This window comes from Rhodanobacter sp. FW101-FHT13A11 (assembly GCF_058790335.1).
Genome location: NZ_JBYTCN010000012.1, coordinates 1 through 56995 on the forward strand (window position 1 = coordinate 1; position 56995 = coordinate 56995).

Genomic DNA, 56995 nt, shown 5'->3' on the forward strand with positions numbered 1-56995 from the left:
CCCCCCCCCCCCCCCCCCCCCCCCCCCCCCCCCCCCCCCCCCCCCCCCCCCCACCCCCCCCCCCCCCCCCCCCCCCCTGGGTCCCGCTTCGTTAAGCTCCCCGACTGTCGCGCCCCGACGCCCGGAAGACAGCCGCCCATGAAGATCGCCGAAGTCCGCCATCCGCTGATCCAGCACAAGCTCGGCCTGATGCGCCGCGCCGGCATCAGCACCAAGGATTTCCGCGAGCTGGCCTCCGAGGTCGCCGCGCTGCTCACCTACGAGGCCACCAAGGACCTGGAAACCGTCGAGGAGCAGATCCAGGGCTGGGCCGGCCCGTTGCTGGTGCACCGGATCAAGGGCAAGAAGATCACCATCGTGCCGATCCTGCGCGCCGGCCTGGGCATGCTGCCCGGCGTGCTCGACATGATCCCGGCCGCCAAGGTCAGCGTGGTCGGCCTGCAGCGCGACGAGCATTCGCTGCAGCCGGTCGCCTACTACGAAAAACTCAGCGGCCGCATGGACGAGCGCATCGCCCTGATCGTGGACCCGATGCTGGCCACCGCCGGCACCCTGGTCGCCACCGTCGACATGCTGAAGGCGGCGGGCTGCAAGCGCATCAAGGGGCTGTTTCTGGTCGCCGCGCCGGAAGGCCTGAAGCGCATCGAGGCGGTGCATCCCGACATCGAGATCTACACCGCCGCGATCGACGAACGCCTGAACGAGCACGGCTACATCCTGCCCGGCCTCGGCGACGCCGGCGACAAGATCTTCGGCACCAAGCAGTTGCCGGCGAACGATTGACCCGACACCGACAGCGTAGGAGCCCGCTTGCGGGCGATGCTTTTGGCCGACCCCAAATGGCGATCAAGGCAGGAGCATCGCCCGCAAGCGGGCTCCTGCCCGCCATCGCTCACCTCAGCGGCGGAAGCGGTCGGTCGCCTCCACCAGCTCGTGCACGTTGCCCGGCTCGAACGCCGAGTGGCCGGCATCCTGCACGATGCGCAGGTCGGCCTCGGGCCAGGCGCGATGCAGGTCCCACGCGCTGCGCAGCGGACAGACCACGTCGTAGCGGCCCTGCACGATCACCGCCGGGATGTTGCGGATGCGCTCGACGTTGCGCAGCAACTGGTCGTCGTGCTCGAAGAAGCCGCCGTTGACGAAGTAGTGGCACTCGATGCGCGCGAACGCCAGCGCGAACTCGTCCTCGGCGCTGGACTCGATGTGCGACTTGTCCTGCCACAGGAAGCTGGTGGCGCCCTCCCATACCGACCAGGCGCGCGCCGCGTCGATGCGCGCCTTCGCGTCCGGGCCGGTCAGGCGGCGGTGGTAGGCGCTGATCAGGTCGCCGCGCTCCACTTCGGGGATCGCCGCCAGGTAGGTTTCCCACGCATCCGGATACAGCGCGTCGCAGCCCTTCTGGTAGAACCACTCCAGCTCCCAGCGGCGCAGCATGAAGATGCCGCGCAACACCAGCTCGGTGACCTTGTCCGGATGCGTCTGCGCATAGGCCAGCGCCAGCGTGGAGCCCCACGAGCCGCCGAACACCTGCCAGCGGTCGATCCCCAGATGCCGGCGCACGCGCTCGATGTCGGCGACCAGGTCCCAGGTGGTGTTGTCGGCCAGTTCGGCGTGCGGCGTGGACCGGCCGCAACCGCGCTGGTCGAACAGCACGATGCGGTAGACCGCCGGGTCGAAGAAGCGCCGGCATTTCGGATTGGTGCCGCCGCCCGGGCCGCCGTGCAGGAACACCACCGGCTTGCCGTGCGGGTTGCCGCTCTGCTCGTAGTACAGCGTGTGCAGCGGCGAGACCGGCAGGAAGCCGCTGTCGAACGGCTCGATCTCGGGATACAGCGAACGCAGCGGCGACGACGGCATGACGGCTCCCTCGAATCAACAGACAAGCCGCCAAGCCTAGCACGGGCGCGGCTTGCGGGCCTTCAGCCGTCCGCGAACAGCTTGCCCGGATTGAGGATACCGTTGGGATCGAACACCTTGCGCACGCCCCGCATCAGCGCGATTTCCGCCGCGCTGCGGGTGCTGTCCAGATACGCCCGCTTGACCAGGCCGATGCCGTGCTCGGCCGAGATGCTGCCGCCGTGGCGCTGCAGCGTCGCGGCCAGCAATGCGGTGACGTGTTCGCACTGGGCGATGAACGCGTCCTCGGCCAGGCCGTCCGGGCGCAACACGTTGATATGCAGGTTGCCGTCGCCGATATGGCCGAACCAGACCACCTCGGCCCGCGGATACTCGCGCGCCAGCAGCGCCTGCATCTCGTGCAGGAACGCCGGCACTGCACTGATCCGCACCGACACGTCGTTCTTGTACGGCCGCCGCGGCGCCAGGCTTTCGGTGATGCCCTCGCGCAGCCGCCACAACGCGGCAGCCTGCGCCTCGCTCTGCGCGATCACGCCGTCGCTGACCCAGCCACGCTCCAGCGCCTGCTCGAACGCGGCCAGAGCGGCCTCCTGCTGCCGTTCGTCGGCCGCGTCGAACTCGGTCACCACGTAGTACGGGTGGTCGCCGGCGATGGCGCGCTGCGCGCCGTGGGCCAGCACGTGCCGCAGCGCGTGGTCGGTGAAGAACTCGAACGCCTGCAGCGGCAGCCGCGTACGGAACAGCGCGAACACCTGCATCAACGCATCCATGTCCGGCAGCGCCAGCAGCATCACCTGCGACGGCGGCGGCGGGTCGGTCAGCCTGAGCGTGGCCTCCACCACGATGCCCAGGGTGCCCTCCGAGCCGACCATCAGCTGGCGGAAATCGTAGCCGCTGGAGTTCTTGATCAGGCCGCGGTTGAGTTCTAGCAATTCACCGTGGCCGGTGACCACCTTCAGCCCGGCGATCCACTCGCGCGTATTGCCGTAGCGGATCACCCGGATACCGCCGGCATTGGTGGCGATGTTGCCGCCGATCGAGCACGAGCCGCGCGCCGCAAAATCGACCGGATAGACCAGCCCATGCCCGTGCGCGGCCTCGTGCACGTGCTGCAGGATCACCCCCGGCTGCACGCTGAGCGTGCGATCGACGGCATCGAAACCCAGCACCCGGTTCATCCGCTCCAGGCTCAGCACCAGCTCGCCGTTCGCCGCCACCGCGCCGCCGGACAGGCCGGTGCGCCCGCCGGACGGCACGATCGCCACGCGCCGCTCGTTCGCCCAGCGCATGATCGCCAGCACCTCTTCCGTGCTGGCCGGCAGGGCGACCGCCAGCGGCGCGGGCGTCCAGCGGCGGGTCCAGTCGCGGCCGTAATGCTCCAGGTCGGCGGATGCGGTGAGCAGGCGCAGCCCGGGCAAGCAGCCGGACAATTCGGTGAGGCGAGGGTCGGACATGCTGGGCTCCGGAATCATGCCCACAGCCTGCCAGCCGCCTCGCGCCGCGTCCAGTGTTGCAGTGCCGCAAATCGTCTCCGACTCTGGCATAGTAGGGCCTCCACCCCTTGCCAGGACCGACGATGCAGACCTCCTACCCCCGCCAGGACATCAAGGTATTGCTGCTGGAGGGTGTCAGCGCCAGCGCGGTCGAAAGTTTCCACCGTGCCGGCTACAGCCAGGTCGAACTGCATGCGAAATCGTTGCCGGAAGCCGAACTGAAGGCGCGCATCAGCGACGCGCACATCATCGGCATCCGCTCGCGTACCCAGCTCACTGCCGAGGTGCTGGCGCAGGCCAAGCGGCTGATCGCCGTGGGCTGCTTCTGCATCGGCACCAACCAGGTGGACCTGGGCGCCGCGCGCAAGCTCGGCGTGCCCGTGTTCAACGCGCCCTATTCCAACACCCGCAGCGTGGCCGAACTGGTGATCGCCGAGGCGATCATGCTGCTGCGCGGCATCCCGCAGAAGAACGCGCAGTGCCATCGCGGCGGCTGGTCCAAGTCGGCCAGCGGCAGCTACGAAACCCGCGACAAGGTGCTGGGCATCGTCGGCTACGGCCACATCGGCACCCAGGTCGGCGTGCTGGCCGAGAGCCTGGGCATGCGGGTGATCTTCCACGACATCGAGACCAAGCTGGCGCTGGGCAATGCCCGTGCCGTCTCCAGCCTGGACGAACTGCTGGAGCGCGCCGATGTGGTCACCCTGCACGTGCCGGAAACCCCCGCCACGCAGCTGATGATTCGCCACGGGCAGCTGGCGAAGATGCGCGCCGGCGCGATGCTGATCAACGCCTCGCGTGGCAGCGTGGTGGACATCGACGCGCTGGCCGCGGCGCTGCGCGAGGGCCACCTGGCCGGCGCGGCGGTGGACGTGTTCCCGAGCGAGCCCAAGGGCAACGACGACCCCTTCGTCTCGGCGCTGGTCGGCATGGACAACGTGATCCTCACGCCGCACATCGGCGGCAGCACGCTGGAGGCGCAGGACAACATCGGCATCGAGGTCGCCAGCAAGCTGATCCGCTACAGCGACAACGGCTCGACCCTGTCGGCGGTGAACTTCCCGGAAGTCACCCTGCCCGAGCACCCGCACAGCCGCCGCCTGCTGCACATCCACCGCAACGTGCCGGGCATGTTGTCGCGCATCAACGAACTGTTCTCGGCCGGCAACATCAATATCGACGCGCAGTTCCTGCAAACCGACGGCGAAGTCGGCTACGTGGTGATCGACGTCAGCGCCGACGAGGCCCAGGCCAGCGACCTGAAGGCGAAGCTGGCGGCGATCCCGGGCACGCTGCGTAGCCGCGTGCTGTACTGACGACACGAGGGGCGCCGCAGCGCCCCTCGTGTCACCACCGCGACACGCCGGCCGATCTCAGTGGCCGATGTCCTTGCTGACCTGGTTTTCCTGCTGGTTCAGCGTCTTCTGTTCCTGCTTGGTGACGTGGCTGTGGTCCTGGCTGGCCATGTCGCGCTCTTCCTGGCGGATCTGGCGATCGTCCTGGTGCAGCTTGGCCGCCTGGGCCTTGCTCATGTCGCCTTCCTTCACTTCTTCATGGATGCGCGCGTTCTGGCGATGCAGGCGGTTGTTGACCTGTTCGCGGCGCGGATGGTGCTTCTGCCACTTGGTGTCGACGTCCTTCGCGACGCACACGGTCGTGCCCGCGACGGCAACCAGCAGGGTGGCGACAAGCAGGGACTGGATCTTCATGGTGTGTCTCCGTCGGTTCTGGTTTGGGATGACGGACACCGGCGCCACCGGCGTCCGTGAGGCGCATCCTACGGAGCTGTTCCGACGCGGCGCCAGTGGGTCGCACGCGCCGCCCATGCCTGCGGTTCAGATGCCTTCCTGGGGACTGAACGCAAGAATTAGCGATGCGCTCTTCGCGTCAACCGGAGCGGCCGGATACGCGTGTCCGCCTGGTTTGGGCAGGCCTGCCTGCCGCCATCTTTTTCTCCGACGCCAGCTTCGCCGCGGCGGCGCCTGCCGATCCCTTGCGCGCGCCGGCCGACTTGGCAGAGACACGGCTGCGCTCCAGGCGACGCTCCTCGCGGAACGCGTCCGCATAGGCCTTCAACTCGTCGCGCTTCTTCGCGCTGGCGTCCGGCCCGGAAAGCCGACCCTCGTCGATGCCCCGCAGCATCCGCTGCAGCAGGTCGTAGTCGTGGTAATCGCGGTAAGGCTTGAGGTCGAGATCCGCCGGCACCCTGGTCAGGCGCTCGTCGCCGACCGACTTCACGTACTTCTGCATGAAGCGGTCGTAGGCGGCCCAGGTGATCCGCTCGGCGTTCACCGCCGCTTCCTCGGCGCGCGTCGCGATCTGGTGCGCATGCAGATAGTGCAGGCCCAACTGGTCGATCAGGGTCTTTTCCACTTCCTCGTGCAGGATCAGGAAGCGGTCCACCTCGACGGTGCGCCCGCGGAACGTGAAGCTCTTCGGCAGGTGACGGTCGATGTAGATGGTCTTGCCGTCCTTGCTGTAGCCGGCGAGGTAGGGAATGTCGTGCGTGCGGTCGAGCTTCTTCACCCGTCGCAGGATCGCGTCCAGCGCACGATCCAGCATCAACGCCGAAACGTACCAGTCGGGAGCCTTCAACTTCACGTGCGGCGCGCAGGGATGACAGCTGTTCGACGGCATGACGGTATCTCCCGGATGTGGAAAGCTCCAGCCGGAGCCTACCCCACGGCACGCACCCGGTGCACCACCGTCTTGCCCGGCCGCATGCACCGCCGGCGAAAACAGGAAACGGCGCCAGGGCGCCGTTTCTGTCGAATCTTCCGAATTGGTCGGGGCGGCCGGATTCGAACCGACGACCCTCTGCCCCCCAGGCAGATGCGCTACCAGGCTGCGCTACGCCCCGACGCTACGGCAAGCTGGCAAGTCTAGCAGCTTGTGCAGGCGGTCCGGAAGTCAGCGGCGCAGCAGCGCCAGCACTTCCTCCAGTTCCATCCGCACCTGGCGCACGATCTGGTGCGACATGCTCGCCTCCATCCGCGCCTGCGGGCCTTCCAGCCGCGCGCGCGCGCCGGTGATGGTGAACCCTTCGTCGTACAGCAGCGAACGGATCTGGCGGATCATCAGCACGTCGTGGCGCTGATAATAGCGGCGGTTGCCGCGGCGCTTGACCGGATTGAGCGCGGGAAACTCCTGCTCCCAGTAGCGCAGCACGTGGGGCTTCACACCGCACAACTCGCCGACCTCACCGATGGTGAAGTAGCGCTTGGCCGGGATGGCAGGCAGTTCGGTGTTATTCCCTTGGTCCAGCATAGCCCTCGACTCTTACCTTGAGTTTCTGCCCTGGCCGGAACGTCACCACGCGCCGGGCGGAGATCGGGATCTCCTCGCCGGTCTTCGGGTTGCGCCCCGGCCGCTGGTTCTTCAGCCGCAGGTCGAAGTTGCCGAAACCGGACAGCTTCACCTGCTCGCCGCTTTCCAGGGCTTCGCGGACCACCTCGAAGTAGGCGTCCACGAATTCCTTCGCCTCGCGCTTGTTGAGGCCCACGTCGAGGAAAAGCCGCTCGGCCATTTCCGCCTTGGTCAGCGCCATCTCATCCTCGCAGCTTCGCCTTGCATGATTGCTCCAACGCAGCTATCGCTTCACGTACGCAACGGTCCGCGTCGTCGTCGGTAAGGGTGCGTGAAGCGTCCTGCAAAATCAAGCCCATAGCGAGGCTTTTTCGGCCTGCTTCGACTCCCTTGCCGCTGTAGCGGTCGAACAGGCGCAATTCCTTCAGTCGCTCGCCCAGCGTGCGGCGGACCGTCTGCTCGATCTGTGACCAGCTGACCGATTCCGGCAGGTCCACCGCGATGTCGCGGCGCACCGCGGGGAACCTTGGCACCGCCCGTGCCTGCGGCAGGCGGCGCGCCAGCAGCGGCTCCAGGGCCAGCTCCAGCACGTGCACGTCGGCACCCAGGTCCAACACCCTGGCCAGCTGCGGGTGCAGCGCGCCCAGGTAGCCCGCCGTCACGCCATCGCGGACGATCCGCGCGCCACGACCCGGATGCAGCCAGCCCGGCAGGCCGTCGGCATGCACCGACCAGCGCTGCGGCTCGCCGCCCCAGGCGATCAGGGCGTCCAGGTCGCCCTTGAGGTCGTGGAAGTCCAGCGGACGCGCCAGCTCGCCCCACTGCTCGGCACGGGCATTGCCGCAGGCCACGATGGCCAGGCTTGGCGTTTCCACCGGGGGACCGCTTTGTTGAGAAGTCCGGCCAGGGATGGCCAGTTCTTCGCGCGGGGATGCGCCTTGATGAAATACCCGCGCCAGCTCGAACAGCCGCACCCGCTCCTGCTGGCGCGCGCGGTTGTGGCGCAGCGCCTCGATCAGCCCCGGCAGCAACGATGGCCGCATGATCGCCAGGTCGGCCGACAGCGGATTGGCCAGCGGCACCAGCCGCTCGGTGAAGCCCCAGTCCGCCAGCAGGTCGGCCGCCACGAACGACAGATTGACGGCCTCGTAGTAGTCGCGCGCGGCCAGTTGCTCGCGCAGCGCCAGCTCGCCGATGCGCGCCTCCGGCTCGATCGCCAGGGTCAGCGCGCCGGCCGGCGTCGCGGTGGGAATGTTGTCGTAGCCGAAGATCCGCGCGACCTCCTCGATCAGGTCCTCCTCGCGCTCGATGTCGAAGCGGCTGCTTGGCGCGGTGATCCGCCAGCCGTCGGCGGTCGCCTCCACCCGCATGCCCAGCGCGGTGAAGATGCGTGCCACTTCGGCATCGGCCACGTCCACGCCGAGCACGCGCTTCAGGCGCGCACGACGCAAGGGGACCGGCGCGGGCCGCGGCAGGTCGGCCGGGTTCTCCGCCACCAGCACGGGGCCGGCCCGGCCGCCGGCGATCGCCAGCAGCAATTCGGTGGCACGCTCCAGCGCACGATGCGGCAGCTCGGGATCGACGCCGCGCTCGAAGCGGTGCGAGGCATCGGTGTGCAGGCCCAGCTTGCGGGCACGGCCCATGATCGCGGCCGGCGCGAAGTGCGCGGACTCCAGGAAGACGTTGCGGGTGGCGTCGGTGACGCGCGAATCGTAGCCGCCCATCACGCCGGCTACCGCCAGTGGCTTCTTCTCGTCGGCGACCAGCACGAACCCTTCGTCCAGCTTCGCCTCGCAGCCGTCGAGCAGCTTCAGCGTCTCGCCGCTGCGCGCGTGGCGCACCACGACGTCGCCTTCCAGCGTGTCGTTGTCGAACGCATGCAGCGGCTGGCCCAGTTCCAGCATCACGTAGTTGGTGACGTCGACCACCGCGCTGATCGGGCGCAGGCCGGCACGGCGCAGGCGCTCGGCCAGCCACAGCGGCGTGCGTGCGGCCGGGTCGATGCCCTCGACGATGCGGCCGAGATAGCGCGGCGCATCCTTGCCGGCTTCCAGCCGGATGCCGCGACGGGCCTCGCTGGTCACCGCTGCCGGCCCCTGCTCGCCGGTTTTCACGCGGCTGCCGAACAGCGCGGCCACGTCGTGCGCGAGGCCGTAGAGGCCCAGGCAATCCGGACGGTTCGGGGTGAGCTTCAGCTCGATGCTGGCATCGGGCAGGCCGAGGTAGCCCGCCAGCGGCTGGCCGACCGGCGCATCCGGCGGCAACTCCAGCAGGCCCGAGGCGTCGGCGTCGAGGCCCAGCTCCTTGGCCGAGCACAACATGCCGAACGACTCCACGCCGCGCAGCTTGGCCGCCTTGATCGTGATGCCGCCCGGCAGGACCGCGCCCACCGTGGCCAGCGGCACCTTGATGCCCACGCGCGCATTCGGCGCGCCGCAGACGATCGTGAGCGGCGCGCCCTGCCCCGCATCCACCTTGCACACCCGCAGGCGGTCGGCTTCCGGGTGTTTTTCGGCGGCGACGATCTCGGCCACCACCACGCCATCAAGGCCATCGCCCAGCGGGGTGAGCTCTTCGACTTCGAGGCCGGCCATGGTCAGCGCATGGGCCAGGGTGGCGCGGTCCGCCCGGATCTCGACCAGCTCGCGCAGCCAGTTTTCGGAAAATTTCATGTCGTGTCCCTTGCCTGGCGTTTACGCGAACTGCTTCAGGAACCGCAAATCGTTCTCGAAGAACGCACGCAGATCGGTGACGCCGTAGCGCAGCATGGCGAAGCGCTCGACGCCCAGGCCGAAGGCGAAGCCGGTGTAGCGTTCCGGATCGATGCCGCAGTTCTTCAGCACGTTCGGATGCACCATGCCGCAACCCAGCACCTCGAGCCAGCGCGTCGAACCGCCCTCCGCGTCCCAGCGGATGTCCACCTCGGCCGAGGGTTCGGTGAACGGGAAATAGCTGGGGCGGAAGCGCATCTCGAAGTCGCGCTCGAAGAACGCGCGGATGAACTCGGCCAGCGTCCCCTTCAGATCGGCGAAGCTGGAGGTCTCGTCGACCAGCAGGCCTTCGATCTGGTGGAACATCGGCGAATGGGTCTGGTCCGAATCGCTGCGGTAGACCTTGCCCGGCGCGATGATGCGGATCGGCGGCTGGCGACCGGCCATCGAACGGATCTGCACCGGCGAGGTATGCGTGCGCAACAGGCGGCCGTCGCCGAAGTAGAAGGTGTCGTGCATCGCGCGCGCCGGATGGTGCGGCGGGAAATTCAGCGCCTCGAAGTTGTGCCAGTCGTCCTCGATCTCCGGACCGTCGGCGCGCTGGTAGCCGAGCCGCGCGAAGATCGAGGCGATGCGTTCCAGCGCGCGGGTGATCGGATGGATGCCGCCGCGCGCGCCATCGCGCCCGGGCAGCGTGATGTCGAGCTTCTCGGAGGCAAGGCGACGATCGAGTTCGGCCTGCTCCAGGCTCGCTTTGCGTGCACCCAGGGCGTCGGACAGGCGCTCCTTGACCTTGTTGACCTCGGCGCCGCGCAGCTTGCGCTCCTCCGGCGCCAGCATGCCCAGCGTCTTCAGCGCGGCGGTGACGGTGCCGTTCTTGCCCAACAGTCCGACGCGCAGCGCGTCGAGCGCCTCCAGCGTGTCGGCCTTGTCGATTTCGGCCAACGCCTGCGCAGCGCGGCTGTCCAGATCATCCATAGTGATGCGCTTCTCGCTGCTTCCCCTCTCCCCTTCGGGGAGAGGGCAGGGTGAGGGGCCACTCTTGCGTTGTCGCCGGTTCGAAGCATGCTTTTGATAAAGGATGGGGCAAGCCCCGAACCCTCACCTCAATCCTCTCCCAAAAGGAGAGGAGGCAATCGCAGAGAGCATTTTTCCAACAAAAACGGGGAGGAGGCGTTGGCCTCCTCCCCGCTTGCTTTACATCATATCGTGCTGGCGCCGCAGCGCCCGACGATCAAGCGGCCAGACTGGCCTTCGCTTTCTCGGCGATCGCGCCAAACGCCTTGATGTCGTGCACGGCGATATCGGCGAGGACCTTGCGGTCGACCGTGATGCCGGCCTTGCTCAGGCCATTGATCAGGCGGCTGTAGGACAGGCCGAACATGCGCGCGGCGGCGTTGATGCGGACGATCCACAACGCACGGAACTGGCGCTTGCGCTGCTTGCGGCCGATGTACGCGTACTGGCCGGCCTTGACGACGGCCTGGTTGGCGACGCGGAAGACCTTGCGGCGGGCGTTGTAGTAGCCCTTGGCGCGGCCGATGATTTTCTTGTGACGACGACGGGCGGTGACGCCACGCTTTACACGAGCCATGGTCTATCTCCTCACAAGTACGGCAGCATGCGAGCCACGCCCGGGGCGTCGCACGCCTTGAGGTGGTTCGGGGCACGGAGACCACGCTTCAGCTTGGTCGACTTCTTGGTCAGGATGTGCGACTTGAACGCGTGGCCGCACTTGATCTTGCCCGACGCGGTCTTGCGAAAACGCTTCGCCGCCGCCCGGTTGGTCTTGATCTTGGGCATGGTAATGCTCCTTGTGTGGGACTCGTCCGCTCGGGACGGCCCGGTTTCTGACTGATCTGGCGGCGGCATCCCGGGAGGGATCTGGCCACGCTTTCCTTCCTGCCATGATCGGTGCACGACCCTTCCAGGCGGGTCGAACAGGCGATTATACGGAGTTCAGCCCCCGGATACCAGTAGGAGCGCACCCAGTGCGCGAATGCTCTTGGCACCGATCGCCATCAGAGCATCGCGCACAGGGTGCGCTCCTACCGGAAGCAACCCGGCGCGATGGGCGCCGTGATGCCTATTTCTTCTTCGGGCCGATCATCATGACCATCTGGCGCCCTTCCAGCCGCGGGAAGGACTCGACCAGGCCGTTCTCGCCGACGTCTTCCTGGATCTTCTTGGCCAGGTTCTGGCCCAGGTCCTGGTGCGACATCTCGCGGCCGCGGAAGCGGATGGTGACCTTGACCTTGTCGCCTTCCTCGAGGAAGCGAAGCATGTTGCGCAGCTTGATCTGGTAGTCGCCCACGTCCGTGACCGGACGGAACTTCACTTCCTTGATCTCGACCTGCTTCTGCTTCTTCTTGGCGGCCTGCGCCTTCTTCTGGGCTTCGAACTTGAACTTGCCGTAATCCATGATGCGGCAGACCGGCGGATCGCCGTTCGGCTGGATCTCGACCAGATCCATGCCCGCTTCCTCGGCCGCGCGCAGCGCCTCGTCACGGGAGAGAATGCCGAGCTGTTCGGAATCCGGGCCGATCACGCGCACGCGCGGCACGCGGATTTCCAGGTTACGACGATTGCCCTTGTTGTCGGTGGTAGCGATACCACGATCCTCCAGAAGAAGTGATGAAACAGACCGCCCGGCGCTCAGCGCCGGATTTCGGTCTCCAGTCGTTCCACGAAGCCGGCCAGCGGCATGCTGCCCAGGTCCTCGCCGGAACGGGTACGCACGGAAACGGCACCCGTCTCCTTCTCGCGATCACCGACCACGAGAAGATAAGGCACTTTCTGCAGCGTATGCTCGCGGATTTTATAGCCGACTTTCTCGTTGCGCAAATCCGATTGTACCCGGAAACCTTTGTCGACAAGGGTTTGCGTCACTTCGCGGACGTAATCGGCCTGCGCATCGGTGATATTGATCACCACCGCCTGTACCGGGGCCAGCCAGGCCGGCAGCAGGCCGGCGTGGTGCTCGATCAGGATGCCGATGAAACGCTCCATCGAACCCACGATGGCCCGGTGCAGCATCACCGGATGCCGCTTCTGCGAATGCTCGTCCACGTACTCGGCGCCGAGCCGCTCGGGCATCATGAAATCGACCTGCATGGTGCCGACCTGCCAGGCCCGGCCGATCGAGTCCTTCATGTGGTACTCGATCTTGGGACCGTAGAACGCGCCCTCGCCCGGCAGTTCCTCCCAGGCCACGCCGGCGGCGGAGAGCGCCGCGCGCAAGGCCGCCTCGGCGCGATCCCACACCGCATCGTCGCCGATGCGCTTGTCCGGGCGCAGAGCGATCTTCAGGCCGATGTCCTCGAAGCCGAAGTCCGCGTAGACCTGCATCGCCTGCCGGTGGAACGCGGTGACTTCCGACTCGATCTGTCCGGCGGTGCAGAAGATGTGGCCGTCGTCCTGGGTGAACGCGCGCACGCGCATGATGCCGTGCAGCGCGCCGGACGGCTCGTTGCGGTGGCAGCCGCCGAACTCGCCGTAGCGGATCGGCAGTTCGCGGTAGCTGTGCAGGCCGGTGTTGAACACCTGCACGTGGCCCGGGCAGTTCATCGGCTTCAGCGCGTAGGTACGCTTCTCCGACTCGGTGAAGAACATGTTTTCCTGGTAGTTGTCCCAGTGCCCGGATTTCTTCCACAGCGACACGTCCAGCACCTGCGGGCAGCGCACCTCCTGGTAGCCGCTCTTCCTGTACACGCCGCGCATGTACTGCTCGACCTGCTGCCAGATCGCCCAGCCGTTCGGGTGCCAGAACACCATGCCCGGACTCTCTTCCTGCTGGTGGAACAGGTCGAGTTGCCTGCCGATCTTGCGATGGTCGCGCTTCTCGGCCTCCTCCAGTTGGAGCAGCCAGGCCTTGAGGTCCTTGTCGTTGAGCCAGGCGGTGCCGTAGATGCGGCTGAGCATCGCGTTGTTCGAATCACCGCGCCAGTACGCGCCGGCCACCTTCATCAGCTTGAACGAGTGCAGCTTGCCGGTGTTCGGCACGTGCGGGCCGCGGCACAGGTCGGTGAACTCGCCTTGCGTGTACAGCGACAGGTCCTCGCTGGCCGGAATGCCCTCGATGATCTCCGCCTTGAAGTTTTCGCCGATGCCGCGGAAGAACGCCACCGCCTCGTCGCGCGACTTCACGCTGCGCGTCACCGGCAGTTGCTCGGCGACGATCTTGTGCATCTCCGCCTCGATCCTGGGCAGGTCGTCCGGGGTGAACGGGCGTTCGTAGGCGAAGTCGTAATAGAAGCCGTTGTCGATCACCGGGCCGATCGTGACCTGCGCGCCCGGGAACAGCCGCTGCACCGCCTGGCCCATCAGGTGCGCGGTGGAGTGGCGCAGGATCTCCAGCGCCTCGGGACTCTTCTCGGTGACGATCTGCACACTGGCGTCATGCTCGATCGGGAAGCTGGCGTCGACCAGCCGGCCGTCGACCTTGCCGGCCAGGGTCGCCTTGGCCAGGCCGGCGCCGATCGAGGCGGCCACGTCCTGCACGGTGACCGGATGGTCGAACGGTTTCCTGCTGCCGTCGGGTAGCGTGATTTCAATCATGGAGGTTTCTCTGGAAAAGCAAAAAAGGGCATGACGCCCTTTCTTTGATGACGAAGAAACGAAGGCGTGCTGGCGGTCAGTCGTGGAAGCGGGTAGTTGCCATGTCGCACACTCGGCCGGCGCGCAGCGCGGGCCACCTTGTCTGGTGATGGATGCAGAAACGCTAGTTTAGCCTGGATGGCCTGTCAATCCGCAGCCGGCGTGGCTTCGCCGGCCGTCGGCGGCGATACAATGCCCGCGATCTCCCGAGGACACTCCATGCGCATCCTGGTCACCGGCACCGCCGGCTTCATCGGCGCCGCCCTGGCGCAGCGCCTGCTGGCGCGCGGCGACGTGGTCCACGGCTACGACAACCACAACGACTATTACGATCCGGCGCTGAAGGAAGCCCGCCTGGCGCGCTTCATCGACCACCCGAACTACACCCACCAGCGCGCCGACCTGGCCGATGCGGGCGCGGTGAACCATGCGTTCGCCACGTTCGGGCCGCAGCGCGTGGTGAACCTCGCCGCGCAGGCCGGCGTGCGCTATTCGCTGAAGAACCCGCAGGCCTACGTGTCGAGCAACCTGGTCGGTTTCGTCAACATCCTCGAAGCCTGCCGCCACGGCGCCGTGGAGCACCTGGTCTACGCCTCGTCCAGCTCGGTCTACGGCGCCAACCGCAAGCTGCCGTTCGCGGTGGAGGACGCGGTCGACCACCCGGTCAGCCTGTACGCCGCCAGCAAGAAGGCGAACGAGCTGATGGCGCACACCTACAGCCACCTGTACGGCCTGCCCACCACCGGCCTGCGCTTCTTCACCGTGTACGGGCCGTGGGGACGGCCGGACATGTCGCCGATGCTGTTCGCCGACCGGATCAGCCGCGGCGAACCGATCGACGTGTTCAACTTCGGCCGCCACAGCCGCGACTTCACCTACGTCGACGACATCGTCAAGGGCGTGATCCGCACGCTGGACCACCCGGCCGAACCGGACCCGGCTTATGACGCCGAGCGGCCGAACCCCGGCACCTCGAGCGCGCCGTACCGCGTCTACAACCTCGGCAACGACCAGCCGGTGCAGCTGCTGCGCTTCATCGAGCTGCTGGAACAGAACCTCGGCCGTACCGTGGAAAAGCGCCTGCTGCCGATGCAGCCGGGCGACGTGCCGGACACCTGGGCCGACGTGTCGGCGCTGCGCCGTGACGTGGGCTACGCGCCGCATACCTCGATCGAGGATGGCGTGGCGCGCTTCGTCGCGTGGTACCGCGAGTACTACAACTGACGTGTAGGAGCGCACCCTGTGCGCGATGGCTCTTCGTCACGTAACGGAAAGCTCGCGCACAGGGTGCGCTCCTACACGCCACCTCAAAACGGCTTGGCAATTACCAGCCAGATCACGCCCAGCAGCAGCAGCACCGGCGGCTCGTTGAGCCAGCGCAGCGCGCGCGAGGACGGCAGCGCGCCGCCCTTTTCGCTGCGCTTGAGCAGCCGCCCGGCCCAGATGAAGTACGCCAGCAGCACGGCGACCAGGGTCAGCTTGGCGTCGATCCAGTGCGTGCCGGCGGTCACGTTTGGCAACGTCTGCGGAAACACGCGCCAGCCCTGCCACAGGGTCAGGCCGAACAGGAACGCGATGCCGAACATGTTGTGGCCGAACTTGTACAGCCGCCGCCCCATCAGCTGCAGCCGCGCCAGCACCGCCGGCTCGTCCGCCGCCTCGGCCATGTTCACCAGGATCCGCGGCAGGTAGAACACCGTGGCCATCCAGGCGATCACGAACAGCAGGTGCAACGACTTGATCAGCAGGTAGGTCATGGCGAAGCCGCGTGGCCGCTGCAATGCGCAGCGGCTGCGATGATAACGCGCAGGCCGCCGCTCAATCCCGCGCCGGACCGATCCGTTCCAGCAGCGCCTGCAACAGGCGCCCCTGCAGCGCCTCGTCGAGCGGCGCGTCGTGGCGGTCGGTGAGCTGGAAGAAATCCTCCACGCGCTCGCCGAAGGTGGCGATACGCGCGTCGTGCACGCGTACCCCGGTGGCCAGCATCACCTGCGCCACCGCGGCCAGCAGGCCGGGACGGTCGGCACCGATCAGGGCCAGCTGGGTGCGGCCGCCGGCGGCGTGGAAACTGATCTGCGGGGTCATCTGGAAATGCTTCTGGTGGCGCGACATGCCGCGCTTGCTCGGCTGCACGCCGGCCGATTGCGCCAGCGCGCGCTGCAGCCGCTGCTGCAATTCCTCCGCGCGCGCCGCGCTCACCGGCTGCTGGCTGTCCGCGTCGAGCAGCAGGAGGGTATCCAGTGCCATCCCGGTCGTCGAGCTGAGGATGCGCGCCTCCAGCACCGAAAAACGCAACCGGTCCAGCACCGCGGTGATGGTGGCGAACAGGCCGTCGCGATCGGGCGTGTAGACGAACAGCTCGGTGCTGCCGCGCACCGACAGCGGATGCACGGCCACCAGCGGCAGCGCGCCCTGCGCCCGCAGGATCGCCGCGGTCTGCCAGGCGATCTGCTCCGGCCGGTGGCGCAGGAAGCTGAGCTGGGGGAAGTCGGCCCAGACCCGCACCACGTCGGCCTCGGCATGCCCCTCGTTCAGCAGCAGCGCCAGCGCATATTCGGAGCATTCGCGCGCGCGCACGCCGATGTCGCGCGGCAGTTCCACGTCGCTGCGCAGGGCGTAGCGCGTGCTGGTGCACAAGTCGGCGAGCAGGCGGTCCTTCCAGCCGTTCCACAGCCGCGGGCTGGTGCCGATGATGTCGGCCACGGTGAGCAGGTACAGCTGGCCTAGCCGCTCGCGGCTGCCGACCACGTCGGCGAACCGGTGCACCACGTCCGGGTCGGTGATGTCCTGGCGCTGCGCGGTGGTGCTCATCAGCAGGTGCCAGCGCACCAGCCAGGCGACCCGCTCGACGTCGGCCGGCGGCAGCCCGAGCCGGCTGCAGAACGCCCGCGCATCCTCCGCGCCGAGCACCGAATGGTCGCCGCCGCGCCCCTTGGCGATGTCGTGGAACAACCCCGCCAGCAACATCACTTCCGGGGCGGGCAGGCCGTGCCATATCTCGCAGCCGAGCGGAAACTCGCGCTTCGCCGCCGGGTCGGCGAAGCGCGCCAGGTTGCGCAGCACGCGCAGGGTGTGTTCATCGACCGTGTAGACATGGAACAGGTCGTACTGCATGCGCCCGAACACCTTGCCGAACGCCGGCAGGATCGCCGCCAGCAGGCCGTGCCGGTTCATCCGCCACAGTGCCTCCACCGCCGGCGCGCCACGGCGCAGCAGCTGCAGGAACGCGGCCAGCACCTCGCCGTCGTCGGCCAGCGCATCGCCATGCGCGGCGGTGGCCTGGTGGATGCGGCGCATGGTGTCGGCGCTGAAGCCGACCACACCGGGCTGGTCCAGCCGCGCGATGAAGATCTCCACCAGGGCAGCCGGCCGGCGCATGAACAGCTGCGGGTCGCGCGCCGCCAGGCGCTTGCCGTAGCGGATGAAGTCGGCACCCACGGGCACCGCCTCGCCCGGGGGCTCCAGCATTTCCACGAAGCGCTCGGCGACCTGCATGCCGAGCCGCTCGACCTGGCTGGCGGCGCGGTAATAGCCCTGCATGAACTGCTCGACGCCGAGGTTTCTTTCGTGTTCGTCCTCGAAGCCCAGCCGCGCGGCCAGCGCACGCTGGTAGTCGAACAGCAACCGCTCCTCGGGCCGGCCCGCCTCCAGGTGCAGCGCGTAACGGTAGCGGCGCAAAGTGGCCTCGGACTGCTCCAGCGCGGACTGCTCGGCCGGATCGAGCAACCCTTCCGCCACCATGTCGGCGAGTTCGCCCGCATGCGCCAGCCGCCGGCCCAGCCAGCGCAGCGAATCAAGCGTGCGCAGGCCGCCGGGCCCGTCCTTGAGGTTCGGTTCGAGGTTGTAGGCGGTGTCGTCGAAACGGGCGTGACGGGCATCGCGCTCGGCCAGCCGCGCCGCCAGGTACGCCGGCGCCGGCCACAGCGCGGGATCGTCGACCACGGCACGCAGCCGCGTATCGAATGCCGGGTCGCCCGCCAGCCGACGGGCGTCCAGCAGGCTGGTGAACACGCTAGCGTCCTGCGCGGCCAGCGTGCGGCACTGCGCCGGGTCGCGTACCGCATGGCCCACCTTCAGGCCGATATCCCACAACGTGGCAAAAAACTGCTCCAGCGCGCGCCGCCGGGCCGGCTCCGGCGCCTGCACCAGGGCCAGCAGGTCCACGTCCGAATACGGAAACAGCAGGCCACGGCCGTAGCCGCCGACCGCGAACAGCGCCGCCCCGGTCACGTCGCCGAGGCAGGCCGTCCATACGTGCGCCACCACCCGGTCGACCGATTCGCCGCGCCGCCGCGCCAGCATGCTGGCATCGGCGCCGTCGCGAAACGCCGTGGCCAGCACCCGGTCGACGTCGCCCAGCAATTGCCGCAGTGCCCGCCGCGCGTCGGCCGAGACGCCCGAACGCGGCACCGCCGCCGGCAGGCGCGGCAAGGGAGGAAGTACTGGGGAGCCGGTCGGCATGCGAAAAGCGGGGAGTGAGTGAAGAGAAGTGAGGAGTGAGAGGGGCAGTCTGCCATGTCTCCACGGCATCCGGCTTCAGGCGCCGCGTGCCCGGCTCTCGTTTCTCGCCCCTCTCCACTCACTCCTGCTTCAAGCGTCGGGCCAGGGCGTGAGGATCTCGAAGCCGTTATCGGTGACCGCGATGGTGTGCTCCCATTGCGCCGACAGCGAATGGTCCTTGGTGACCACCGTCCAGCCGTCCGGCAGCTGGCGGGTCTGCGGCTTGCCGGCGTTGATCATCGGCTCGACGGTGAAGGTCATGCCCTTCTTCAGCTCCACCCCGGTGCCGGGCTTGCCGTAGTGCAACACCTGCGGCTCGTCGTGGTAGACCTTGCCGATGCCGTGCCCGCAGTACTCGCGCACCACCGAAAAGCCGGCCGCCTCGGCATGCTGCTGGATCGCGTGACCGATGTCGCCCAGGGTGGCGCCGGGGCGCACCGCCTGGATGCCGCGCATCATCGCCTCGAAGGTGGTGTCGACCAGCCGCCTGGCCAGCACCGACGGGGTGCCGGCGACGTACATGCGGCTGGTGTCGCCGTGCCAGCCGTCCTTGATCACGGTGACGTCGAGGTTGACGATGTCGCCGTCCTTGAGCACCTTGCCCTCGTTCGGGATGCCATGGCAGATCACGTGGTTGACCGAGGTGCACAGGGTCTTCGGGAAGCCGTGGTAGCCGACGTTGGCAGGAATCGCCTTCTGCACGTTCACGATGTGCTCGTAGGCGCGCCGGTCCAGTTCCTCGGTGGTGACGCCGGGTTTGACGTATTCCTTGAGCATCGCCAGCACTTCGGCCGCCAGCTTGCCGGCGACGCGCATGCCTTCGAGGTCTGCGGGGGATTTCAGGGTAATGGCCATGGATTCCACTTCATATGGCGACAGAAGCCCAGGAAATCCAGCAACTTGCCGCGCCGCCGGCGGACCGGCTACAATTTCGGAGTTTTGCAGACCTGACAGGCCCGTCTTGACGGCCCGGCCAGCGCAAAGCGAACCGGGATTGTAACCCCCAGCGGTACAACACCCCAACCAACGCCACACACGCATCGGCACCGCCTTCGGGGTGCCGCGCCTCGCCCACCGACAACATCGGGCCAGTCGCGGTCGAAGCCGGGGATGCGTGGAGGTCCCAACCCCCGAGCCTGTCACCAGGCTCAACAATCGGAGTTACACCCATGGCCCAAGTCACCATGCGCCAGATGCTCGAAGCCGGCGTCCATTTCGGTCACCAGACCCGTTACTGGAACCCGAAGATGGCCCCGTACATCTTCGGCGCCCGCGGCAAGATCCACATCATCAACCTCGAAAAGACCCTGCCGCTGTTCACCGACGCGATGAACTTCCTGTCGGGTCTGGCGCAGAAGCGCGGCACCGTCCTGTTCGTCGGCACCAAGCGCTCGGCGCGCGAGCCGCTGGCCGAAGAGGCCGCCCGCGCCGGCATGCCGTTCGTCACCTCGCGCTGGCTCGGCGGCATGCTGACCAACTTCCGCACCGTGAAGCAGTCCGTTTCGCGCCTGAAGGAGCTGGAAGCGGCCGAGACCGACGGCAGCTTCGAGAAGCTGGTCAAGCACGAAGTGCTGGCCCGTCGCCGCGAGCGCGACAAGCTGCAGGCCTCGCTGGGCGGCATCAAGGACATGAACCGCCTGCCCGACGCGCTGTTCGTGATCGACATCGGCCACGAAGACATTGCCGTGCAGGAAGCCAAGAAGCTCGGCATCCCGGTGATCGCCGTGGTCGACACCAACTACAACCCGGAACTGGTCGACTACGCCATCCCGGGCAATGACGACGCGATCCGCGCGATCCAGCTGTACGCCCGCGCCGCCGCCGACTCGATCCTCGAAGGCAAGGCCGCCGCGCCGGCCGCCGCCCAGGGCGACGCCAACGACTTCGTCGAGCTGGACGAGGAAGGCAACCCGGTCGCCAAGGTCGATCGCAAGCCGGCTCCGCGCCGCGACGCCGCCCCGCGCAAGAGCGCCCCGCGCCGCGATGGCGGCCGTGACGGCGGCCGCGGCCCGCGCAACGACGGCGCGCCTGCCGCCAAGTAAGCGCGGCGACGGCGGCCCGGCGCCGCCGTCGCATCCGCACGCGATAACCGCGCGGGGGCGCTCCATCGCCGCCGCGCAACTGACGCATTCAGAGGATTGACGATGAGCAATATTTCCGCACAACTGGTCAAGGAGCTGCGCGAGCGGTCCGGCGCCGGCATGATGGAATGCAAGAAGGCGCTGGTCGAGAACAACGGCGACATCGAAGCCGCGATGGAGTGGCTGCGCAAGTCCGGCCTGGCCAAGGCCGACAAGAAGGCCAGCCGCGTCGCCGCCGAAGGCCGCATCGTGGCCGCCCAGGCCCCGGGCAAGGCCGTGCTGGTCGAGATCAACTGCGAGACTGACTTCGTCGCCAAGGACGCCAGCTTCCTGAAATTCAGCGACACCGTCGCCGACGTCGCGCTGAACTCCGGCGCCGCCGACATCGACGCGCTGAAGGCGGCCGCCTACCCGGGCGCCGCCAACGTGGAAGAAGCCGCCAAGGCGCTGATCGCCACCATCGGCGAGAAGATCGACGTGCGCCGCCTGGCCCGCGTCGCGACCAACGGCATCATCGGCAGCTACATCCACGGCGGCCGCATCGGCGTGCTGGTGGCGCTCAAGGGCGGCTCCGAGGAGCTGGCCAGGGGCATCGCGATGCATGTCGCCGCGATGAACCCCGCCTATGTCCGCGCCGAGGACGTGCCGACCGACTTCCTCGCCAAGGAAAAGGAAATCGCGCTGGCCGCCATGTCGGACAAGGAAAAGAACAAGCCCGCCGACATCCTGGAGAAGATCGTCTCCGGCAAGGTCCACAAGATCGTCTCCGAGGTCACCCTGCTCGGCCAGCCCTACGTGCTGGACACCAACGTGACCGTGGCCGAGGCGCTGAAGAAGGAAGGCGCCGACGTCCTCTCGGTGGCCCGCCTGGCCGTCGGCGAAGGCATCGAGAAGGTGGAAGAGGATTTCGCCGCCGAAGTGATGAAGCAGGCCGGTTTGAGGTAATAGTCGTCCCTGACCGGCAGACCGGCCATCCATGGCCGGACTGTCTAGAAAAAGCGATGCTTCGAATCGAGGGCCGCGGGAAACCGCGGCCCTTTTCGTTTCCACGGTCTCCGGAGACCCGGCGGCGCGCACCCGCATTTTTCGCTCCTTTCCGTTCGCGCCCGCCCCGTCGCCACCCGCCCTCCGCTACAATGTGACGGTTTGCCCACACAATCCGGAGACCCCATGAGCGACCAGCCGAAGTACCACCGCATCCTGCTCAAGCTCTCCGGTGAAGCGCTGATGGGCGACGCCGACTACGGCATCGACCCGAAGGTGATCGGCCGCCTCGCCGACGAGATCATCGAGGTGCGCAAGGCCGGGGTGCAGGTGGGCGTGGTGATCGGCGGCGGCAACATCTTCCGCGGCGCCGGCCTCGCCGCCGCCGGCATGGACCGCGTCACCGGCGACCACATGGGCATGCTGGCCACGGTGATGAACGCGCTGGCGATGGCCGACGCGATCGAGAAGCGCGGCGGCTACGCACGCGTGATGAGCGCGATCCAGATCCACGATGTGGCCGAGGACTACATCCGCCGCCGTGCGATCCGCCACATCGAGAAGGGACGCATCGTGCTGTTCGCCGCCGGCACCGGCAACCCGTTCTTCACCACCGACTCGGCCGCCGCCCTGCGCGCGGTGGAAATCGGCGCCGACCTGCTGCTGAAGGCCACCAAGGTCGACGGCGTGTACACCGCCGACCCGGCCCGCCACGCCGACGCCACCCGCTACGAACAGCTCACCTACGGCGACGTGATCCAGCGCAACCTGCAGGTGATGGACACCGCCGCCATCGCGCTGTGCCGCGACCACGGCATGCCGCTGCGCATCTACGACATGACCGTGCCGGGCAGCCTCATGCAGATCATGCGCGGCGAGCCGATCGGCACCCTGGTCGACGGCGGCTGACCGCGCCGCAGCAAGCCTCGCCGGCCTCCACTGCTATAATCGAACGTTGCCAGATTCACCGGGAAGCGCCACATGCTCAACGACATCAAGAACGACGCCCAGACCCGCATGGGCAAGAGCATCGAATCACTCAAGCACGACCTCACCCGCATCCGCACCGGCCGCGCCAGCACCGCGCTGGTGGACGGCATCAAGGTGCCCTACTACGGGTCCGACATGCCGTTGACCCAGGTCGCCTCGGTCACGCTGTCCGACGCGCGCACGATCATCATCACGCCCTGGGAAAAGACCATGGTGGCGCCGATCGAGAAGGCGCTGATGGCCTCCGACCTGGGCATTACGCCGACCACCGCCGGCACCGTGATCCGCCTCAACATGCCCGCGCTCACCGAGGAGCGCCGCCGCGAGCTGGCCAAGCACGTCGGCCACGAGGGCGAGAACGCCAAGATCGCGATCCGCAACGTGCGCCGCGACGCGTTGCAGCAGGTCAAGGACCTGCTCAAGGAAAAACTCATCACCGAGGATGAGGACCGCCGCGTCGACGACGAGATCCAGAAGCTCACCGACCGCGCGGTGAAAGACGTGGACGCCGTGGTCAAGGCCAAGGAAGAGGAGCTGATGGCGCTCTGAGCGCCATCGCATCCGTCATGCCCGGCGCTGAAGCGGCCCAGGTTCCGCGCCATATCGCCATCGTCATGGACGGCAACGGCCGCTGGGCCAAGGGCCGCCACCGCCCGCGCAGCTTCGGCCATGACGCCGGTCGCAAGGCCGTGCGCGAGGTGATCGAGGCGTGCCTGCGCGAGGGCGTCCGGGTGCTGACCCTGTTCGCCTTCTCCAGCGAGAACTGGCAGCGCCCGCAGGACGAGGTGGGTGCCCTGATGGGCCTGTTCGTGCGTGCGCTGGACAAGGAAGTGGACGAGTTGCACCGCCACGGCGTGCGGCTGCGCTTCATCGGCGACCTCGACGCGTTCGACGAGCCCCTGCACAAGCGCATGCACGCCGCGATGGCCCGCACCGCCGGCAACGACAAGCTGCAGGTGAACATCGCGGTGAGCTACGGCGGCCGCTGGGACATCGTGCAGGCCAGCCGCCAGGCCGCCGCCGCGGTGGCGCGCGGCGAGCTGCGCGTGGACCAGCTCGATGAGGTCCGGCTGGGCCGGTGGATGAGCCTGGCCGAGCTGCCGCCGCTGGACCTGTTCATCCGCACCGGCGGCGAATGCCGCATCAGCAACTTCCTGCTGTGGCAGGTCGCCTACGCCGAGCTGTACTTTACCGACACCTTGTGGCCCGATTTCGACCAGGCTTGCCTGCGCCGGGCCATCGAAGACTATGCCCGCCGGGAGCGCCGCTACGGCCGCACCGGCGAGCAGGTCGCCATCCCTTCCTGAGGATTCCCATGCTGCTTCAGCGCACCCTCACCGCCCTGGTGCTCGCGCCGCTGGTGATCCTGATCATCCTGCTGTCATCGAACGCCGTGTTCGCGTTGATCGTCTCGCTGGCCTTCCTGGCGGCCTGGTGGGAATGGGCCCAATTGAGCGGCCTGCGCAGCCAGGCGTGGCGCATCGGCCTGCTGCTCGCGGCGGCATGCGTGTTCGCGTGGCTGTGGAGCGCGCGCGCCACCGCGCTGGCCCCGCTGCTGCTGGCCGCCGGCGTGGCCTGGTGGCTGCTGGCCTGCCTGTGGCTGCGCCACTTCGCCTTCGGCGCGGCGCCCACCCGCGAGAACCTCGCGTTGAAACTGCTGGCCGGCGCCTTGGTGATCCTGCCGGCATGGATGGCCCTGGCCTGCATCCACGCCCGCGTGCCGCACGGCCCCTGGTGGACCCTGCTGGCGCTGGTGATCGTGTGGGCCTCCGATATCGGCGCCTATTTCAGCGGCCGCGCTTTCGGCAGGCGCAAGCTGGCCCAGCAGATCAGCCCGGGCAAGACCTGGGCCGGCGCGTACGGCGCGATGGTGGCCGGCGTGCTGGTGGCGACAGCGGGTGCCTGGCTGCTCGACGTGCGCGGCGCCCGGCTGGTGGCGCTGGCACTGCTGGCGGTGCTCACGGTCGCCGTGTCGATCGTCGGCGACCTGATCGAGAGCCTGATGAAGCGGCATGCCCAGGTAAAGGATTCGGGCAGCATTTTTCCCGGCCATGGCGGCCTGCTGGACCGACTGGACAGCGTATTCGCCGCGCTGCCGGTATTCGCCGCCGGCCTGCTCCTGCTGGACCTCTGACCATGCGCAACGTCGCCGTCCTCGGCGCCACCGGTTCGATCGGCGGCAACACGCTCGATGTCATCGCGCGCCACCCGCAGCGTTTTCGCGCCACCGTGCTGACCGCGCATCGCCAGGTCGAGGCGCTCGCCGCGCTGTGCGTGCAGCATCGGCCGGAGCTGGCGGTGATCGCCGATCCGACGCTGGAAGCCGAGCTGGCGCGCCGCCTCGCCGCCGCCGGCGTGCGCTGCGAGGTGGCCAGCGGCCCCGCTGCGCTGACCGCCGCCGCGGCCGGCGGCTTGTGCGATACCGTGGTGGCCGCGATCGTCGGCGCCGCCGGGCTGGAGTCGACGCTGGCGGCGGCGCGCGCCGGCAAGCGCCTGTTGCTGGCGAACAAGGAATCCATCGTGATGGCCGGCCCGCTGCTGCTGCAGGCGGTCGCCGCCGGCGGCGGCGCGCTGATCCCGGTCGATTCCGAACACAACGCGATCTTCCAGTGCCTGCCGGGCGGACGCCCCGAACTGCGCGAGAGCGGCGTGCGCCGGCTGGTCCTGACCGCTTCCGGCGGACCGTTCCGTGGCCGTACCCGCGCCGAGCTGGCCGACGTCACGCCCGCGCAGGCCTGCAAGCACCCAAACTGGGTGATGGGCCGCAAGATCTCGGTCGATTCCGCCACCCTGATGAACAAGGGCCTGGAGGTGATCGAGGCGCACCACCTGTTCGGCGCGCCGGCCGAGGCGATCGACGTGGTGGTGCACCCGCAGAGCCTGGTGCATTCGATGGTGGAGTACGTCGACGGTTCGGTGCTGGCCCAGCTCGGCAACCCGGACATGCGCACCGCGATCGCTTGCGCGCTGGCCTGGCCGGAGCGGGTCGAGACCGGGGTGGCGCCGCTGGACCTGGCCGCCTGTGCCCCGCTGCAGTTCGAGCGGCCGGACCTGGCCACCTTCCGCTGCCTGGCGCTGGCGTTCCAGGCGCTGCGTGCCGGCGGCGATGCCCCGGCCGTGCTGAACGCCGCCAACGAGATCGCGGTGGAAGCCTTCCTGGCCGGCGCGCTGCCGTTCCTGTCGATCGCCGACGTGGTCGAGGCCGTGCTTGCGGAACTGCCGGCGCAGGCCGTGGTCGATGTTGAAACCCTTCGTGAACGCGACCGCACGGCCCGGGAAACGGCACGCCGCGTTCTGCGCAATGCTTGCTGATATTCTTGTCTCGATGACTTTTCGCCACGGTACTTGATGACTTCCTTCTTCGGCTCGGTGTTCTGGTTGCTGGTCACGCTGGGCGTGCTGGTCACCTTCCATGAGTTCGGCCACTACTGGGTCGCGCGCCGCTGTGGGGTCAAGGTGCTGCGCTTCTCGGTCGGTTTCGGCAACGCGATCTGGAAGCGCATCGGCCGCGACGGCACCGAGTACCAGATCGCCGCGATCCCGCTGGGCGGCTACGTGAAGATGCTCGACGCGCGCGAGGGCGAGGTCGACCCCGCGTTGCGCGGGCAGGAGTTCACCGGCAAGCCGGTGTGGCAGCGCATCGCCATCGTCGCGGCCGGGCCGGGCTTCAACCTGATCTTCACCATCGCCGCATTCTGGCTGATGTTCATGCTGGGCCGCCCGGACGTCGCCCCGGTGGTGACCGCGGCGCCGCAGAGCATCGCCGCCAGCGCCGGCATCCAGCCGGGCGACCGCATCCTCAGCATCGACGGCCGCAGCGTCGGCACCTGGACCGATGCGATGGACGTGGTGGCCAATGCCCTGCTCGGGCGCGCGCCGCTGCCGCTCGCCGTGCGCGGCCAGGACGGGCGCATGCGCGAACTGGTGCTGCCGCTGGACGAATTGCCGCCGGGGCAGGACGTGGGCCAGTACCTGGGCAAGCTCGGGCTGAAGCTGGCGCCGCCGCCGGCGATCGCCGCCACCGTGATGCCCGGCCAGCCGGCCGCGCAGGCCGGCATGCAGGGCGGCGACCGCATCCTCAGCGTCAATGGCCAGGCGGTGGGCGACTTCGCCGCGTTCGGCAAGCTGGTGCAGGCCGAGGCTGTCAGGTCGCCGGTGCTGGCGGTCGCGATCGAACGCGCCGGCCGGCCGCTGCAGCTGAACGTCACCGCCAGGTGGGAGTCGCTGGAGGGCCAGCCGCCGAAGTGGGTGCTGGGCGTGGGTGCGCCACCGGTCGAAACGGCCACCGTGAGTTACGGCCCGGTCAGGGCCATGGCCGCCTCGCTCGGCGCCACCTGGCGCAACACCACGCAGACCTTCAGCATGCTCGGCAAGATGCTGACCGGCGAGGCCTCGACCCGCAACCTGTCCGGCGTGATCGGCATCGCCGAGGTCGCGAACGCCTCGGCCAGCATGGGCCTGCCGTGGTTCCTGCAGTTCCTGGCGCTGGTGTCGCTGAGCCTGGCGATCCTCAACCTGCTGCCGATTCCGGTCCTGGATGGCGGGCACCTGCTGTATTATCTTGTGGAGTTGATCAAGGGCAGCCCGGTCAGCGAACAGACGATGGTTGTGGGCCAGTACATCGGCCTGGCCCTGCTGTTCACCCTGATGGGGCTGGCTTTCTACAACGATATCCACCGCATGCTGCTGTCGTGATACCGATGCCCGGCGCCTGCAGCATGCCGACGACACGCCTGCCTGCGCCCGCCGCAGCATGGCGCGGCGGCGTGTCAACCCGTGCGCTCCCCTGGTGGGGTGCGGATTCCCTTTCGAGGCAGGGCCTGTCCCTGCCTCATGCGTTGATCGGGGCGGCTGCGCTGGCCGCTCCATCGAAATAACCCAACGGAACCGACGATGAAGCGTATCGCCGCGCTGATTTTGCTTGCCTCCCTCTCCGCCAATGCGTTCGCGTTCGACCCGTTCGTGGTGTCGGACATCCGCATCGACGGCCTCAGCCGCATTTCCGCCGGTACCGTCTTCAATTACCTGCCGATCAACAAGGGCGACCAGCTGACCAACGAAGGGGCGCAGCGCGCGATCCGCGCGCTGTACCGCACCAAGTTCTTCAGCGACGTGGAATTCGACCGCGAAGGCAGCATCCTGGTGATCAAGGTGGTCGAGCGGCCGTCGATCGCCAAGTTGACCCTGCGCGGCAACAAGGACATCAAGACCGACGACCTGAAGAAGGGCCTGAAGGAGATCGGCCTGTCCGAAGGCGAGACCTTCGACCGGCTGGCACTGGACAACGTGCAGCAGGAACTCACCCGGCAGTACTACAACCGCGGCAAATACAACGTGTCGGTCGACCCGCACGTGACGCAGCTGGACCGCAACCGGGTGGCCGTCGAGATCGAGGTCCGCGAGGGCAAGGCGGCCAAGATCAAGGAGCTGAACATCCTCGGCAACCACGCGTTCACCGACAAGCAGATCCGCGACGGCTTCGAATCGAACACCACCAACTGGATGTCGTGGTACTCGAAGGACGACCAGTACTCGCGCGAGAAGCTCTCCGGCGACCTGGAGAAACTGCAGTCCTACTACATGGACCGCGGCTATGCCGACTTCGGCGTCGACTCCACCCAGGTGGCGATCGCGCCGGACAAGCGCGCGATGTACATCGATGCCAGCATCAAGGAAGGCGAGGTCTACAAGGTCGCCGACGTCAAGCTGCTCGGCGACCTGATCCTGCCCGAGGCGACCATGCGCCAGCTGGTCTTCGTCAAGACGGGCGACACCTTCAACCGTGGCGCGATCGAGGCGAGTTCCAAGGCGATCAAGGGCCTGCTCGCCAACATCGGCTACGCCTACGCCAAGGTCACGCCCATCCCGAAGCTGGACAAGGAAAAGCGCACCGTCGACCTGACCATGTACGTCGAGCCGGGCCAGCGCGTGTACGTGCGCCGGGTGGTGTTCCAGGGCAACACGCGCACCGAGGACAACGTGCTCCGCCGCGAGATGCGCCAGCTCGAGGGTTCCTGGTACTCGCAGGCGGCGGTCGACCGCTCCAAGGTCCGCCTGCAGCGGCTCGGCTACTTCAAGAAGGTGGACATCGACAAGAAGCTGGTGCCGGGCACCCAGGACCAGGTGGACGTCAGCGTCAAGGTCGAGGAGCAGTCCGCCGGCAGCATGCAGTTCGGCATCGGCTACTCGCAGTACTCCGGCATCATCCTCAACGCCTCGGTGTCGCAGAACAACCTGTTCGGCACCGGCGACAGCTTCTCGATCAGCGGCGAGCGCAGCACCTACTACAGCCGCATCGGCCTCAGCTACTACAACCCGTACCTGACCGACAGCGGCATCGGCATCGGCTACAGCGCCTCGTACTCGAAGACCGACTACGGCAATACCGACTTCGCGAACTACGCCACCAGCGCCAAGAGCTTCTCCAGCTACCTCGGCATCCCGATCAGCGAAACGGACGGCCTGCGCGTGGGCCTGGGCATCAGCAGCAACAAGGTCAACCTGTTCTCCGGCTACAGCCCGCAGGTGCTGCTCGACTACCAGAACGAGATCGGCAACAAGACCATCCATACCTGGACCGGCACGCTGGGCTGGAACCACGACACCCGCAACGGTTACTGGGCGCCGACCCGCGGCGGCCTGATCTCCGCCTCGACCGACGTGGCGCTGCCCGGCTCGACCGTGCAGTACTGGAAGCTCTCCACCGAAATCAACCATTACTGGCCGATCGGCAAGGGCTTCGTGCTGTACCTCGACGGCCAGGTCGGCTACGGCAAGACCTACGGCCACAATGGCATCAGCGACGACGCCTTCACGGCGCTGAAGGACGCCAGCCTGGCCCAGAACCCCAACCATGTCATCACCGACATGCGCCAGGACCTGCCGTTCTGGCAGAACTACTACGCCGGCGGCGTGCGCGACGTGCGCGGCTACCAGGACCAGACGCTGGGCCCGCGGGTCTGTATCGACGGCAGCACGCCCAATGCCAGCGGCCTGTGCAATGGCGGTTACTACGCGCAACCGATCGGCGGCTCTTTCAAGGTGCTCGGCACCGCGCAGGTATTCCTGCCGCTGCCGTTCCTGAAGGACGTCAACACCGCGCGCGTGTCCTGGTTCATGGACGTCGGCAACGTCTACAAGGATTACAGCAGCTTCAATGCCTCGGACCTGCGTGCCTCCACCGGCCTGTCGCTGCAGTGGCAGGCGCCGATCGGCCCGCTGATCATCAGCTTCGCCGTGCCGCTGCGCACGCAGGCCGCGGACCGTCACTACGAGGAACGGATCCAGTTCACCTTCGGCAGCCAGTTCTGACCCGACCGAAGGCCGGGGGAACCCAGGGAAGCGCGGCCATGCCGCGCTTTCTTTTGCCGGAGTGGCGCACTGCAGGCCGGGACGCCACCCCCTACAATGGCCGGCAGGTTCCGGAGCACGCATGAGCGCAATCAACTACACGGTGGCCGATCTCGCCGAACGGTTCGGGCTCGGCTTCAACGGCGACGGCACGCGCGTCATCGACGGCGTCGCCACGCTGGCGGGTGCCCGCCCCAGCCAGCTGAGCTTCCTTTCCAACAGCAGGTACACCGGACAGCTGGCGGGGACCCATGCCGGCGTGGTGGTGCTGCACGAGGAAAACCTCGCCGACTGCCCGACCGCCGCGTTGGTCGCCGGGGATCCCTATGTCGCCTACGCGAAGATCGCCGCGCTGTTCGAACGGCTGCCGGCCGCGCCGGCCGGCATCCATCCCAGCGCGGTGGTCGCCGCCGGCGCACGGATCAGCGCCAGCGCCAGCATCGGCCCGGGCTGCGTCATCGCCGACGGCGTGGAGATCGGCGACGGCGCCGTGCTCGGCCCGCACTGCATCCTCGGCGAGGACTGCGCGGTGGGCGCGCAATCGCGGCTGGTGGCGCGGGTCACCCTGGTCACCCGGGTCACGCTGGGCAAGCGCGTGCTGGTGCACCCGGGTGCCGTGATCGGCTCGGACGGCTTCGGCCTGGCCTTCGAGCGCGACCACTGGGTGAAGATCCCGCAGCTCGGCGGCGTGCGCATCGGCGACGACTGCGAGATCGGCGCCAACACCACGATCGACCGCGGCGCGCTGGAGGACACCGTGCTGGAGGAGGACGTACGGCTGGACAACCAGATCCAGATCGCCCACAACGTGCACGTCGGCGCGCACACCGCGATGGCCGGCTGCGCCGCGGTGGCCGGCAGTGCGAAGATCGGCCGCTACTGCATGATCGGCGGCAACGCCGGCGTGCTCGGCCATCTCGAACTGGCCGACCGGGTTACCATTACCGCCAAGAGCCTGGTCGCGCACTCGATCCGCGAGCCTGGCGAATATTCATCCGGCGTGCCACTGCAGGACAACCGTCAGTGGCGGAAGAATGCGGCGCGCTTCAAGCATCTGGACGAGTACGCGCGCCGGTTGTCGGCGTTGGAGAAGGACAATAACGATGAGTGAGAACAAAGGCGCCCTGCCCATGCCGATCAACGTGGAGCAGATCCAGGAACTGCTGCCGCACCGCTATCCGTTCCTGCTGGTGGATCGGGTGGTCGAGATCGTGCCCGACGTCAGCGTGGTCGCCATCAAGAACGCCACCATCAACGAGCCGTTCTTCCAGGGCCATTTCCCCGGCCATCCGGTGATGCCGGGCGTGCTGATCGTCGAGGCGATGGCGCAGGCCGCGGGCTTGCTGACCCAGCTCAGCCGCCGCGCCAAGGGCGACGACGGCAGCCCCCTGTTCTACCTGGTCAAGGTCGACAACGCGCGCTTCAGCGCGCCGGTGGTGCCGGGCGACCAGTTGCGCCTGGAAGTGACCCAGAAACGCCTGGTGCGCGGCATGGGCCTGTTCACCGCCCGTACCCTGGTGGACGGCAAGGAAGTGGCCAGCTGCGAACTGATGTGCGCGGCGAGGACCGACAAATGATCCACCCCTCCGCGCTGGTCGATCCCTTCGCCGTCCTCGGCGCCAACGTCAGCGTCGGCGCCTACAGCGTGATCGGCGCCGAGGTGGAAATAGGCGACGGCACGGTGGTCGGTCCGCACGTGGTGATCGAGGGCCCCACCAGGATCGGCCGCGACAACCGCATCGCCCAGTTCGCCTCGCTCGGCGGTGCACCGCAGGACAAGAAGTGGCAGGGCGAGCGCACCGAGCTGGTGATCGGCGACCGCAACCTGATCCGCGAATTCACCACCATCAACCGCGGTACCGGCGACGGCGGCGGCGTCACCCGCCTCGGCAACGACAACTGGGTGCTCGCCTACGTGCACGTGGCGCACGACTGCCAGATCGGCAACAACGTGGTGTTCTCCAACTACGCGGCGCTGGCCGGGCACGTGACGATCGGCGACTGGACGATCCTGTCCGGCTATTCCGGCGTGCACCAGTTCTGCAAGGTCGGCGCCCACGCCTTCATCGGCATGGGCTGCCTGGTCGGCCACGACGTGCCGCCGTTCGTGATGATGGCGAACGAACAGCAGGGGCGCCCGCGCGGCATCAACAGCGAGGGCCTGAAGCGCCGCGGCTTCGACGCCACGCGCATCGCGGCGATCAAGCGCGCCTACCGCACCCTGTACATGGCCGGCCTGTCGCTGCCCGAGGCGCGCGAGAAGCTGGTCGAGCAGGCGCGCGAGAGCGACGACGTACGGGCGATGCTCGAGTTCCTCGACCAGAGCGAACGCGCGCTCGCCCGATAAGCGTATGGCGCTTATCGGGAAATCAAACGCGCGCCCCGGCTCTTGCTTCACGAAGGAGACGAAATGCAAAACATCGACGTCTCCACGCAGGCCCCCCTGATCGCCATCCTCGCCGGCGAGGACTCCGGCGACCAGCTCGGCGCCGACCTGATCGTGGCGATGCGCCAGCGCTATCCGCAGGCGCGCTTCGTCGGCATCGGCGGTGCGCGCATGCAGCGCGAGGGCTTCGACTCCTGGTACGACATCCGCGAGCTGTCGCTGTTCGGCTTCAGCGAGGTGGTCCGCCACCTGCCCCGCCTGCTGCGGCTGCGCAGGGCGCTGGTCGCGCGCCTGCTGCGGGAGCGGCCGGCCGTGGTGGTCGGCATCGACGCACCCGACTTCAACCTCGGCGTGGAACAGCGGCTGAAACGGGCCGGCGTGCTGACCGTGCACTACGTCAGCCCGTCGGTGTGGGCGTGGCGCGAGAAGCGGGCGGAAAAGATCGGCCGCAGCGCCAGCCGCGTGCTGTGCCTGTTCCCGATGGAGCCGGCGATCTACGCGAAGCACGGCATCGACGCCAGCTTCGTCGGCCACCCGCTGGCCGACCGTTTCGCGCTGGTGTCCGACCGCGTCGGCGCGCGCGAGGTTCTGCAACTGCCGCAGCAGGCGCCGGTACTGGCCGTGCTGCCCGGCAGCCGGCTGTCGGAGGTCAGCCGGCTGGGCCAGGCCTTCATCGACGCGGCGAATCAGGTGGCGGCGGCCGTGCCCGGGCTGCGCGTGGTGATCCCGGCCGCCAACCCGCAGGTGCACGCCAGGCTCGGGCAACTGCTCGCCAGCGGGCCACACGATGAAACCGCGCCGCTGTTGCTGGACGGCCACGCGCACGAGGCGATGCTGGCCGCCGACGTGGTGCTGCTGGCCTCCGGCACCGCCACGCTGGAGGCCATGCTGGCGAAGCGGCCGATGGTGGTGGGCTACCGCGTCGCGCCGCTGAGCTACCGCATCGCCCGCGCGCTGAAGATGCTGAAGACCGACGTCTACGCGCTGCCGAACATCCTGGCGCGTGCCGGCGGCCTCGGCGACGAACTGCTGGTGCCCGAGCTGATGCAGGACGACTGCACCGCCGACAACCTGGCCGCCGCCACGCTGGCGCTGTTCAAGGACAGCGAGCGGCGCGGCGCGATCGTCGCCGCGTTCGAGCAGTTGCACCAGGCGCTGCGCGGCGGCCTGGAAGGCCACGCGGGGGATCGCGCGGCGGCGGCGATCGCCGAACTGATCGACAAAAGTCATGGCTAGGGAGTGCGTGGCAAGCACCAGCCCCGCACCTCAATCCTCTCCCCAAAGGGGAGAGGATGCCAACGCAAACAGCGTGCTCGTCGCCGGCGTCGACGAGGCCGGCCGCGGCCCGCTGGCCGGCCCGCTGGCGGTCGCCGCGGTGATCCTCGATCCGGCCCGTCCCATCGTCGGACTGAACGATTCGAAGAAACTCAGCGAAGCGAAACGCGAGGCGCTGTACCCGCAGATCATCGAACGCGCGCTGGCGTACTGCGTGGTGCTGATCGAGCCGGATGAGATCGACCGCCTGAACATTTTCCAGGCCACCATGGCCGGCATGAGCCGAGCCGTAGCCAGCCTCGTTCCTGTCGCCCACGAAGCACTGATCGACGGCAACAAGTTACCGAGGGACCTGCCCTGCCCCGGCCGCGCGATCGTCGGCGGCGACGCGCTGGAACCGGCGATCAGCGCCGCCTCGATCCTGGCCAAGGTCAGCCGCGACCGTGTGATGGTCGCGCTGGACGTCGTGCATCCCGGCTACGGCTTTGCCGTACACAAGGGCTATCCGACCCCGGCACACCTGGCCGCGTTGCAGCGGCTCGGGCCGTGCGCGCAGCATCGCCGCAGCTTCGCGCCGGTGCGCCTGCTGCTGGACCAGTCGCGATTGTTCTAAGAGCCTGTTCACGATCTCCAAGCACCCCGCGCCGGGAGCTCGCGAACAGGCTCTGGTGCATCAGCGCGGGAGTTTCCGCACGCGCAAACGGCCTGGTCGCGAGTCTGGTGAGATTGATCCGTATAGCCCATTCGTCTATGCAACTTTTCTCCGCGCGGGCGCATCATTCACAACAGGAACCGCGATCAGCAGGGACGCGCCGGCAACACCGGCCTGTCGTCCAGACGAGGCTCGCCGGGCACAGTCACAAGCGCACCCAGCAGCAGGAGTCGTGCCATGATGCTTCCCACCAACCGCCCCATCGCGCCACCGATGCCGCCCCCCGCCCTCACGCAACCGGCGGACGACACGTGCGACGCCATCCATGACCCCGTGACGCCACACGCCGACTACAACCTCCGCCCGCTGGCGGTGGACAGCCTCGACCACTACGTCATCCGCCTCGACGAAGACGAACGGTTTCACGTGGTCTGATGGCCACCGGCCGTCCCGCGACATGCGCTGACCGCCGTCCCGTTCTCCGCTCCGACCATGTTGCTACGCTGGCACCATCAATCGGGGGATGGATGACATGCGCAGGATCGGTGTCGCATTGCTGGGCCTCGTGCTCTGCTTCGCCGCCACGGCCGAAGTAAATCCCGGCGACATGCCTCCTGAGACCCTGGGTACGACCCAGCGAGGGCAGGCGGTGACCGTCTCGTCCCTCCACGGCAAGGTCGTGGTGATCAGCTTCTGGGCCACCTGGTGCGGGTACTGCATGAAGGAGATGCCGGTACTGGCGAGCCTGCAGGCGTTGGCCACCGAGCGCGGATTGCCGCTGCAGGTCGTCGCCGTCAACCACCGCGAGGACCGCGAGACTTTCGTGCGCACCTCGCGCACGCTGAGAAGAAGCCTCCCGGAGTTGTTGCTCACCTGGGATCGCGACGGCGCCATCGGCAAGCCTTACGGCGTCACGGGCATCCCGGTGATGGTGATGCTGCACCGGGACGGCACCGTGGCGCACGTCCACGTCGGTTACGGCGAGGACATGCTGGACAGCCTGGTGGCCGAGATCAACGCCCTGCTCGTCGAGCCGCCGCCCGCTTCCGTAGCGGCCGCAGCCAACTGATTTCGGAAGGCATGCGAGGCGCCGCCCCGCTTCGCGCAAACCGCGTGGAAGTCAATCTTGCCGCTGGGCACAGCGCCGGGTAGCCTGACTGGACTCACCGCGTAAACCGGCATGACCGTCCGCTATACCCACCTGCACCTGCACAGCGAATACTCGCTGGTCGATTCGACCATCCGCATCAAGGCGCTGGTCGCCGCCTGTGTGCGCGACGGCATCCCGGCGGTGGCGCTGACCGACGACAGCAACATGTTCGCGCTGGTGAAGTTCTACAAGGCATGCAGCGCCGCCGGCATCAAGCCGATCGGCGGCTGCGACCTGTGGATCTCGGCGCCGGACGACCCGCGCCCGTGGCGGCTCACCCTGCTGTGCCAGGACCGCGGCGGCTATCTCAACCTGTCGCGGCTGGTCTCGCGCGCCTGGCAGGAAGGCCAGCACGGCGGCCGCGCACTGGTCGAGGCTGGCTGGCTCACCGCCGGCGCCAGCGACGGGCTGATCGCCCTGCTCGGCCGCGAGAGCGAGGTCGGCCGCATCGCGCTGAACCAGGGCATCGAGGCTGCGCTGGCAAAACTGCGCCCGCTGGCGCGACTGTTTCCCGAGCGGCTGTATCTGGAGCTGACCCGCTGCGGCCGCGACGGCGAGGAAAACTGGAACACCGCCGCGCTGGCGCTGGCCACCGAACTCGGCCTGCCGGTGGTAGCCAGCAACGACGTGCGCTTCCTCACCCAGGACGACTTCGGCGCGCACGAGGCGCGCGTGTGCATCAACCAGGGCCGCGTGCTGGCCGATCCGAAACGCCCGCGCGAGTACAGCGACCAGCAATACCTGAAAACGCCGGAGGAGATGGCCGCGCTGTTTGCCGACCTGCCCGAGGCGCTGGAAAACACCGTTGAACTGGCGAAACGCTGCAGCCTGGAACTCAAGTTCGGCACCTACTACCTGCCCGACTTCCCGGTGCCCGAGGGCCACGACCTCGACAGCCATATCCGCGAGCTGTCGCGGCAAGGCCTGCGCGAACGGCTGGCCGGCGCGCCGCCGGCGGCCGGCCACACGCTGGCCGACTACGAGGCGCGGCTGGAACGCGAGCTCGATGTCATCGTCAAGATGGGATTCCCCGGCTACTTCCTGATCGTGGCGGACTTCATCAACTGGGGCAAACAGAACGGCATTCCGGTCGGTCCCGGCCGCGGTTCCGGCGCCGGCTCGCTGGTGGCCTGGGCGCTGAAGATCACCGACCTGGACCCGCTGCAGTTCAACCTGCTGTTCGAGCGCTTCCTCAACCCCGAACGCGTGTCGATGCCCGACTTCGACATCGACTTCTGCATGGACCGCCGCGACGAGGTGATCGACTACGTGTCGCGCAAATACGGCCGCGACCGGGTCAGCCAGATCATCACCTACGGCTCGATGGCGGCCAAGGCCGTGCTGCGCGATTCCGGCCGCGTGCTCAGCATGGGTTACGGCCAGGTCGACAAGCTGGCCAAGATGGTGCCGCCGCGGCCGCTCGACCTCACCCTGTCCGATGCGCTGGGCCGCTCGGAGAAGTCGAAGAAGGAACCCGATCGCGTCGTCAAGGAGTTCTGCGAAGCCTACGAGCAGGACGAGGACGCCCACGCGCTGATCGACCTGGCGCTGAAGCTTGAAAACCTCACCCGCAACGCCGGCAAGCACGCCGGCGGCGTGGTGATCGCGCCGAGCCCGCTGACCGACTTCGCGCCGCTGTACTGCGAAGCCGGCGGCGGCGGCGTGGTGACCCAGTACGACAAGGACGACGTGGAAGCGGTCGGCCTGGTCAAGTTCGACTTCCTCGGCCTGCGCACGCTGACCATCATCGACTGGGCGGTGAAGGCGATCAACGCGCGCCGCGCGAAAGCCGGCGAGACACCGCTGGACATCGCCGCGCTGCCGCTGGACGACGCGCCCACCTACGAGCTGCTGAAGAAGGCGCAGACCGTCGCGGTATTCCAGCTCGAATCCTCCGGCATGCAGCGCATGCTGAAGGACGCCAAGCCCGACCGCTTCGAGGACATCATCGCGCTGGTGGCGCTGTACCGCCCCGGCCCGATGGACCTGATCCCCAGCTTCGTGGCGCGCAAGCACGGCCGCGAGGAAGTGGAGTACCCCGACCCGCGCGTCGAACCGATCCTGCAAGAGACCTACGGCATCATGGTCTACCAGGAGCAGGTGATGCAGATGGCGCAGATCGTCGGCGGCTACTCGCTCGGCGGCGCCGACCTGCTGCGCCGCGCGATGGGCAAGAAGAAGCTCGAGGAGATGGCGAAGGAGCGCGCCAAGTTCCGCGAGGGCGCGGCGAAGGACGGCCTGACCGGCGAGAAGGCTGATGCGATCTTCGACCTGATGGAGAAGTTCGCCGGCTACGGCTTCAACAAGTCGCACGCGGCCGCCTATGCGCTGGTCTCCTACCAGACCGCCTGGCTGAAGACGCACTACCCGGCCGAGTTCATGGCCGCCACGATCTCCTCGGACATGGACAACACCGACAAGGTGGTGACCTTCCTCGACGAATCGCGGGCCATCGGCATCGCCGTGCAGCCGCCGGACGTCAATGCGTCCGAATACATGTTCGTGGCGATCGAGCCCAGGACGATCCAGTACGGCCTCGGCGCGATCAAGGGCGTCGGCCAGGGGGCGTGCGAATCCATCGTCGCCGAACGCGCCAACGGCAAGTACACCGACCTGGCCGATTTCTGCCGCCGCGTGGACCCGACCCGGCTCAACCGCCGCGTGCTGGAAGCGCTGATCCTGTCCGGCGCACTGGACACGCTCGCCGCCAACCGCGCCAGCCTGATGCTGCAGCTGCCCGACGCGATCAAGGCCGCCGAGCAGCACCTGCGCGACCGGCAGTCCGGCCAGAACGACATGTTCGGCACCGCCATGGGCGCGATGACACCCGTGCTGCGCATCGACCTGCCCACCGTGCCGGAATGGCCGCTGGAACAGAAGCTGCAGGGCGAGCGCGACACGCTCGGGCATTACCTGTCCGGCCACCCCACCGACCCGTGGATGGACGAACTGGCGCAGCTGTCGACCTGTCCGCTCGGCGAGATCGCCGACCGCTACCAGCCGCCGAAGCCGCGCAAGAACGACGAAGGCGACAATAACCGCTTCCGTCGTGGTCCCGACACGCCATGGACCGTCGCCGGCATGGTCACCGCCGTGCGCAAGCGCGGCGACAGCGACGCCTTCGTGCGGCTGGAGGACGGCACCGGCGTCATCGAGGTGAGCTTCTTCGGCGAGCTGTACCAGCAGATTGCGCCGCTGCTGACACGCGACGAGATGCTGGTGGTCGACGGCGGGCTGCGCATCGACGATTTCTCCGGCGGCGGCTTCCAGCTGCGCGCGCGCAGCGCCTGTTCGCTGGCGGACGCCTGCCGCCGCCACGCGCGCCTGTTGCAGCTGAAGTTGAATGGCATCGGCCCGGACTTCGTCGGCCAGCTGCAGCACGCCCTGGCCGGCTACCGCGGCGGCCGCACCAGCGTGACCCTGCACGGCTACCGCAACCAGGGCGCCCAGGCCGACCTCGAACTCGGCGAAGCCTGGCGCGTGGAAGCCATCCCCGACCTGCTGCGCGCGGTGCGCGCCCTGCCCGGCGTGAAAGCGGCGCGACTGCGCATCGTCAAGCAGCAGGATTGACCCGCCTTGCGCCCTCCCCTGCTTCGCAGGGGAGGGCTGGGGTGGGGTCGCTCTTGATCTTCCTTGCCAGTCCCGACAACCCCCACCCAACCTCCCCCTGCAAAGCAGGGGGAGGAGAAAATCATTTGCTGCCCCGCTCCAGCATTGCCTTCAGGTCGGCGAACGGGTTGCCGGTGGCCGGCGGGGCGTCCTCCACCGCCAGCACGCCGCCGCGCACGTGGTCGATGTGACGCGCGTGTTCGTTGTCGTGGCAGTACACGCACAGCAGTTCCCAGTTGCTGCCGTCAGGCGGGTTGTCGTCGTGGTTGTGGTTGCGGTGGTGCACGGTCAGTTCCTGCAGGTTCGCGCGGGTGAACTCGCGCGCACAGCGGCCGCACACCCACGGGTACATCTTCAGCGCACGCTCGCGATAACCCAGCTCGCGCTGCTCCGCGTTGCGCCGCGCCTCGGCCACGATGCGGTCGAGCCTGGCCTCGTCGATGGGTTTGCTGGGCATGGCATGGCTCCGGCTGACGGCTTGCGGTGAGGCGGACGATAGCGCAATGGCGGCTCGGCGACGGGCTTTTGTCCACCCCGTCACAGCCATACGGCGGCGTTCTCGCGTTTTCCCGCAGGACGGTATACTGAGCCGCTTCTGTGCCATGAATTGCAACGAATGAACCCCAACTTCCTCGATTTCGAACAACCGATTGCCGAGCTGGACGCGAAGATCGAAGAGCTTCGCCACGCCAGCCATGGCCAGGCGTTCAACATCGACGAGGAAGTCGGCCGCCTGCGCGAGAAGCTCAAGGTCAAGACCGCGGAGATCTTCCGCAACCTCAACTCGTGGCAGACCACCCAGCTCTCGCGCCACCCGGCGCGGCCGTACACGCTCGACTACATCGGCGTGATCTGCGAGGAGTTCCACGAGCTGGCCGGCGACCGCATGTATGCCGAAGACGCCGCCATCGTCGGCGGCCTCGGCCGCATCAACGGCCGCCAGGTAATGATCATCGGCCACCAGAAAGGCCGCAATACCAAGGACAAGGTACGCCGCAACTTCGGCATGCCGCGTCCCGAGGGCTACCGCAAGGCGCTGCGCCTGATGAAGATGGCCGAGCGCTTCGGCCTGCCGCTGCTGACCCTGATCGACACCCCCGGCGCCTACCCCGGCGTGGGCGCCGAGGAGCGCGGCCAGAGCGAGGCGATCGCGCGCAACCTGCTGGAAATGGCCGAGCTGAAGGTGCCGATCGTCTGCACCGTGATCGGCGAGGGCGGCTCCGGCGGCGCGCTGGCGATCGGCGTGGGCGACCGCACCAACATGCTGCAGTACGCCACCTATTCGGTGATCTCGCCGGAAGGCTGCGCCTCGATCCTGTGGAAGAGCCCGGACAAGGTGAGGGATGCCGCCGAGGCACTGGGCATGACCGCGCCACGCCTGCTGGAGCTGGGCCTGATCGACAAGCTGGTGCGCGAACCGCTGGGCGGCGCCCACCGCAATCCGCGCTCGATGGCGATCCGCCTGAAGGCGGTGCTGCTGAACCAGCTCGACGAACTCGAGGCGATGCCGGTCACCGACCTGCTGCAGCAACGCTACAAGCGCCTGCGCAGCTACGGCGCGTATCAGGAATAAAACGGGGCAAAACCTCCGTTACGCGCGGTTCCGGTCGCATGTGCTGCCGGCCAGGAGTTTCGGGGCGGCGCTTTCGGGGTGAACCCTTGGTCATCGACGCCCTTGAGTAGCACGGTTTTAACGCGAAACACACCGCCACTTACAGCGTCGGGACTAGACGTCCGCCCATCCGTTGCGCAGCAACGGTGGTCCCCAAGGGCCATAAGCGAACGCGCGAAAGATTCCAGTCAGGGATGTCCTGCCCAGCAGGCCATCGCACCACCGCCGGGGGGAGCCTTTGGGTCTGCTTGTCGCGGTTTGACCCGAGTGGAGGGCTTTCCATGACACACGTTTCGGCACCAACGACGACGCCACGGCGCGTACTGGCCGCGCTTGCCATTGCCACGGCAATCGGCGGCATTTTCTTCTCCCCCGCTGCACCGGCCCGCGAAGAGGCGCACGGCACCATTCTCATTGCGGATCAGTTCAACAATCGCGTCATCGAAATCGACCGCGACACCCACCGTGTGCTGTGGCGTTTCGGCAACGGCTCGGACTTGCCGGGCCCCAGGAGCATCGTGGGCGTGAACGATGCCGAGCGCTTCAACGGCTTCACGTTGATCTCGGGCACCGGCATCCCGCCCAGCAACCCGGCGCTCCCCGGCTGTGCCGACCCGGTCAGCGGCTGTCCCGACAATCGCGTGCTGATTGTCGATCGCGGCGGCGACATTCTCTGGCAGTACGGCAAGGCAGGCATCACCGGTTCGGGTCCGAACGAACTGAATACCCCGGTGCACTCCCTCTTCCTGACCGGCTTTCCGCATCATCCGGGTGCGCACGTGCTGATCACCGACCAGGGCAACCAGCGCGTCATCCTGGTCAACCTGGGGCACAAGATCGTCTGGCAATACGGCACCACGGGCGTGGCCGGCAACGGCCCCAACCAGCTCAGCAATCCGAACAGCGCGGAAGTGCTGGAAAACGGCCACATCCTGATTGCCGACGAGAACAACAACCGGGTCATCGAGGTCACTCCCGACCTGCAGATCGTGAAGCAGTTCACCGCCATGGGCACGGTGAACGGCGCCGCCTTCGCCAGCCGGCTGGACAACGGCGACACGCTGATCAGCGACTCCAACAACAACCGCACCGTCGAAGTCGACGGCAACGACCACGCCGTCTGGCAGTACCTCACCAGCACCGACCCGGGCAGCAACCCAGCGCCCTTGCCGACGCGCGCGCTGCGTTTGCGCAATGGCGATACGCTGATCAGCGATCAATTCAACCAGCGCGTCATCGAGGTCACGCCCGAAGGAAAGATCGTGTTCCAGCAGGGTGCGCTCAATGCGCCCGGCGACGGTTTCAACCAGCTCAACGGCCCCTACGACGCCAAGGCGGTCGGCGACTTTACCGGCATCACGCCACCGCATGGCTTTGACCGCGACATCCATTGAAACCCGGCGCGTTGCCGTCGAACGAGCGTCGAGCCCCGGCCACTGGCCGGGGCTTCGCTTTGATCGGCCCGCCCCGTGACTGGTCCGTGAAGCGGTCCTCAAACGCATGAACAGCGTTGTGGCATTCCGCCAAGGCGCTACCATCCCTGTCATTCCTTGGCCGCCCAGGAGCCCGTCATGGCCCACGACAAGCTCGCCGTACTGATCGACGCCGACAACGCCCGCCCGGCGATCGTCGAAGGCCTGCTCGCCGAAGTGGCGAAGTACGGCACCGCACACGTCAAGCGCATCTACGGCGACTGGACCAAGCCCGACCTCAACGGCTGGAAGGAAGTGCTGCTGCGCCACTCGATCCAGCCGATCCAGCAGTTCCGCTACACCGTCGGCAAGAACGCCACCGACTCGGCGATGATCATCGACGCGATGGACCTGCTCTACGCCGAGCGCTTCGACGGCTTCTGCATCGTCTCCAGCGACAGCGACTTCACCCGGCTCGCCTCGCGCATCCGCGAATCCGGCCAGACCGTGTACGGCTTCGGCGAGAAGAAGACACCCGAGCCGTTCCGCACCGCCTGCGACAAGTTCATCTACACCGAGGTGCTGGCCGGCACGACCGAGACCGAGACCGCGGCCGCGCCGAAACCGCGCTCGGCGAAGGAACTGCGCGGCGACACGCGCCTCATGAACCTGCTGCGCGGCGCGCTGGAGGCGGCCTCGGACGACACCGGCTGGGCCAGCCTCGGCACCATCGGCAGCATCATCAGCAAGCAGTCGCCCGACTTCGACTCGCGCAACTATGGCTACGCGAAGCTCAGCGGCCTGATCAAGGGCATCGGCCTGTTCGAGACCGAGGAACGCCAGATCGGCAACGGCAAGCATCTCTACGTCCGGCCACGCGACAGCAAGAAGTGAGCAATCGGCTGCAAGCGCATCTGCTGGCCTCCCTGGCGGCGCTGCCGCCGGGCCCGCTGTGCGTCGCCTTCAGCGGCGGCCCGGATTCCACTGCCCTGCTGCACGCGCTGGCACAACTGCCCGAAGCCCGCGCGCGCGGACTGCGCGCGCTGCATGTCGATCACGGCCTGCACCCGGACAGCGCGGCCTGGGCCGCACACTGCGAACGCTACTGCGCCGCACTGGACGTGCCGTGCAAGGTGCTACGCGTGCAGGTCGACAGCGGCAGCGGCATGGGCGTGGAAGCCGCCGCCCGTGCCGCGCGCTACGCCGCGCTGTCCACGCAGTTGCACGATGGCGAATGCCTGCTGCTCGGTCACCATCGCGACGACCAGGCCGAGACCGTGCTGCTGAAGCTGCTGCGCGGCGCCGGCCCGGAAGGGCTCGGCGGCATGCGCGCGCTGCGCCCGTTCGGCCGCGGCCAGCTGTGGCGGCCGTTGCTGGCGCTGTCGCGGCAGCAACTGCACGATTACGTCGCGGCGCGGCAGCTGGATTGCATCGACGATCCGTCCAATCGCGATACGCGCCTGGCGCGTAACCGGCTGCGCCACGAAATCCTGCCGCGACTGGCGCAACACTGGCCGCACGCGGTGGATTCGATCCTGCACAGCGCCGCGCTCAGCCGCGCCGCCGCCGATGCACTGCAGACGCAATGGCTGACCGCGTTCGCGGCGCTGCACGACCCCACCAGCGGGAGTCTGGACGCCCACGGCTGGCTGGCGCTGGCCCCGGCGTTGCGCGAGCCGCTGCTCGACCACTGGCTGCACCTGCGTGGCCTGCCTGCACCCACCGCCGCCCAGCGTCGGCAGATCGAGCGCCAATGCGGCGCGCGCCCTGGCCAGTTGCCGTGCATCCGCTGGGCCGGCGCCGAGCTGCACCTCTGGAAAGGCCGCCTGTGGGCTTTGCCGCCGGGGCATGCCATCGACACCGGTTGGCAGGCGCCCTGGCGCGGCGAGCCGCTGGCGCTGCCCGACGGCGGCGAACTATCCCTGACTGTCGAAGGGATCCGTCTTGCCGAGCCGCTGCTCGTGCGCCTGCGCCGCGGCGGCGAGCGCATCCGGCCCGACGGCGACGCGCATACGCGCGAGCTGCGCGACCTGTTCCAGCAGGCGCAGCTGCCGCCATGGCGGCGCAACGCCTGCCCGCTGCTGTATGCCGGCGACGAACTGGTCGCGGTGGCCGACCGCTGGACCAGCGCCCGCGGCTCGGCGATTTTCCGCCAAGCCGGCGCGCCGCCGCGCTGGCGTGCGGGACGCTGACCCAGGTCACGCCGGCGGCGTTCCGCGGCCCGCGCGGATTGATTCCGGACGGCCGCTGCGCTAGCGTTGCGGGCCATGGCCAAGACCGCTCCCGCACCCGGCAAGACCCCGCCCGCCGCCGACTTCGAACACTCCCTCGACGAGCTGGAACAACTGGTCGCGAAGATGGAAGGCGGCGAGATGAGCCTGGACGAATCGCTGGCCTCGTTCGAGCGCGGCATCGGGCTGTTCCGTCATTGCCAGCAGTCGCTGGAGCAGGCCGAATTGCGCGTGCGCCTGCTGCTCGACCCCGAAGCCCCCGACAGCGCCCAACCGTTTGAACCCGAACTCTGAGCTTGGTCCCGCCCTGCAAGCATTGATCGTCCGTGCCGAACAGGCGCTGGACCGCAGCCTGCCCCCGGCCGAACAATCCCCCGCCGAACTGCATCGCGCGATGCGCTACGCCGTGCTCGGCGGCGGCAAGCGGCTGCGCCCGCTGCTGGTCTACGCCGCCGCGCACGCACTGGGCGAAGACGGTCTGTCGCTGGATGCGGCCGCCTGCGCGGTGGAGCTGATCCACGCCTATTCGTTGGTACACGACGACCTGCCCGCGATGGACGACGACGCGCTGCGCCGCGGCCGCCCGACCTGCCACATCGTGTTCGGCGAAGCGATGGCGATCCTCGCCGGCGACGCGCTGCAGGCGCTGGCGTTCGAGATCCTCGCCGACGACGGCTCGCAGCGCACCGACCCGTCCACCAGCATGGCCATGCTGCGCGCGCTGGGCCGCGCCTGCGGCGCCGAGGGCATGGCCGGCGGCCAGGCGCTGGACCTCGCCGCGGTCGGCCATCCGCTGACCTTGGACGAACTGGAGCACATGCACGCCTGCAAGACCGGCGCGCTGATCCGCGCCTCGGTACAGCTGGGCGCACTCGCCGCCGGCGCAGGCGGCGGCACGCTGCGGGCGCTGGACCGCTACGCCCACGCGGTCGGCCTGGCGTTCCAGGTGCGCGACGACATCCTCGACGTGGAAGGCGAATCGGCGGTGATCGGCAAGACCGCCGGCAAGGACGCCGCCGCCGCCAAGCCCACCTTCCCCTCGATCATCGGCCTCGACGCCTCGCGCGCCCGGCTGGCCGAACTGACCGACACCGCGCTGGCCGCGATCGCGCCGCTGGGCAAGCGCGCCGAACTACTGGAAGAGCTGGCGCTGTACGCCGCCCACCGCCATTACTGAGCGAATCGCGATCCATGAAAAGGGCGGCTTGCGCCGCCCCGCTTCATCGCGCGAAGCACGCCTTCAGCTGACCAGTCGCAGCGTGAACGGATAGCGGTAAGTAGTGCCCTCGTTCGCCTTGATCGTGGCGATGATCACGAACACCAGCCAGCCGATCGCCAGCACCGCCAGCACCAGGAAGCCGATCAGGATGAAGCACAGGATCCAGCCCACGATGGCGGCGATCGCCACGGTGATGTTGAAGTTCAGCGCTTCCTTGCCCTGGTCGTTGACGAACGGCATGGTGTCCTTCTTGATCAGCCAGATCACCAGCGGACCGATGATGCTTCCCAGCGGAATGATCACACCGGCCAGCGCGGACAGATGCGCGAACATCGCCCACTGACGCTCTTCGGCGGAAGGTGCCCCGGCCATCGGCGGTTCGTTCGACGGGGGCGGAATGACGGACTCGGGTGGAACGCTCATGCGCATCTCCTCAACGTCGAAAATTCGCCGGCCGCTTGCCGGTCAGGAAGATGCTAGCAAGCCTCGCCCGGCTTTGCCGCATGAATCTGCGCCCGGTCGTGCACGACGCTCCTGCTTCGTAGGGCGGACACTGTCCGTCGGCCCTTCGACGATACATCACGGCCCAACAGCGGCGGGCAGTGCCCGCCCTGCCAACCAGGCTACTCGCCCGCCACCGTCATCCGCTCCAGCAGGATCGAGCCGGTGAGGATGTGCGAGCGCGGGTCGACGTCCGTGCCCACCGCGACGATGCCGGCGAACATCTCGCGCAGGTTCGCCGCAATGGTGATCCCCTCTACTGGGTAGGCGATCCGGCCGTTCTCGACCCAGAAGCCGGCCGCGCCGCGCGAATAGTCGCCGGTGACGGTGGACACGCCCTGCCCCATCACCTCGGTCACCAGCAGGCCGTTGCCCAGGCGCCGCAGCATGCCGTCGAAATCGCTGTGCTCGCCGTCGGCCGCGCCTGGCTCCACGATCAGGTTGTGGATGCCGCCGGCGTTGCCGGTCGACTGCAAGCCCAGCTTGCGCGCCGAGTAGCTGCCCAGCACGTAGCGCGCCAGCACGCCGCCTTCGACCAGCGCACTGTCGACGGTGGCCACGCCCTCGGCGTCGAAGTTGCCCGAGCCTTGGCCGCGCGGCAGGTGCGGCCGCTCGTCGATGTTCAGCCAGGCCGGCATCACCGGCTTGCCCACATGGTCGAGCAGAAAACTGGCGTGGCGATACAACGCGCCGCCGCTGACCGCGCCAAGCAGGTGGCCGATCAGCCCGCGCGCCAGCTCCGGCGCGAACAGCACCGGGCACTGCCGCGTCGACAGGCTGCGCGCACCCAGTCGCGCCAGCGTGCGTGCGGCGGCCTTGTCGCCCAGCGCCTGCGCGCTGATGAAATCGCCGGCCGCGCGCACGCTGTCGTACCAGTAATCGCGCTGCATGCCGTCCTCGTCGCCGGCGATCAGCGACAGCGACAGCGAGTGCCGGGTGCCGCGCTCGCGCCCCACGAAGCCGTGCGAGTTCGCGTACACCGACAGGCCCTGCCCGGCCTGCACGCTGGCGCCGTCGGAATTGCTGATGCCGGCGTGGGCGCGGCCGGCCTCCTCGATCCGGATGCCCAGCTCGATCGCTTGCGCGGTGTCGATGTCCCACGGATGCCACAGGTCCAGGTCGGGGAACGCCGTAGCCATGCGCGCCGCATCGGCCAGCCCCGCGGCCGGGTCGGCCTCGGTATAGCGGGCGATCGCGCAGGCCTGGTCCAGCGTGGCCTGGATCGAATCGGGGTTGAGGTCGGCAGTGCTGGCCGAGCCCTTGCGCTGGCCGAAGTACACGGTAAGCCCGAAACCGCGGTCGCGGGTGTGCTCCACCGTCTCCACCTCGCCCAGGCGCACGTTCACGCTGAGCCCGCTGTCGATGCTGGCGGCCACCTCGGCCTGGCTGGCGCCGGCGGCGCGGGCACGGCGGATCACGTCCTCGGCCAGCTCGGCCAGGCGGTCGAGTTCGTGCAGGCTGGGGGCCGGGCTGATGGCAACTTCGCTCACGTCGGGCTTTCCTGGGGATTAGACGGGTAGAATAGGCGGTTCGCAGCCGCTGGCATCCGACATGGGGCCACGGCGGCGAAATGAAAAGAGCTGCGGAGAACGCCCATGCAACCTACCGCCGGCATCTATCGCCACTACAAGGGCCAGCGCTACCGCGTGCTGGGCACCGCGCACCACAGCGAAACCATGGAGCCGCTAGTGGTCTACCAGGCGCTCTACGGCGATCATGGCCTGTGGGTACGTCCCGCCGCGATGTTCAGCGAGACCATCGAACTGGACGGCGAACCGATCGCCCGCTTCGCGCTGGAACAGGCTGAGCTGGACCCGGCCGGACAAGGCCCGACCGGGCTGGCCAGCAACGACCCGCACGCCTGATCCACCCGCTTTTCTTCTGGAATGATCCCGTGAGCCCGAGCCGCAGCCGCAACCAGACCGAACTCGACGACGCGGACTACGGCCCCAGCCGTACCCAGCAACGCCGCGAAGCGCTGGCCATCCTGACCCTGGCCGGCCAGCTGATCGAGCTGCAGCCGAGTCGGCTGGCCAAGCTCGCGCTGCCGGAAGACGTGCGCCGCGAAATCGACGTCACCCGCCGCATCACTTCGCACGGCGCGAAGAAGCGCCAGCTCGCCTTCCTCGCCAAGGTGATGCGCCGCTACGGCGACGACGACTTCGCCGCGGTGCGCGCCGAACTCGGCGAGAACCGCGAGAAGCAGCGCCAGGAAACCGCCGCGATGCACCGCCTGGAGGCGATGCGCGACCGGCTGGTCGCCGAGGACGAAAGCGCGCTCTCCGAACTGATCGTCGAGTACCCCCAGGTCGACCGCCAGCGCCTGCGCTCGCTGGTGCGCCAGGCGCGCATCGAGAAGGACACGCCGAACAAGCCGCCGCGGGCGTATCGGGAGATATTCCAGTTGCTGAAGGATCTGCAGGCGGGCGATTCGGCCGAGGGCTGACGCATCAGCCCGTAGGAGCGCCCCCTGTCCACAAGGGACTTCCTTCGGTCGTGCGCGATGCCTTTGCTCTCCGTGGCATTCAGAACAAAGGGCTTTCGGCCACTTGCGGCAGCCGAAAGCCCTTCGCTTTGCTCTACCAGTCAAGCATCGACATAACTTCGTGGCAATCGCCCTTCGACTTCACTGCGCCTGCCCTGGGCTCGTCGAAGGACTCATGGCCAACGAATTTTGTTGTCATATGGACGTCCATCTGATCTCAATGGGCGTCCATGACCGCTTGCACCGGCGCCACCCATTTTCATCGACGCATGCTCAGATCGCCAGCCACACGTAGAAGTAAAGCGTGTTGTTGTCGCTGGCGTTGCGTCCCGCCCCGTCGATGTTGTGCACGCGTCCGCTGAAACGGGTGAAGTACGTGTATTCCAGGCCCAGCCGCACGTTGGCCCACGGTTGCTGCCACGAGTTGGACTGGCCGAACGGGCTGTAGCCAAGCTCGATGCTGCCGCCCTGGGTGTTCGGTGAGCCGTCGTTGCCGTAGAGCGTGGCGTCCTTGCTGCCATTGTCGACGAAGGTTGCCAGGGTCACGCCGTAGGTATGGCGGTACCAGTAGCTGCCCTTGAGATTGAGCGAGTGCAGGCTGTTGTGCAGATGGTCCGATCCGCCGCCGTAGGTGGCATCCAGGCGTTGGCTCTCGTGGACGTACAGTCCGTCGACGGTGATCGCGTGATCGCCCTTGATGTACATGTAGCTGGAATCGATGCCGAAGTCGCGGAACCGGTCCGTCGGCCCGGGCAACGCCACCGCGTCACCGACCGCATTGCTGCCGACCTGTCCGCGGCGCATGTTCAGCATGAAGCCGCCGAGGGAGAGGCTGCCGGTGGGCAGGTTCCACGTGTAGGCCAGGCGCGCATAGGGCGTGACCCCGCTCAGGCGGCCGTTGAAATGGCCATTGACGTGTCGCAGGAACGCCGGCGACAGGGAGCGATAGCCGCCCAACTCCATGTACCAGGCGCCATCCAGCTGCATGTAGGCGCTGACACCGACCACCTGTGCGGCGAGGCCGCCGAGCAGCATCGGCTGGGCGGGTGCCCCGGGGGCCAGATCGGCCGACATGTAGGGGTACTTCCACGCCGGTGCGGTGTTGAACACGTCGCTGACGGTGGGGTTGTTGTTGAGCGAGATACCCCAGATGCCGCTATGGCTGCCATGGCTGAACATGCGCGCATAGCGCCAGTCCATATTGTCCCAGCCGAGCAGGCCGCCATTCTCGGAGTAGGTCGCCTGCGCGAAGACGCCGATGTGCTCGCTCAATCGGCCGGCCAGGAACGCCGACACCTGCTGCAACTCGGTGTTGTTGTTGGTGCCGAAGCCCTTGGCCGGGGCCTCCGTCTGGGCTTTCTGCGTGTGCGTGAACGACTCGACCAGCATCGCCGAAAGCGGCACGTCCGTCTGGTCGCCAACCTTCATGGTGTAGCCCATCAGCTTGAACTGGCGCCCGAACTGGGTAAGTTCCGGCCCGAAGCCGCCCACATGGCAGGCGACGCAGGCCTGCTGGGTCTGTCGTGCGTATGAAGGCACCGCCGATGCCAGGGTGGGCACCCCCAGCCACGCGAGTGCGATCAGCGCGATCCAGCGCGGTGGTCGGCATAGGGCGGCGAACCAGCTCGAAACCAGGCTATTCCGGCGAGTGTTCATGTGCATGCTCCCCACGGTTCCAGTGTGATGACTGGATGCGAGTGCAGTCTTGGACTGGCGGATGCCCCGGATATTGATTCCAGTCAAAAGCCAGCCTTCCGACACTGGAGCGCAATGTCGCAGGCTGGCTACGCCGGACGCGTACCTCCGTTCCCGGCGACGCTCAGGACGCGGTGCCGCCCACCGTCATCGAGTCGATCTTCAACGTGGGCTGGCCCACGCCGACGGGCACGCTCTGGCCGTCCTTGCCGCACACGCCCACGCCCTCGTCCAGCGCCAGGTCGTTGCCGATCATCGACACGCGGTTGAGCACTTCCGGCCCGGAGCCGATCAGCGTGGCGCCCTTCACCGGGCGGGTGATGCGACCGTCCTCGATCAGATACGCCTCGGACGCGGAGAAGGTGAACTTGCCGTTGGTGATGTCGACCTGGCCGCCGCCGAAATTCGGCGCGTACAGGCCTTTTTTCACCGAGCGGACGATCTCGGCCGGATCGTGCTGGCCGGCCAGCATGTAGGTGTTGGTCATGCGCGGCATCGGCAGCGCGGTGAACGATTCGCGGCGGCCGTTGCCGGTGGGCGCCATGCCCATCAGGCGCGCGTTGAGCTTGTCCTGCATATAGCCTTTCAGGATGCCATCCTCGATCAGGGTGGTGCATTCGGTCGGGGTGCCTTCGTCGTCGATGCTGAGCGAGCCGCGGCGGCCGACCAGGGTACCGTCATCGACGATGGTGACGCCCTTGGCGGCCACGCGCTGGCCGATGCGGCCGGCGAACGCGGAGCTGCCCTTGCGGTTGAAGTCGCCTTCCAGGCCGTGGCCGATCGCCTCGTGCAGCAGCACGCCGGGCCAGCCGGGGCCGAGCACCACGGTCATCTGGCCAGCGGGGGCGTCGACCGAATCCAGGTTCACCAGCGCCTGGCGCACCGCCTCGTCGGCGAAGCGCAGCGCGCGGCCGTCCTCGATCAGCTCGCGGTAGCCGTAGCGGCCGCCGCCGCCGGCGTAGCCCTGCTCGCGCCGGCCGTTCTGCTCGGCGATCACCTGCACGTTGATGCGCACCAGCGGGCGCACGTCGGCGGCGAGGGTGCCGTCGGAGGCGGCGATCAGCACGGTATCGATGGTGGCGGCCATGCTGACTATGACCTGCTTCACGCGCGGGTCGCGCGAGCGCGCATAGGCGTCCACCTCGCGCAGCAGCGCGATCTTGTCGGGGTTCGGCAGGCTTTCGACCGGGTCGATCGCCGGGTACAGCGCCCGCGCGCCGTTCAGCGCCAGCGGCTTGCCGGCGCCGCGGCCGTCGTGCGCGATCGCACGCGCGGCCTTCGATGCTTCCAGCAGCTGCGGCAGCACGATCTCGTCGGAATAGGCGAAACCGGTCTTCTCGCCCGAGATCGCGCGCACGCCCACGCCCTGCTCGATCGAGTGGCTGCCGTCCTTGACGATGCCCTCCTCCAGCGTCCACGACTCGCTGCGCGAATGCTGGAAGTACAGGTCGGCGGCGTCGATCGCGGGGCCCATCAACTGTGAGAACACGCGATCGAGGTCGCCGGTGGCGATGCCGCCGGGGGACAGCAGCTTGCTTTCGGCGAGGGCGATCAGGGAATCCATGGGGCGTCGTTGGCCTGCGGTCGGTGCGGAATGCTTCACATGGGGCTGCCACCGGCCGCTTTAAAGCTTGGGTGCGGGCGGCAGCACCGAGCCGGCGGCGGCAGGCAGGGCCGGAACGGCGGCCGGCGGAGCGGGTCGATTGAGCAGCGGCGGCGTGGTGGGCGCGGGACCGCCGCGCTTCTCGACCAGGGTGATTACCGGCTTGTCCCAGCTGCCGGTGATCCGGTAGCGCGCGCTGGCCGCCTGGTTCAGGCCCCGTCCGAGGATGCCCTGCACGGCGAAACCCGCCGCCGCCCCGACCGGGCCGCCGACCATCGCGCCGACCAGCGGCAGGCTGTTGCCGACGTGCGGCACCACCACCATCTGCTGGTCGTAGTCGCGTACGCGCAGCCCGGTGCGGCCGTTGACGCTGACGCTCGCGGCCGGGCCGGCGATCACCAGGTTGTCGGTGACGGCGTTGCCGTTGGCCAGCTTGAAATCACCGGTGATCGAGTCGAACGCCAGCCCCTTGCCGAACACGTCGCCGAAATCGAGGGTGAGCCGGCGCGGCAATTCGGCCAGCGAGACCAGCCCGAGCAGCCGCCCCACCCCAGGCGACGACGCCTCGGGGATATGGCCGTCGCTGACCTGGATGGTGAGGGTGCCGTCCATGGTGGCCAGCGACAGGTCGCTGGGCGCGCCGGGCCAGCTGGCATCGAGCTGGTCGCGTGTCTTGCCGCCGTTGACCAGCCCGTCATAGCCGAACGCACCGAGCATCGCGCCGAGATCCTCGGCGGCGAAGCTGATCTTCATGTGCGTGTGGCTGCTGCTGGCGTTGCCGTTCCAATCGCCGCTGGCGTTGACCTGCACGCGGCTGGACAGTGCGCGCAGTTGCTCGATGCGCATGCCCTCGGCGGTGGGCCAGGTTTCCAGCCGGGCCTCGCCGAGCTTCGATTCGCCCAGGCGCAGATCGCCGATCCACAGATGGAACGGCGGCAACGCGGCCGGATTGATGCCGGTGTTGGCGGGGTCGCGCGACGGCGCGGCGGCGTTGCCGGCGGCCGGAGGAGGCGGAGCCTTCGGCCAGTACAGCCGCTGCAGCCGCGCGGTGACGCCGCGCTTGTTCAGTTCGGCGGCCGGCACGGTGAAGTTGCCGGCCATCGCCGGGCCGTCCACGTCCACGCCGAGCGCGTCCGGCTGCGGCACAGCGTGCAGCTTCAGCGCGCCGAGCGGGCGGCCGAACCACTCCGCCTGGTCGGTGCTGACGTCGAGGCTTTCCAACCCCGGGCCGTTGCCGCCGCTGGCCGCCACCGTGTGCTGCACCCAGCCGGTAACGTCGAGCTGGCTGGCATGGCCGCGGATGCGCAGGTTGCGCGGCGGCAGCGTCTCGGGCATCTGGCTGCCGAACGCCAGCGTGCCGGCCAGCGGCCGCTGCTCCCCGGCAGCCAGGCGCAGATGCCCGCGCATCACCTCGCCCAGCCCGAGCCGCAGGTCGCTGCCGTCGACCGGCAGGCTCATCGTCAGGTGCAGCGGCAGGCTGGCCGTTGCCGGTTTGTCCAACGGCGCCGGCAGCCCCAGCGCGATGCCGTCCAGCGAGGAATCGACGCTGAGGGTCTGCGCCAGCGCATCGCTGCCGGCCACGCGCGCGATGCTGAAGCCGATGTCGAAGTTGCTGCGTCCGTCGGCCAGCTTGCCGATCCAGTCCAGCGACGGGTAATCCTGCACCAGCTCGGCCATGCGGTAGCTGCCCTGCAGCTTCGCCGCGAGGATCGTGGCCGGGTCGCCGGTGGCGCCGGCGACCGCCAGCCGCAGCTTCGACGGCTGGCCGCGGAAGCCGGCGTCCAGCGGGCCGGCCTGCAGGCCGTGCAGGTCGAAGGTCAGCGGGCCGTTGAGCTTGTCCAGCTGGAGGTTCCATGCCGGCGCACTGAGGTCGGCGTCCTTCAGCTGGGCGGTGCCGCTCAACTGCGCGTTGGCGGCGTCCTTCAGCGGCATGGCGAGATGGAACGCGAACGTGCCGCTGCCGCCCAGCTTCAGCTTGGCCAGCGTATCGGCCTCGCGGCTGGCGATCGGGCTCCTGCGCGCAAACTCCAGCAGGCTCGCGCCGCTGCCGCCGCCTTGCACGTTGAGGTCGAGCAGGCCGTCGTGGAAATCCGGGATCAGCGCCACTGCCTGGCTCGCTTTCACGCCGAGCGACTGGCCGCCGCTGGCCTCGACCAGCATGCCGTTGTCGATGAAGTTGGCCACCGCGCTGACGTTTTCGGCGCGCGGCCAGTCCTTGCCGTAGTCGAAGGTGAGGTTGCTGATCGCCGCACGCGCCTCGAAACGGCCCTCGTTGTGGCGGAACGGCCAGTCGCCGAGATCGCCGCGCAGCAGCACCTGCGCCTGGTCCAGATGGCCGGACACCAGGGCGCGGTCCAGCCAGGCGACGGTGGCCGGCGACATCGAGTCGATCGGCCAGAACAGTTTGGCGGCGACCACGTCGGACGGGTCGAGCGAGGCATACAGCTCCAGGAACGGGTGGCCGCCCTGCGCCGGCAACTCCAGCTCGCCGCGGGCCTGGCCGGCATAGCCGACGCCGGCGAAATCCAGCGCATCCACGCCGATGTGCCAGTTGCCATCCTGCGGCCAGGCAGCCAGCGTGCCGGACAGCCGGGACAGCACGAACGGCTGCCGGAACGTGTGCGGGAACGTCAGCGTGACGGCCTGCGCCGGCAGCTCCAGCGACAGCGCGCCGGCGTCGCCGCGCAGCTGGCCGTGCAGGTTGCTCACGCCGGGCAGCTTGCCGACCGGGTCGATGCCCAGGCCGCTGAACGCCACGTCGACCGCGTGCACGCCGTCGGCGCGGCTCCATTGCAGCGCGACCCGGTTGAGATCGCCGCGCGGATGGCCTTGGCCCAGCCACGGCGCGAGCGTCGGCGGCAGCTCCGGCAGCAAGGCCAGCCACGGCAGCAGCGGCGCCAGCTGCAGCTCGCGCGCAGCGACGCCGACGCTGGCCTGCGGCGTACCGGGCTGGTGCAGGCTCAGCGCCAGCGCACTGGCGTCGTCACCGGCCCAGCGCACCCCATAACCGTCGCCGGTCTGGTGCACGCCGAGCAGCCCGTGCAACGCCGCCACGCTGGCGCTTCCGCCGGTGGGCGCGCGCACCGTCAGGGTAGCCAGGTCGAAGCGGGTCAGGCTGCGGGTCAGCCGGCCCGCGCGCCAGTCGAGCCAGGCGCTCAGCCGGCCGCTGCCGTGGTCGACCGCGTAGCCGCCCATGTCGACGCCATCCAGCAGCGGCTTCAGCTCGGCACCGTCGACGTCGACCCAGACCTGGCCCGCGCTGCCGTCCTCCCGGAAACGGCCGGCCGTGCGCACGGCGGCGCTCACGCCATCGCGCCGCAGCACGCCACCGAAACGGATCTGGCGGCCCTGGTGGCTCAGCCGCAGCTGCTTCGACAGCAGGGTGTAGCGCTTGTCCAGGGTGGCGTCGGTGACCACCACGCGCAGATCTTCCAGCCACAGGTCGGCCGACAGCCGGCCCAGCGACAGCGGCTGCCGGCTGCCGCCACCGGCCAGGCCAATGCCGTTGACATGCCAGCCGGCGGCATCGTGCAGCAGGTCCAGCTGCAGGCCGCGCACGTGCAGGTTGAGCAGGTGGCGCGACGGCAGCAGCCAGCCGCCGAAGTCGAATTTCAGCTCGGATTCGGGCAGTTGCAGCACGGCACCCGTCTCGCCCGGTGCCGCACCGATGTTCACCCCGTGCATCACGAACGCCGGGCCGGCGGCCGTCCAGCGCCCTTCCATCGAGGCGAAGCTGACCGGTCGCTGCAGCCGCGCGCTGAGCTGCGCGGCCACCCAGTCCGGGTGCCGCGCCAGCAGCGGCAGCAGCAGCTGGGCCAGTGCCGCCAGCACGGCGAGCAGGATCAACGCAACCCCGGCCACCCAGCCCGACGCACGGGCGCAACCATGCAGCCGCCGCTGCCATGACGCGTTCACGCGCGGCGGCCCCACTCGGATCCGCAGTCGCCGGATTTACAGCAAGACGACATCAAACTGTTCCTGCGAATAATGCTCTTCGGCCTGGAAGCGTATGCTCTTGGAGATGAACTCTTCCAGTTCCGCGACCGCGCTGGATTCCTCCTCCAGGATCCGGTTGACCACCGCGGGATTGGCCATCACCAGCAGCTTCTGCGCATTGAACTGGCGCACCGCGCGGGTGATCTCGCGGAAGATCTCGTAGGTCACCGTCTCGGCGGTCTTCAGCACGCCGCGGCCGTTGCAGGCCGGGCACGGCTCGCACAGCTGGCGGGCCAGGCTTTCGGTGGTGCGCTTGCGGGTCATCTCCACCAGGCCCAGCGCCGACATCGGGTACACCGTGGTCTTGGCATGGTCGCGCATCAGCCCCTTGCCGAGCATGCGCAGCACCTGGCGTTTGTGTTCCTCGTCGTTCATGTCGATGAAGTCGATGATGATGATGCCGCCCAGGTTGCGCAGGCGCAGCTGGCGCGCCGCCGCCTGCGCGGCCTCCAGGTTGGTGCGGTAGACCGTCTCCTCCAGGTTGCGCGTGCCGAGGTAGGCGCCGGTGTTGACGTCGATGGTGGTCATCGCCTCGGTCTGGTCGACGATCAGGTAGCCGCCGGACTTCAGCGGAACCTCCTTCTTCAGCGCGCGCTGCATCTCGTCCTCGGCGCCGTAGAGGTCGAAGATCGGCCGCTCGCCGTCGTAGTGCTCGACGCGGTCGTCCAGGCTCGGCATGAACTTGTGCACGAACTTGGTCACCTTCTCGAAGGTCTCGCGCGAATCCACGCGCACCTTCTCGATGTCGTCGTTGAGCATGTCGCGCAGGCTGCGCAGAGGCAGCGAGAGTTCCTCGTACACGCGCTCGCCGACCTTCGCCCGGGCGATGTTCTCCTGCACCACCCGCCACACCTTGCCGAGGTAGGTCACGTCGAACGCCAGCGACTCGGCGCTCTGCCCTTCGGCATTGGTGCGCACGATGTAGCCCAGCGGGGCGTCGCCGATCAACGGGGTCAGCACGTCGCGCAGCCGCTGGCGCTCGGCCTCGTCCTCGATCCGCGCCGAGATGCCCAGGGTGCGCGCGTACGGCAGCAGCACCAGGTAGCGCGAGGGGATCGACAGGTGCGCGGACAGCCGCGCGCCCTTGGTGCTGATCGGGTCCTTCACCACCTGCACCACGATCTCCTGGCCTTCGTGCACCAGTTCGCTGATCGAGGGCATGTGGCCATTGCCGTTCGATTCGGCGCCTTCGGCCGGCGCCGGGCGCACGATGTCGGAGGCGTGCAGGAACGCCGCGCGCTCCAGCCCGATCTCCACGAACACCGCCTGCATGCCGGGCATCACCCGTTGCACGCGGCCCT

Annotated in this window: 50 protein-coding genes and 1 tRNA gene (1 of these 51 cut by a window edge); 28 read left to right on the forward strand and 23 right to left on the reverse strand. The window is 68.2% G+C overall.

The genetic code is table 11. The features are described 5' to 3' along the window. Window positions 1–138: 138 nt before the first annotated feature. Entirely contained in the window at window positions 139–783 is a 645-nt protein-coding gene (gene upp / locus AC3WRN_RS13350; protein ID WP_492623350.1) for a uracil phosphoribosyltransferase, read from the forward strand. Between the two features lie 114 nt (window positions 784–897). Here the strand turns inward: upp and pip are convergent, their stop codons facing one another. Both pip and AC3WRN_RS13360 read right to left on the reverse strand, forming a co-directional pair. Beyond that, on the reverse strand, window positions 898–1857 hold the full coding sequence (pip, locus tag AC3WRN_RS13355; RefSeq protein WP_492623351.1) for a prolyl aminopeptidase: 960 nt from the start codon (window positions 1855–1857) through the stop codon (window positions 898–900). Between the two features lie 62 nt (window positions 1858–1919). Beyond that, the gene (locus AC3WRN_RS13360; RefSeq protein ID WP_492623352.1) at window positions 1920–3311 is read right to left on the reverse strand and encodes an FAD-binding oxidoreductase; all 1392 of its coding nucleotides are present in this window, start codon (window positions 3309–3311) and stop codon (window positions 1920–1922) included. Window positions 3312–3433: 122 nt separating this feature from the next. Between AC3WRN_RS13360 and serA the strand changes: the two genes are divergently transcribed. Continuing rightward, the gene (gene serA, locus AC3WRN_RS13365) at window positions 3434–4666 is read left to right on the forward strand and encodes a phosphoglycerate dehydrogenase (RefSeq protein WP_068096401.1); all 1233 of its coding nucleotides are present in this window, start codon (window positions 3434–3436) and stop codon (window positions 4664–4666) included. Between the two features lie 57 nt (window positions 4667–4723). Here serA and AC3WRN_RS13370 read toward each other — a convergent pair whose 3' ends face one another. From AC3WRN_RS13370 to thrS, 11 genes are all read right to left on the reverse strand, one after another. Beyond that, window positions 4724–5059 carry a hypothetical protein gene (locus tag AC3WRN_RS13370; RefSeq protein WP_068096400.1) on the reverse strand — a complete coding sequence of 112 codons (336 nt, stop codon included), beginning with the start codon at window positions 5057–5059 and terminating at the stop codon, window positions 4724–4726. Window positions 5060–5237: 178 nt separating this feature from the next. After that, window positions 5238–5987 carry a hypothetical protein gene (locus AC3WRN_RS13375; protein ID WP_492623353.1) on the reverse strand — a complete coding sequence of 250 codons (750 nt, stop codon included), beginning with the start codon at window positions 5985–5987 and terminating at the stop codon, window positions 5238–5240. Window positions 5988–6133: 146 nt separating this feature from the next. Then, window positions 6134–6210: transfer RNA gene (locus tag AC3WRN_RS13380), tRNA-Pro, on the reverse strand. A 50-nt stretch (window positions 6211–6260) separates the two neighbouring features. Beyond that, window positions 6261–6617: a MerR family transcriptional regulator gene (locus tag AC3WRN_RS13385; RefSeq protein ID WP_068096398.1), complete on the reverse strand. Its 357-nt coding sequence runs from the start codon at window positions 6615–6617 to the stop codon at window positions 6261–6263. Then, window positions 6598–6897: an integration host factor subunit alpha gene (ihfA, locus tag AC3WRN_RS13390; RefSeq protein ID WP_063089695.1), complete on the reverse strand. Its 300-nt coding sequence runs from the start codon at window positions 6895–6897 to the stop codon at window positions 6598–6600. Before ihfA ends, AC3WRN_RS13385 begins: the two co-directional genes overlap by 20 nt. A 1-nt stretch (window position 6898) precedes the next feature. Continuing rightward, complete coding sequence (pheT, locus tag AC3WRN_RS13395; protein ID WP_492623354.1) at window positions 6899–9328, reverse strand: phenylalanine--tRNA ligase subunit beta; 2430 nt, start codon at window positions 9326–9328, stop codon at window positions 6899–6901. A gap of 21 nt (window positions 9329–9349) precedes the next feature. Continuing rightward, a complete protein-coding gene (gene pheS, locus AC3WRN_RS13400) occupies window positions 9350–10345 on the reverse strand; it encodes a phenylalanine--tRNA ligase subunit alpha (protein WP_492623355.1) in 996 nt (331 codons plus the stop codon). A gap of 256 nt (window positions 10346–10601) precedes the next feature. Next, window positions 10602–10961, reverse strand: coding sequence for a 50S ribosomal protein L20 (rplT, locus tag AC3WRN_RS13405; RefSeq protein ID WP_027493824.1), 360 nt, complete (start codon window positions 10959–10961; stop codon window positions 10602–10604). Window positions 10962–10972: 11 nt separating this feature from the next. Next, entirely contained in the window at window positions 10973–11170 is a 198-nt protein-coding gene (rpmI, locus tag AC3WRN_RS13410) for a 50S ribosomal protein L35 (protein WP_008213504.1), read from the reverse strand. A gap of 283 nt (window positions 11171–11453) precedes the next feature. After that, a complete protein-coding gene (infC, locus tag AC3WRN_RS13415; RefSeq protein ID WP_317616006.1) occupies window positions 11454–11978 on the reverse strand; it encodes a translation initiation factor IF-3 in 525 nt (174 codons plus the stop codon). 44 nt (window positions 11979–12022) lie between these two features. Beyond that, on the reverse strand, window positions 12023–13924 hold the full coding sequence (thrS, locus tag AC3WRN_RS13420) for a threonine--tRNA ligase (RefSeq protein ID WP_068096391.1): 1902 nt from the start codon (window positions 13922–13924) through the stop codon (window positions 12023–12025). Window positions 13925–14182: 258 nt separating this feature from the next. On the opposite strand from thrS, the gene AC3WRN_RS13425 reads away from it, so the two are divergent. Next, entirely contained in the window at window positions 14183–15187 is a 1005-nt protein-coding gene (locus AC3WRN_RS13425) for an NAD-dependent epimerase (protein WP_492623356.1), read from the forward strand. An 83-nt stretch (window positions 15188–15270) separates the two neighbouring features. On the opposite strand, the gene AC3WRN_RS13430 is transcribed toward AC3WRN_RS13425, so the two are convergent. The 3 genes from AC3WRN_RS13430 to map all read right to left on the reverse strand — a co-directional run bounded on the left by AC3WRN_RS13430 (window position 15271) and on the right by map (window position 19318). After that, on the reverse strand, window positions 15271–15720 hold the full coding sequence (locus AC3WRN_RS13430; protein ID WP_068096388.1) for a CopD family protein: 450 nt from the start codon (window positions 15718–15720) through the stop codon (window positions 15271–15273). A 61-nt stretch (window positions 15721–15781) separates the two neighbouring features. Continuing rightward, window positions 15782–18424 (reverse strand): [protein-PII] uridylyltransferase, encoded by a 2643-nt coding sequence (gene glnD / locus AC3WRN_RS13435; RefSeq protein ID WP_492623357.1) that lies wholly within the window; start codon window positions 18422–18424, stop codon window positions 15782–15784. Window positions 18425–18553: 129 nt separating this feature from the next. After that, on the reverse strand, window positions 18554–19318 hold the full coding sequence (gene map / locus AC3WRN_RS13440; RefSeq protein ID WP_492623358.1) for a type I methionyl aminopeptidase: 765 nt from the start codon (window positions 19316–19318) through the stop codon (window positions 18554–18556). A 314-nt stretch (window positions 19319–19632) separates the two neighbouring features. Here map and rpsB point away from each other — a divergent pair, with 314 nt between their 5' ends. The 17 genes from rpsB to dnaE all read left to right on the forward strand — a co-directional run bounded on the left by rpsB (window position 19633) and on the right by dnaE (window position 38901). Continuing rightward, window positions 19633–20505, forward strand: coding sequence for a 30S ribosomal protein S2 (gene rpsB, locus AC3WRN_RS13445; RefSeq protein WP_007512047.1), 873 nt, complete (start codon window positions 19633–19635; stop codon window positions 20503–20505). A 102-nt stretch (window positions 20506–20607) separates the two neighbouring features. Continuing rightward, window positions 20608–21489, forward strand: a complete 882-nt coding sequence (gene tsf, locus AC3WRN_RS13450; protein ID WP_492623359.1) for a translation elongation factor Ts — start codon at window positions 20608–20610, stop codon at window positions 21487–21489. 225 nt (window positions 21490–21714) lie between these two features. Next, window positions 21715–22437 carry a UMP kinase gene (gene pyrH / locus AC3WRN_RS13455; RefSeq protein ID WP_068096382.1) on the forward strand — a complete coding sequence of 241 codons (723 nt, stop codon included), beginning with the start codon at window positions 21715–21717 and terminating at the stop codon, window positions 22435–22437. A gap of 72 nt (window positions 22438–22509) precedes the next feature. After that, window positions 22510–23067 carry a ribosome recycling factor gene (gene frr, locus AC3WRN_RS13460; RefSeq protein ID WP_068096380.1) on the forward strand — a complete coding sequence of 186 codons (558 nt, stop codon included), beginning with the start codon at window positions 22510–22512 and terminating at the stop codon, window positions 23065–23067. Window positions 23068–23084: 17 nt separating this feature from the next. Then, complete coding sequence (uppS, locus tag AC3WRN_RS13465) at window positions 23085–23825, forward strand: polyprenyl diphosphate synthase (RefSeq protein ID WP_068096379.1); 741 nt, start codon at window positions 23085–23087, stop codon at window positions 23823–23825. An 8-nt stretch (window positions 23826–23833) separates the two neighbouring features. Then, entirely contained in the window at window positions 23834–24652 is an 819-nt protein-coding gene (locus AC3WRN_RS13470) for a phosphatidate cytidylyltransferase (protein WP_492623360.1), read from the forward strand. Between the two features lie 2 nt (window positions 24653–24654). Further along, on the forward strand, window positions 24655–25830 hold the full coding sequence (locus tag AC3WRN_RS13475; RefSeq protein ID WP_492623361.1) for a 1-deoxy-D-xylulose-5-phosphate reductoisomerase: 1176 nt from the start codon (window positions 24655–24657) through the stop codon (window positions 25828–25830). A gap of 36 nt (window positions 25831–25866) precedes the next feature. Next, window positions 25867–27213, forward strand: a complete 1347-nt coding sequence (rseP, locus tag AC3WRN_RS13480) for an RIP metalloprotease RseP (protein WP_068096375.1) — start codon at window positions 25867–25869, stop codon at window positions 27211–27213. A gap of 198 nt (window positions 27214–27411) precedes the next feature. Then, window positions 27412–29829: an outer membrane protein assembly factor BamA gene (bamA, locus tag AC3WRN_RS13485; protein WP_068096374.1), complete on the forward strand. Its 2418-nt coding sequence runs from the start codon at window positions 27412–27414 to the stop codon at window positions 29827–29829. Between the two features lie 121 nt (window positions 29830–29950). Continuing rightward, entirely contained in the window at window positions 29951–30979 is a 1029-nt protein-coding gene (gene lpxD, locus AC3WRN_RS13490) for a UDP-3-O-(3-hydroxymyristoyl)glucosamine N-acyltransferase (RefSeq protein ID WP_492623362.1), read from the forward strand. Beyond that, window positions 30972–31445: a 3-hydroxyacyl-ACP dehydratase FabZ gene (gene fabZ / locus AC3WRN_RS13495; protein WP_068096370.1), complete on the forward strand. Its 474-nt coding sequence runs from the start codon at window positions 30972–30974 to the stop codon at window positions 31443–31445. The genes lpxD and fabZ overlap by 8 nt, the downstream gene beginning before the upstream one ends. Continuing rightward, the gene (gene lpxA, locus AC3WRN_RS13500) at window positions 31442–32215 is read left to right on the forward strand and encodes an acyl-ACP--UDP-N-acetylglucosamine O-acyltransferase (RefSeq protein WP_492623363.1); all 774 of its coding nucleotides are present in this window, start codon (window positions 31442–31444) and stop codon (window positions 32213–32215) included. Before fabZ ends, lpxA begins: the two co-directional genes overlap by 4 nt. A 63-nt stretch (window positions 32216–32278) precedes the next feature. After that, window positions 32279–33490 (forward strand): lipid-A-disaccharide synthase, encoded by a 1212-nt coding sequence (gene lpxB, locus AC3WRN_RS13505; RefSeq protein WP_492623364.1) that lies wholly within the window; start codon window positions 32279–32281, stop codon window positions 33488–33490. Continuing rightward, on the forward strand, window positions 33483–34142 hold the full coding sequence (gene rnhB / locus AC3WRN_RS13510; RefSeq protein ID WP_492623365.1) for a ribonuclease HII: 660 nt from the start codon (window positions 33483–33485) through the stop codon (window positions 34140–34142). Before lpxB ends, rnhB begins: the two co-directional genes overlap by 8 nt. 276 nt (window positions 34143–34418) lie before the next feature. Further along, entirely contained in the window at window positions 34419–34616 is a 198-nt protein-coding gene (locus AC3WRN_RS13515; RefSeq protein WP_492623366.1) for a hypothetical protein, read from the forward strand. Between the two features lie 97 nt (window positions 34617–34713). Further along, the gene (locus AC3WRN_RS13520; protein ID WP_492623367.1) at window positions 34714–35250 is read left to right on the forward strand and encodes a TlpA family protein disulfide reductase; all 537 of its coding nucleotides are present in this window, start codon (window positions 34714–34716) and stop codon (window positions 35248–35250) included. Between the two features lie 111 nt (window positions 35251–35361). Beyond that, a complete protein-coding gene (gene dnaE / locus AC3WRN_RS13525; RefSeq protein WP_492623368.1) occupies window positions 35362–38901 on the forward strand; it encodes a DNA polymerase III subunit alpha in 3540 nt (1179 codons plus the stop codon). 121 nt (window positions 38902–39022) lie between these two features. Here the strand turns inward: dnaE and AC3WRN_RS13530 are convergent, their stop codons facing one another. Further along, the gene (locus AC3WRN_RS13530) at window positions 39023–39397 is read right to left on the reverse strand and encodes a YajD family HNH nuclease (protein ID WP_068096359.1); all 375 of its coding nucleotides are present in this window, start codon (window positions 39395–39397) and stop codon (window positions 39023–39025) included. A 159-nt stretch (window positions 39398–39556) separates the two neighbouring features. Between AC3WRN_RS13530 and AC3WRN_RS13535 the strand changes: the two genes are divergently transcribed. From AC3WRN_RS13535 to AC3WRN_RS13560, 6 genes are all read left to right on the forward strand, one after another. Continuing rightward, on the forward strand, window positions 39557–40513 hold the full coding sequence (locus tag AC3WRN_RS13535; RefSeq protein WP_068096357.1) for an acetyl-CoA carboxylase carboxyltransferase subunit alpha: 957 nt from the start codon (window positions 39557–39559) through the stop codon (window positions 40511–40513). A 320-nt stretch (window positions 40514–40833) separates the two neighbouring features. Beyond that, window positions 40834–41946 carry an NHL repeat-containing protein gene (locus AC3WRN_RS13540; RefSeq protein ID WP_492623369.1) on the forward strand — a complete coding sequence of 371 codons (1113 nt, stop codon included), beginning with the start codon at window positions 40834–40836 and terminating at the stop codon, window positions 41944–41946. Between the two features lie 177 nt (window positions 41947–42123). Beyond that, on the forward strand, window positions 42124–42858 hold the full coding sequence (locus AC3WRN_RS13545) for an NYN domain-containing protein (RefSeq protein WP_068096354.1): 735 nt from the start codon (window positions 42124–42126) through the stop codon (window positions 42856–42858). Then, complete coding sequence (gene tilS, locus AC3WRN_RS13550; RefSeq protein WP_492623370.1) at window positions 42855–44156, forward strand: tRNA lysidine(34) synthetase TilS; 1302 nt, start codon at window positions 42855–42857, stop codon at window positions 44154–44156. The genes AC3WRN_RS13545 and tilS overlap by 4 nt, the downstream gene beginning before the upstream one ends. Window positions 44157–44231: 75 nt before the next feature. Then, entirely contained in the window at window positions 44232–44489 is a 258-nt protein-coding gene (locus tag AC3WRN_RS13555; protein ID WP_068096351.1) for an exodeoxyribonuclease VII small subunit, read from the forward strand. Further along, on the forward strand, window positions 44473–45372 hold the full coding sequence (locus AC3WRN_RS13560; RefSeq protein WP_492623371.1) for a polyprenyl synthetase family protein: 900 nt from the start codon (window positions 44473–44475) through the stop codon (window positions 45370–45372). The genes AC3WRN_RS13555 and AC3WRN_RS13560 overlap by 17 nt, the downstream gene beginning before the upstream one ends. A 63-nt stretch (window positions 45373–45435) precedes the next feature. Here AC3WRN_RS13560 and AC3WRN_RS13565 read toward each other — a convergent pair whose 3' ends face one another. Both AC3WRN_RS13565 and pmbA read right to left on the reverse strand, forming a co-directional pair. Further along, entirely contained in the window at window positions 45436–45837 is a 402-nt protein-coding gene (locus AC3WRN_RS13565; RefSeq protein WP_068096409.1) for a DUF4870 domain-containing protein, read from the reverse strand. 200 nt (window positions 45838–46037) lie between these two features. Further along, the gene (pmbA, locus tag AC3WRN_RS13570) at window positions 46038–47405 is read right to left on the reverse strand and encodes a metalloprotease PmbA (protein WP_492623372.1); all 1368 of its coding nucleotides are present in this window, start codon (window positions 47403–47405) and stop codon (window positions 46038–46040) included. Between the two features lie 105 nt (window positions 47406–47510). Between pmbA and AC3WRN_RS13575 the strand changes: the two genes are divergently transcribed. Next, a complete protein-coding gene (locus tag AC3WRN_RS13575) occupies window positions 47511–47780 on the forward strand; it encodes a DUF1653 domain-containing protein (RefSeq protein ID WP_068094935.1) in 270 nt (89 codons plus the stop codon). A gap of 29 nt (window positions 47781–47809) precedes the next feature. Beyond that, window positions 47810–48361: a ribosome biogenesis factor YjgA gene (gene yjgA / locus AC3WRN_RS13580; RefSeq protein WP_492623373.1), complete on the forward strand. Its 552-nt coding sequence runs from the start codon at window positions 47810–47812 to the stop codon at window positions 48359–48361. A 312-nt stretch (window positions 48362–48673) separates the two neighbouring features. Here the strand turns inward: yjgA and AC3WRN_RS13585 are convergent, their stop codons facing one another. From AC3WRN_RS13585 to rng, 4 genes are all read right to left on the reverse strand, one after another. Then, a complete protein-coding gene (locus AC3WRN_RS13585) occupies window positions 48674–50056 on the reverse strand; it encodes a cytochrome C (protein WP_492623374.1) in 1383 nt (460 codons plus the stop codon). A 163-nt stretch (window positions 50057–50219) separates the two neighbouring features. Then, a complete protein-coding gene (gene tldD, locus AC3WRN_RS13590; protein ID WP_492623375.1) occupies window positions 50220–51659 on the reverse strand; it encodes a metalloprotease TldD in 1440 nt (479 codons plus the stop codon). 60 nt (window positions 51660–51719) lie between these two features. Continuing rightward, window positions 51720–55613 carry a YhdP family protein gene (locus tag AC3WRN_RS13595; protein ID WP_492623376.1) on the reverse strand — a complete coding sequence of 1298 codons (3894 nt, stop codon included), beginning with the start codon at window positions 55611–55613 and terminating at the stop codon, window positions 51720–51722. 36 nt (window positions 55614–55649) lie between these two features. Further along, on the reverse strand, window positions 55650–56995 hold the 3' portion of the coding sequence (rng, locus tag AC3WRN_RS13600; protein ID WP_492623377.1) for a ribonuclease G. The gene runs 127 nt beyond the window's last position; only the last 1346 of its 1473 coding nucleotides appear in the window; its start codon lies off the right edge, out of view; its stop codon occupies window positions 55650–55652.

Coding starts and splice junctions, on each gene's coding strand:
- upp (WP_492623350.1), top strand. CDS start 139: ATGAAGATCGCCGAAGTCCGCCATCCGCTGATCCAGCACAAGCTCGGC.
- pip (WP_492623351.1), bottom strand. CDS start 1,857: ATGCCGTCGTCGCCGCTGCGTTCGCTGTATCCCGAGATCGAGCCGTTC.
- AC3WRN_RS13360 (WP_492623352.1), bottom strand. CDS start 3,311: ATGTCCGACCCTCGCCTCACCGAATTGTCCGGCTGCTTGCCCGGGCTG.
- serA (WP_068096401.1), top strand. CDS start 3,434: ATGCAGACCTCCTACCCCCGCCAGGACATCAAGGTATTGCTGCTGGAG.
- AC3WRN_RS13370 (WP_068096400.1), bottom strand. CDS start 5,059: ATGAAGATCCAGTCCCTGCTTGTCGCCACCCTGCTGGTTGCCGTCGCG.
- AC3WRN_RS13375 (WP_492623353.1), bottom strand. CDS start 5,987: ATGCCGTCGAACAGCTGTCATCCCTGCGCGCCGCACGTGAAGTTGAAG.
- AC3WRN_RS13385 (WP_068096398.1), bottom strand. CDS start 6,617: ATGCTGGACCAAGGGAATAACACCGAACTGCCTGCCATCCCGGCCAAG.
- ihfA (WP_063089695.1), bottom strand. CDS start 6,897: ATGGCGCTGACCAAGGCGGAAATGGCCGAGCGGCTTTTCCTCGACGTG.
- pheT (WP_492623354.1), bottom strand. CDS start 9,328: ATGAAATTTTCCGAAAACTGGCTGCGCGAGCTGGTCGAGATCCGGGCG.
- pheS (WP_492623355.1), bottom strand. CDS start 10,345: ATGGATGATCTGGACAGCCGCGCTGCGCAGGCGTTGGCCGAAATCGAC.
- rplT (WP_027493824.1), bottom strand. CDS start 10,961: ATGGCTCGTGTAAAGCGTGGCGTCACCGCCCGTCGTCGTCACAAGAAA.
- rpmI (WP_008213504.1), bottom strand. CDS start 11,170: ATGCCCAAGATCAAGACCAACCGGGCGGCGGCGAAGCGTTTTCGCAAG.
- thrS (WP_068096391.1), bottom strand. CDS start 13,924: ATGATTGAAATCACGCTACCCGACGGCAGCAGGAAACCGTTCGACCAT.
- AC3WRN_RS13425 (WP_492623356.1), top strand. CDS start 14,183: ATGCGCATCCTGGTCACCGGCACCGCCGGCTTCATCGGCGCCGCCCTG.
- AC3WRN_RS13430 (WP_068096388.1), bottom strand. CDS start 15,720: ATGACCTACCTGCTGATCAAGTCGTTGCACCTGCTGTTCGTGATCGCC.
- glnD (WP_492623357.1), bottom strand. CDS start 18,424: ATGCCGACCGGCTCCCCAGTACTTCCTCCCTTGCCGCGCCTGCCGGCG.
- map (WP_492623358.1), bottom strand. CDS start 19,318: ATGGCCATTACCCTGAAATCCCCCGCAGACCTCGAAGGCATGCGCGTC.
- rpsB (WP_007512047.1), top strand. CDS start 19,633: ATGGCCCAAGTCACCATGCGCCAGATGCTCGAAGCCGGCGTCCATTTC.
- tsf (WP_492623359.1), top strand. CDS start 20,608: ATGAGCAATATTTCCGCACAACTGGTCAAGGAGCTGCGCGAGCGGTCC.
- pyrH (WP_068096382.1), top strand. CDS start 21,715: ATGAGCGACCAGCCGAAGTACCACCGCATCCTGCTCAAGCTCTCCGGT.
- frr (WP_068096380.1), top strand. CDS start 22,510: ATGCTCAACGACATCAAGAACGACGCCCAGACCCGCATGGGCAAGAGC.
- uppS (WP_068096379.1), top strand. CDS start 23,085: ATGCCCGGCGCTGAAGCGGCCCAGGTTCCGCGCCATATCGCCATCGTC.
- AC3WRN_RS13470 (WP_492623360.1), top strand. CDS start 23,834: ATGCTGCTTCAGCGCACCCTCACCGCCCTGGTGCTCGCGCCGCTGGTG.
- AC3WRN_RS13475 (WP_492623361.1), top strand. CDS start 24,655: ATGCGCAACGTCGCCGTCCTCGGCGCCACCGGTTCGATCGGCGGCAAC.
- rseP (WP_068096375.1), top strand. CDS start 25,867: ATGACTTCCTTCTTCGGCTCGGTGTTCTGGTTGCTGGTCACGCTGGGC.
- bamA (WP_068096374.1), top strand. CDS start 27,412: ATGAAGCGTATCGCCGCGCTGATTTTGCTTGCCTCCCTCTCCGCCAAT.
- lpxD (WP_492623362.1), top strand. CDS start 29,951: ATGAGCGCAATCAACTACACGGTGGCCGATCTCGCCGAACGGTTCGGG.
- fabZ (WP_068096370.1), top strand. CDS start 30,972: ATGAGTGAGAACAAAGGCGCCCTGCCCATGCCGATCAACGTGGAGCAG.
- lpxA (WP_492623363.1), top strand. CDS start 31,442: ATGATCCACCCCTCCGCGCTGGTCGATCCCTTCGCCGTCCTCGGCGCC.
- lpxB (WP_492623364.1), top strand. CDS start 32,279: ATGCAAAACATCGACGTCTCCACGCAGGCCCCCCTGATCGCCATCCTC.
- rnhB (WP_492623365.1), top strand. CDS start 33,483: ATGGCTAGGGAGTGCGTGGCAAGCACCAGCCCCGCACCTCAATCCTCT.
- AC3WRN_RS13515 (WP_492623366.1), top strand. CDS start 34,419: ATGATGCTTCCCACCAACCGCCCCATCGCGCCACCGATGCCGCCCCCC.
- AC3WRN_RS13520 (WP_492623367.1), top strand. CDS start 34,714: ATGCGCAGGATCGGTGTCGCATTGCTGGGCCTCGTGCTCTGCTTCGCC.
- dnaE (WP_492623368.1), top strand. CDS start 35,362: ATGACCGTCCGCTATACCCACCTGCACCTGCACAGCGAATACTCGCTG.
- AC3WRN_RS13530 (WP_068096359.1), bottom strand. CDS start 39,397: ATGCCCAGCAAACCCATCGACGAGGCCAGGCTCGACCGCATCGTGGCC.
- AC3WRN_RS13535 (WP_068096357.1), top strand. CDS start 39,557: ATGAACCCCAACTTCCTCGATTTCGAACAACCGATTGCCGAGCTGGAC.
- AC3WRN_RS13540 (WP_492623369.1), top strand. CDS start 40,834: ATGACACACGTTTCGGCACCAACGACGACGCCACGGCGCGTACTGGCC.
- AC3WRN_RS13545 (WP_068096354.1), top strand. CDS start 42,124: ATGGCCCACGACAAGCTCGCCGTACTGATCGACGCCGACAACGCCCGC.
- AC3WRN_RS13555 (WP_068096351.1), top strand. CDS start 44,232: ATGGCCAAGACCGCTCCCGCACCCGGCAAGACCCCGCCCGCCGCCGAC.
- AC3WRN_RS13565 (WP_068096409.1), bottom strand. CDS start 45,837: ATGAGCGTTCCACCCGAGTCCGTCATTCCGCCCCCGTCGAACGAACCG.
- AC3WRN_RS13575 (WP_068094935.1), top strand. CDS start 47,511: ATGCAACCTACCGCCGGCATCTATCGCCACTACAAGGGCCAGCGCTAC.
- AC3WRN_RS13585 (WP_492623374.1), bottom strand. CDS start 50,056: ATGAACACTCGCCGGAATAGCCTGGTTTCGAGCTGGTTCGCCGCCCTA.
- tldD (WP_492623375.1), bottom strand. CDS start 51,659: ATGGATTCCCTGATCGCCCTCGCCGAAAGCAAGCTGCTGTCCCCCGGC.